The organism is Enterovibrio baiacu (genome assembly GCF_004120195.1).
GTDB classification, from domain to species: Bacteria; Pseudomonadota; Gammaproteobacteria; order Enterobacterales; family Vibrionaceae; genus Enterovibrio; species Enterovibrio baiacui.
The window spans coordinates 461371-519041 of sequence record NZ_SCHN01000008.1 but is presented as its reverse complement, the minus strand read 5'-3'; the positions used below and the strand labels follow the sequence as shown (position 1 = coordinate 519041).

33 protein-coding genes, 5 tRNA genes, 1 pseudogene and 1 riboswitch (1 of these 40 running past the window's edge) are annotated in these 57671 nt (G+C 48.2%); of the genes and pseudogenes, 15 read left to right on the top strand and 24 right to left on the bottom strand.

The features are described from left to right. Positions 1-683 precede the first annotated feature (683 nt). The 10 genes from EQP46_RS09165 to EQP46_RS09120 all read right to left on the bottom strand — a co-directional run bounded on the left by EQP46_RS09165 (position 684) and on the right by EQP46_RS09120 (position 9161). Entirely contained in the window at positions 684-1148 is a 465-nt protein-coding gene (locus EQP46_RS09165; protein WP_129493347.1) for a RidA family protein, read from the bottom strand. A 1104-nt stretch (positions 1149-2252) separates the two neighbouring features. Continuing rightward, a tRNA-Leu gene (locus EQP46_RS09160) sits at positions 2253-2339 on the bottom strand. An 83-nt stretch (positions 2340-2422) separates the two neighbouring features. Beyond that, positions 2423-2498 (bottom strand) — tRNA-Gly (locus EQP46_RS09155). Positions 2499-2532: 34 nt separating this feature from the next. Continuing rightward, positions 2533-2609 (bottom strand) — tRNA-Met (locus EQP46_RS09150). 83 nt (positions 2610-2692) lie between these two features. Then, positions 2693-2768 (bottom strand) — tRNA-Gly (locus EQP46_RS09145). Positions 2769-2771: 3 nt separating this feature from the next. Next, positions 2772-2845: transfer RNA gene (locus EQP46_RS09140), tRNA-Cys, on the bottom strand. 283 nt (positions 2846-3128) lie between these two features. Then, positions 3129-4331, bottom strand: coding sequence for an enoyl-ACP reductase FabV (gene fabV, locus EQP46_RS09135; RefSeq protein ID WP_129493346.1), 1203 nt, complete (start codon positions 4329-4331; stop codon positions 3129-3131). A gap of 153 nt (positions 4332-4484) precedes the next feature. Beyond that, a complete protein-coding gene (locus EQP46_RS09130; RefSeq protein ID WP_129493345.1) occupies positions 4485-6779 on the bottom strand; it encodes an acyl-CoA dehydrogenase in 2295 nt (764 codons plus the stop codon). A gap of 51 nt (positions 6780-6830) precedes the next feature. Next, the gene (gene psrA / locus EQP46_RS09125; RefSeq protein ID WP_129493344.1) at positions 6831-7508 is read right to left on the bottom strand and encodes a TetR family transcriptional repressor PsrA; all 678 of its coding nucleotides are present in this window, start codon (positions 7506-7508) and stop codon (positions 6831-6833) included. An 807-nt stretch (positions 7509-8315) separates the two neighbouring features. Next, on the bottom strand, positions 8316-9161 hold the full coding sequence (locus EQP46_RS09120; protein WP_129493343.1) for an SDR family oxidoreductase: 846 nt from the start codon (positions 9159-9161) through the stop codon (positions 8316-8318). A gap of 316 nt (positions 9162-9477) precedes the next feature. On the opposite strand from EQP46_RS09120, the gene EQP46_RS09115 reads away from it, so the two are divergent. The 3 genes from EQP46_RS09115 (at position 9478) to EQP46_RS09105 (ending at position 13328) form a co-directional block, all read left to right on the top strand. Further along, positions 9478-10332, top strand: coding sequence for a MurR/RpiR family transcriptional regulator (locus EQP46_RS09115; protein WP_017010967.1), 855 nt, complete (start codon positions 9478-9480; stop codon positions 10330-10332). Positions 10333-10484: 152 nt separating this feature from the next. Continuing rightward, the gene (gene pyk, locus EQP46_RS09110) at positions 10485-11930 is read left to right on the top strand and encodes a pyruvate kinase (protein ID WP_129493342.1); all 1446 of its coding nucleotides are present in this window, start codon (positions 10485-10487) and stop codon (positions 11928-11930) included. 240 nt (positions 11931-12170) lie between these two features. Further along, complete coding sequence (locus EQP46_RS09105; protein WP_129493341.1) at positions 12171-13328, top strand: MalY/PatB family protein; 1158 nt, start codon at positions 12171-12173, stop codon at positions 13326-13328. An 83-nt stretch (positions 13329-13411) separates the two neighbouring features. On the opposite strand, the gene EQP46_RS09100 is transcribed toward EQP46_RS09105, so the two are convergent. Together EQP46_RS09100 and EQP46_RS09095 are read right to left on the bottom strand one after the other, a co-directional pair. Then, positions 13412-13876, bottom strand: a complete 465-nt coding sequence (locus EQP46_RS09100) for a hypothetical protein (protein ID WP_129493340.1) — start codon at positions 13874-13876, stop codon at positions 13412-13414. Between the two features lie 15 nt (positions 13877-13891). After that, positions 13892-14347, bottom strand: a complete 456-nt coding sequence (locus EQP46_RS09095) for a c-type cytochrome (RefSeq protein WP_129493339.1) — start codon at positions 14345-14347, stop codon at positions 13892-13894. A 224-nt stretch (positions 14348-14571) separates the two neighbouring features. On the opposite strand from EQP46_RS09095, the gene EQP46_RS09090 reads away from it, so the two are divergent. Then, positions 14572-15186 (top strand): cytochrome b/b6 domain-containing protein, encoded by a 615-nt coding sequence (locus EQP46_RS09090; RefSeq protein ID WP_129493338.1) that lies wholly within the window; start codon positions 14572-14574, stop codon positions 15184-15186. Positions 15187-15247: 61 nt separating this feature from the next. Further along, positions 15248-15679 carry a MarR family winged helix-turn-helix transcriptional regulator gene (locus EQP46_RS09085; protein ID WP_129493337.1) on the top strand — a complete coding sequence of 144 codons (432 nt, stop codon included), beginning with the start codon at positions 15248-15250 and terminating at the stop codon, positions 15677-15679. Positions 15680-15723: 44 nt separating this feature from the next. Here EQP46_RS09085 and EQP46_RS09080 read toward each other — a convergent pair. After that, positions 15724-16627 (bottom strand): annotated as a pseudogene (locus EQP46_RS09080) (sugar kinase). Between the two features lie 252 nt (positions 16628-16879). On the opposite strand from EQP46_RS09080, the gene EQP46_RS24535 reads away from it, so the two are divergent. The 4 genes from EQP46_RS24535 to EQP46_RS09060 all read left to right on the top strand — a co-directional run bounded on the left by EQP46_RS24535 (position 16880) and on the right by EQP46_RS09060 (position 21793). Next, positions 16880-18709, top strand: coding sequence for a calcium-binding protein (locus EQP46_RS24535; RefSeq protein WP_129493336.1), 1830 nt, complete (start codon positions 16880-16882; stop codon positions 18707-18709). Between the two features lie 594 nt (positions 18710-19303). Then, positions 19304-20356, top strand: a complete 1053-nt coding sequence (locus tag EQP46_RS09070) for a PTS fructose transporter subunit EIIC (protein WP_129493335.1) — start codon at positions 19304-19306, stop codon at positions 20354-20356. A gap of 94 nt (positions 20357-20450) precedes the next feature. Then, positions 20451-20765, top strand: coding sequence for a PTS fructose-like transporter subunit IIB (locus EQP46_RS09065; RefSeq protein ID WP_129493334.1), 315 nt, complete (start codon positions 20451-20453; stop codon positions 20763-20765). Positions 20766-20965: 200 nt separating this feature from the next. After that, entirely contained in the window at positions 20966-21793 is an 828-nt protein-coding gene (locus tag EQP46_RS09060; protein WP_129493333.1) for a helix-turn-helix transcriptional regulator, read from the top strand. A 94-nt stretch (positions 21794-21887) separates the two neighbouring features. Here the strand turns inward: EQP46_RS09060 and EQP46_RS09055 are convergent, their stop codons facing one another. The 7 genes from EQP46_RS09055 to EQP46_RS09025 form a co-directional block, all read right to left on the bottom strand. Beyond that, complete coding sequence (locus tag EQP46_RS09055) at positions 21888-24386, bottom strand: GH92 family glycosyl hydrolase (RefSeq protein WP_129493332.1); 2499 nt, start codon at positions 24384-24386, stop codon at positions 21888-21890. 54 nt (positions 24387-24440) lie between these two features. Further along, positions 24441-26903 carry a GH92 family glycosyl hydrolase gene (locus EQP46_RS09050; protein WP_129493331.1) on the bottom strand — a complete coding sequence of 821 codons (2463 nt, stop codon included), beginning with the start codon at positions 26901-26903 and terminating at the stop codon, positions 24441-24443. An 82-nt stretch (positions 26904-26985) separates the two neighbouring features. Next, positions 26986-29682 carry a GH92 family glycosyl hydrolase gene (locus tag EQP46_RS09045; RefSeq protein ID WP_129493330.1) on the bottom strand — a complete coding sequence of 899 codons (2697 nt, stop codon included), beginning with the start codon at positions 29680-29682 and terminating at the stop codon, positions 26986-26988. Positions 29683-29749: 67 nt separating this feature from the next. Continuing rightward, the gene (locus tag EQP46_RS09040) at positions 29750-32458 is read right to left on the bottom strand and encodes a GH92 family glycosyl hydrolase (protein ID WP_129493329.1); all 2709 of its coding nucleotides are present in this window, start codon (positions 32456-32458) and stop codon (positions 29750-29752) included. Positions 32459-32846: 388 nt separating this feature from the next. Beyond that, a complete protein-coding gene (locus tag EQP46_RS09035; RefSeq protein ID WP_129493328.1) occupies positions 32847-35249 on the bottom strand; it encodes a GH92 family glycosyl hydrolase in 2403 nt (800 codons plus the stop codon). Between the two features lie 63 nt (positions 35250-35312). Then, positions 35313-37793 (bottom strand): phosphoenolpyruvate--protein phosphotransferase, encoded by a 2481-nt coding sequence (gene ptsP / locus EQP46_RS09030; RefSeq protein WP_129493327.1) that lies wholly within the window; start codon positions 37791-37793, stop codon positions 35313-35315. A gap of 5 nt (positions 37794-37798) precedes the next feature. Continuing rightward, positions 37799-38095, bottom strand: a complete 297-nt coding sequence (locus EQP46_RS09025; protein ID WP_026024905.1) for a PTS fructose transporter subunit IIB — start codon at positions 38093-38095, stop codon at positions 37799-37801. Positions 38096-38575: 480 nt separating this feature from the next. On the opposite strand from EQP46_RS09025, the gene EQP46_RS09020 reads away from it, so the two are divergent. Further along, the gene (locus EQP46_RS09020; RefSeq protein ID WP_129493326.1) at positions 38576-40780 is read left to right on the top strand and encodes a sensor domain-containing phosphodiesterase; all 2205 of its coding nucleotides are present in this window, start codon (positions 38576-38578) and stop codon (positions 40778-40780) included. A gap of 129 nt (positions 40781-40909) precedes the next feature. Here the strand turns inward: EQP46_RS09020 and thiE are convergent, their stop codons facing one another. From thiE to EQP46_RS09000, 4 genes are all read right to left on the bottom strand, one after another. Then, positions 40910-41578: a thiamine phosphate synthase gene (thiE, locus tag EQP46_RS09015; protein ID WP_129493325.1), complete on the bottom strand. Its 669-nt coding sequence runs from the start codon at positions 41576-41578 to the stop codon at positions 40910-40912. 1 nt (position 41579) lies between these two features. Further along, a complete protein-coding gene (gene thiM, locus EQP46_RS09010) occupies positions 41580-42422 on the bottom strand; it encodes a hydroxyethylthiazole kinase (RefSeq protein WP_129493324.1) in 843 nt (280 codons plus the stop codon). A gap of 56 nt (positions 42423-42478) precedes the next feature. Then, complete coding sequence (thiD, locus tag EQP46_RS09005; protein WP_129493415.1) at positions 42479-43327, bottom strand: bifunctional hydroxymethylpyrimidine kinase/phosphomethylpyrimidine kinase; 849 nt, start codon at positions 43325-43327, stop codon at positions 42479-42481. Between the two features lie 70 nt (positions 43328-43397). After that, a riboswitch (TPP riboswitch) is annotated at positions 43398-43515 on the bottom strand. Between the two features lie 63 nt (positions 43516-43578). After that, the gene (locus tag EQP46_RS09000) at positions 43579-44469 is read right to left on the bottom strand and encodes a LysR family transcriptional regulator (RefSeq protein ID WP_129493323.1); all 891 of its coding nucleotides are present in this window, start codon (positions 44467-44469) and stop codon (positions 43579-43581) included. A gap of 154 nt (positions 44470-44623) precedes the next feature. Between EQP46_RS09000 and EQP46_RS08995 the strand changes: the two genes are divergently transcribed. The 5 genes from EQP46_RS08995 to EQP46_RS08975 all read left to right on the top strand — a co-directional run. Further along, positions 44624-46318, top strand: coding sequence for an amidohydrolase (locus EQP46_RS08995; protein ID WP_129493322.1), 1695 nt, complete (start codon positions 44624-44626; stop codon positions 46316-46318). 363 nt (positions 46319-46681) lie between these two features. Next, positions 46682-48061: an MATE family efflux transporter gene (locus EQP46_RS08990; protein WP_129493321.1), complete on the top strand. Its 1380-nt coding sequence runs from the start codon at positions 46682-46684 to the stop codon at positions 48059-48061. A 328-nt stretch (positions 48062-48389) separates the two neighbouring features. Beyond that, on the top strand, positions 48390-53429 hold the full coding sequence (locus EQP46_RS08985; protein ID WP_129493320.1) for a PKD domain-containing protein: 5040 nt from the start codon (positions 48390-48392) through the stop codon (positions 53427-53429). 21 nt (positions 53430-53450) lie between these two features. After that, positions 53451-55475, top strand: a complete 2025-nt coding sequence (locus tag EQP46_RS08980; protein ID WP_129493319.1) for a hypothetical protein — start codon at positions 53451-53453, stop codon at positions 55473-55475. 120 nt (positions 55476-55595) lie between these two features. Then, positions 55596-57671, top strand: partial view of a S8 family serine peptidase gene (locus EQP46_RS08975; protein WP_129493318.1) — the 5' portion only. Its footprint extends 531 nt past the window's final position; only the first 2076 of its 2607 coding nucleotides appear in the window; it begins with the start codon at positions 55596-55598; its stop codon lies off the right edge, out of view.

Genomic DNA, 57671 nt, shown 5'->3' with positions numbered 1-57671 from the left:
AAGCGTCAAACGAAACACACGCTCTTTATAGAAGAGCATTAACCTCAGCACGTGATCGTTCACGAAGCGGAGGCAAACGTGTGGTAGAGGCAAACAAAGCGCACGCAGCTAAGCACATGAATCAATTCATGTGTTTGGACAACGCGAGATTAAAGCCTCAGTTGATCGGGATGATCAAGGCTCAGTAATAATACTGGAATGTGGTAGAACGAAAGCGAAGTGAGTGGATAACTTAATCACTGTTGGGTTCCTCAATATGCCCCTAACCTCTCGGCCGGACAGCTCTATCAATGCCCTTCTACTGGAGTGAATTCTCCAGTACCTACTTGCAACATTCTGCAAATTTACAGATTGTCACGTGTGCCCCGAAAAACTGATGTTCGAGATTGTTGCGAAAGGTAACACAGCGTGATTTTCGAACACAAGAAAATTCTTTAACCGATTGATAAAAAATAACACTCAATTTTAATGTGGAGTTTTAACAGTCTAAGATCGTATGCAACCTTGCCTAATTTCAGCCAATTAACCATGTGAGTTATATGGTTAATATAACAGAATATACTTAACTAATTGTTAAATATATTAATTTCAAGATAGACACAGATAAGGTGAGAGAATTATAGAGGGCAGTCGTCTTTGCCTCTGAGGATTCAGATACAAGCGGCAATAAGAACGCACAAACGTTAAGATGCTATTTTACAAGGCGTCCGAACTTCAACAACAGCTTCGATTTCTACTGGCATATTATCAGGCAGCGAACTTACGCCCACAGCAATACGCGAATCTTTTTCAGTTTCACCAAAGATTTCGTCAAAAAGATCTGAACAACCTTCGATGACTTTTGGGTGATGAATAAAAGAAGGATCGCTGTTGACGAGGCCTATCACTTTAACAACGCGTGCAACGTTATTTAGTGATCCCAAATCATGTTGAATTGCGGACAGCAGGTATAAGCCGATCTCTCTCGAGTACTCATACGCATCTTCAACAGAAATATTCTGACCTACTTTTCCAGTTGTGGAGTGAGGTCCTTTATATGAAATAAACAACAAATTTCCAGTTTGAAAACCGTGTCCTAAATCTCCAGTCGGATTCGCTAACTTTGGCAATACCACACCAGATTCCGTGACAATTGTTTCTGCATCCATAAGTACTGGCTCTCAACCGCGTTTCAGATAACGTTTTAGTTTTTGAAGGTGGCTAATAAATACACCATCCTGTCAAAGGATAACAAACATTCTCTTTAATGCCACATATCTGTTAAATATTATTTCACTTTTATAAGTAATTTATCAAAAAAGAAGATCCAAGATAAAGATCGTGAGTGATTATTCCTTATGATCATTTTCTCCTTACTCACCCAACTCCAATTAATAATGCCATCACTTTCGATGCTAAAACCAAGGATCCTTTTCGAAAGTTCTCCCTATATTCGCACTTAGCTAGTCACAGGAAGCACAAGCCTCAAGAGCACCAAGCAACGGCATCACGCCCCTTGCAAGTACCAGCATTTGATGCAATAAAAAACGCCACTGTCGTAGCATCATTCAACAATATTTCTTTCTCTGAGATTCCGTAATGAAGGATCTTAATTTCAAATTTATTAATAGATATTCCCTTCCTCTTTCTCAATGAACACTCGATTCAATGATCAATGAGGGAGGATCCTCTCACGCACATCATATGATCGAGAAAAGGATCCTAAGCGATCATAAAACACGATCCGTTGTCTTCTTGTCCGCTATTTTCTGAGTGAGGTTCGAGTCAAAAAGACACAAGAGCAAATCTAGTCGACAAAAATGATGGGAAGATTTCAATACATCCGTGTTCAATATGATCCATGACATGGGCATACATAGCGCTTCTGTAGAAAAGCAATACCACTTCCCTTTCTCAAAATATGTCGGCGTAGCCAAAACAATGAAGAGTATCTTTAACCGTATGCTTATCCGGCGACAAGACCGCACATCGAATATTTAATCGTGAGCGTTTTCTTTGCAGATAGAAGAAGGCGATGCGTAATTCGCTCAGGATAAATGCTCTATCGCTTACAGCAGGCTTTTAAAATATATCCAAGTCACTTATGACCTTTAACAACATGCAACGTAGTACGGCGACATGAAACGCCACAATGAAGTGGTGCTGGAACGGTGTGAAAACCTTCCAATGGAATATCTAACGATAAAGTGAGGAAAATATGGCGCAGAAAATAAAAACGGCCCACAAGCAAGCTTGTGAGCCGTCGTTATAGATGGTGCCCCGGGCCGGACTTGAACCGGCACAACGCGAACGTCGAGGGATTTTAAATCCCTTGTGTCTACCAATTCCACCACCAGGGCACGCAATTCTTTATTGCGATGATAGGCACCATCGTCGCATGCATTTCTGCATACTTACTTTCACCGAAATGAAAGTCAATGTTTGGAGCGACACACGAGGTTCGAACTCGTGACCTCAACCTTGGCAAGGTTGCGCTCTACCAGCTGAGCTAGTGTCGCAGAGTTACACGACGTAACGTCGAATAACATAATGTGGTTGCGGGAGCCGGATTTGAACCAACGACCTTCGGGTTATGAGCCCGACGAGCTACCAGACTGCTCCATCCCGCGTCCGATTGACCGTTCAAAGTACGGCGTAGACTTCACCATGCTTTAACATGGCTTCATTCCTGACAACATCAAGAACAAAAATTTGGAGCGACACACGAGGTTCGAACTCGTGACCTCAACCTTGGCAAGGTTGCGCTCTACCAGCTGAGCTAGTGTCGCAAATGGAGGCGCGTCCCGGAGTCGAACCGAGGTCCACGGATTTGCAATCCGCTGCATAGCCACTCTGCCAACGCGCCTTTGTTTCCCAACCCCGAGGGGTTCATACTCACTTTGGAAGTTGTCTTCCTCGTTGGTATGGGCCGCATTCTACCTAACTTTTTGAGGCTGTCACGCATTAATTATGTCGTTTTTGTTCGTTTGCTTCTTTATCAACCAAATATGATAAATATCAGCCACATTGATCAAACTTTTAGCAATTCTGACTGGAATTTTTCATCAATAACTATCTAGCAGAGTTGTTTCAAAAACAAAAAAGCCAGCGCATAGTGGCTGGCTTTTTTCATTTTAGAGACGAAAAGCTTAAATAGCTTGAACGTCAAAGTCGATTTCAGGGTTTACGTCAGCGTCATAATCGACACCATCGATGCCAAAACCGAATAATTTCAGGAACTCTTCTTTGTACTCAACGTAATCCGTCAGTTCTTTCAGGTTCTCTGACGTAATTTGAGGCCACAGATCACGACAATGTTGTTGAATGTCGTCACGCAGCTCCCAGTCATCCAAACGCAGACGGTTCTTATCGTCCACTTCTGGCGCTGTGCCATCTTCTTTATACAAGCGTTGGCTGAACATACGATAGATTTGTTCCATACAGCCTTCGTGTACGCCCTGCTCACGCATTTTCTTAAACACCATCGCGATGTATAGAGGCATAACGGGAATCGCTGAGCTCGCTTGCGTAACAACACTTTTCAGTACTGCCACATTTGCGCTGCCACCTGTGGTGGACAACTTGTCATTCAATGCAGATGCAGCACGATCTAGATCCATCTTCGCACGGCCTAGTGCACCGTCCCAGTAGATAGGCCACGTCAGTTCAGTACCAATGTAGCTGTAGGCCACTGTTTTGCAGCCGTCTGCCAATACACCAGCATCAGACAGCGCTTGCATCCACAATTCCCAATCTTCGCCACCCATAACAGTAATGGTGTCTTTGATTTCTTCTTGGGTTGCTGGCTCTACGCTTGCTTGGATGATCTCGTCTTTGTTGGTATCCACCGCTGTTGATGTGTACGTTTCACCAATTGGCTTCAACGACGAACGAACCACTTCACCGGTTTTCGGCAATTTACGTACTGGCGATGCCAGTGAGTAAACCACCATATCGATTTGGCCCAAGTCTTCTTTAATCAGCTCAATCGCTTTACGTTTTGCTTCATCAGAGAAAGCATCACCGTTCAAGCTTTTGCTGTAGAGACCTTCTTCTTTTGCAAATTTGTCGAATGCAGCAGTGTTGTACCAACCCGCTGTGCCAGGCTTCTTCTCAGTACCTGGTTTTTCAAAAAAGACACCGATGGTCGCCGCACCGCCGCCAAACGCCGCAGCGATGCGCGATGACATGCCGTAGCCGCTTGATGAACCAATTACCAGCACACGCTTCGGTGCGTTTGCGATAGGACCTTGGGCTTTGGTGTATTCGATTTGCTCTTTAACGTTAGCTTCACAGCCTTTTGGATGCGTCGTCGTACAGATAAATCCGCGAATTTTCGGTTTGATGATCATATTCAACCTTCCTTACAAAGTTGGGCTTAGGATAAATACTTCATCTTGTTTTGGCACTTAATTTTGTTGCAAAAGGTGGGTTTGAGGCAGTGGTTGGAGGTGTTAGCAACAAAAAACGCCGCAAATGCGGCGTTTTTGGGGTAAGAGTTTGAATTACGCAGCCTTACCTTTTTTCCCTTTTCCTGCTGATGCAGTGTCTGATTGTGCAAACCAAGAAGGGTCAAAGTTATCCACTTGGATGGCTTTCGAGCGCAAAGCGTCAGCCTGTTTCACTTGCTCGATTTCGTCTTCCGTCAGCACGTTTTGCTCAAGGGCTTGGGCTAGACGGTCAGCGAGTGGGCCTTTTCTCGCAATCTGACCATTCTTCGCAGCGATTGCCATTTTCTTTTCAATCGGACGGATGGATTGCATGGCTTCAAACGCACGCTCCATGATCGCAACCGGATCGGTCTCTTTATTGCCAACATAGCAAAGGTGCGTGAGTCGCTCGCGGTGCGCGCCAGGCGTCATCAACAAGTTTGCAATTTCAACAGCAACGTCATCGGAAGGCGCTTTAAAGTGCATACCCAATGGGAACAACAACACACGCAGCGAAGAACCAACGCCTTTGCGAGGGAAATTGTTAAACGCACCATCAAAGGCAATCGCACATTTGTTCAAACAATGCTGGAGCGAGTAATGAACAAGTGGAAGGTCTGATTGCTGACGGCCTTCGTCTTCAAAACGCTTGAGTACGGCAGATGCCAAGTAAAGGTTACTCAATACATCACCCAATCGCGCTGAAATCATCTCACGACGCTTGAGTTCTCCACCTAAGGTCAACATTGAAACATCCGCGGTCACTGCAAGCGCTCGGCTCATGCGTGACAATTGGCGGTAGTAATCAGCGGTCTCTCCAGAGACTGGCGATTGATTAAAGCGAGAACGCGTAAACGCATTGCCGAATGACTTGAACACGTTCTTCGTCGCGAAACTGATGTGCTTGATCAACAAGGCATCAAATTCTTCCGCTCCTTTGTTTTCGTCAGTGTTCGCGGCAGCTTCCATTTCTTTAAGGACATACGGGTGACAACGCGTTGCACCTTGACCGAAGATCATGAGGTTACGCGTGAGTATGTTTGCCCCTTCTACGGTGATAGCCACAGGCATACCAAAGTAGTGGTGACCAATGTAGTTAAGTGGTCCTAATTGGATAGCACGACCCGAATGAATATCCATGGAGTCATTCAGTATCGTTCGCGCCAACTCTGTCATGTGATATTTGGCAATCGCTGTCACGATTCCCGGCTTCTCATGCATATCGAGCGACGTGGTCGTCAGCGTACGGGCTGCTTCCAACATGTAGGTATGACCACCGATGCGGCCTAGCGCTTCCGCCACACCTTCAAATTTACCGATGTTCATGCCGAATTGCTTGCGTACGTACGAATAGGCGCCCGTTGTGCGAGCGGCAAGATGACCAACAGCAGTGCCAAGTGCTGGCAAAGAAATACCACGCCCCGCTGATAGACACTCCACCAGCATACGCCAGCCTTTACCTACATAATCTTGACCACCGATGACCCAATCCATTGGGATGAAGACATCTTCACCGCGCGTTGGACCATTCATGAACGCCAATCCTAGTGGGTTATGGCGCTCACCGATTTCAACACCTTCATGATCCGCAGGAATCAAGGCACAGGTAATACCGAGGTTTTCAGTGTCGCCAATCAAGCCATCAGGATCGTCAAGCTTGAATGCCAAACCTAGCACCGTTGCCACCGGCGCAAGCGTAATGTAGCGCTTGTTCCACGTCAGGCGGATGCCCAACACTTCTTCGCCGTTGAATTTGCCCATGCACACCACACCCTTATCAGGGATAGAGCCTGCATCAGAACCCGCTTCTGGACCCGTCAGTGCAAAACATGGCACGTCTTCACCGTTTGCAAGGCGGGGCAACCAGTAATTTTTCTGAGCGTCAGTGCCATAGTGAGTCAGAAGCTCCCCTGGGCCTAACGAGTTAGGTACCATCACTGTCACGGCGGCGCTCAAACTGCGCGTCGCGATCTTAGAAACGATCGTCGAGTTCGCATACGCTGAGAAAGCCAAACCACCGAATTCTTTCGAAATGATCAGCGAGAAGAACTTTTCTTTTTTCAGATACGCCCACACTTCTGGCGGCAAATCTTTGCGCTGCTGAACAATGTCGAAATCATCCAGCATCTCTAGAAGTGTTTCGAGTTGGTTATCAACAAACGCCTGCTCTTCGTCAGAAAGACGTGGTTTAGGGTATTGAAGCAAGGTGCGCCAATCAGGATTACCTGCAAATAGTTCTCCATCCCACCAAACGCTCCCCGCTTCCATGGCTTCACGCTCTGTTTCGGAAAGTGGAGGAAGGACTTTTTTGAAAAACTTAAACGCCGGATCGCTGAGGTAGCGTCTTCTTAGTGATGGTTGAGAGCTCATGATTCAGATCCTTTTGTTTCGTAAGACGTTAATTTACTTTCTTATTATTCTTTAGCTCGCGCTCAGTGATGAATCACTCGGCACCAGCATTAATTCTTTGCTTACAGAAGCATCTACACCTGCAGCAAGGTAAGGGATCAATCGGTCTAAAATTTCCTCTATCGAAACCGTATGACCAAAATCGTTTTCCGCAATTTCACTCAGCGCCACATTCGACGCCATGGTGAAAATTGCCGCACCTAACGTGAAGTGCAAACGCCAGAAAATGTGTTCTGGTTTAAGTGTAGGATTTGCTTTCGAGACGGCTTGTGTAAATAGAGAGAGCACGCCGCTATAGCGGGTGGTGATAAACCATCTCAAGTGACCTTGCACGTCGGTGTAACCTCTGCCGATAAGTTGCATAAACACAGACGCGCCATGACGGCGAAACTTATCAAGCTCAAGAAGTGGTCTTTTTGTGCAAGCGAAGACATCGTCCATCGAGACATCGTCTTTTACGAGGAGTGCTTTCAGTTCATTTTCGATCTGAGGCATGAACTGTTCTAAATATCTTTCGAGTACGGCGCGAACCAACGACTTCTTGTCACCAAAGTGATAGTTCACAGACGCCAAATTCACACCTGCTTTACTCGTGATGGTACGCAGCGAGGTGTCTTTAAAGCCATGTTCAGCAAAAAGCTGTTCTGCCGCATCAAGGATTTTACCCTTAGTTTCGCCTTTCCCTGCCATTTTCATTCACCTGTATTAAACACCCGTTTAACTTTACATCCCGTTAGCATTAATAACAAGCCAAAAACAATTGGAGGCGTGACCGCAATCAAATTCGAAAAAAAGTCACAAAATTTATCTTGTTGTTATTTATTAACTTTCCCTTGGAAAGAAAAAGAAAATACTCATTTTTGAGAAAAAAATTGGAGGGAGCGGGAACAAATCCAACAGTAACAGGTCACATATAATGCCACTGCTTTTTCTTAAGAAGTTTTTATCTTCTGAAGCCCGTAACGCCAATTTGCGTACGGGCTTTTTTTCATCTTGCTGGTTCTAAAACAGTTTTTCTTCGTCTTCTTTGACCCAACTTTTCTTAACCCTCTATTTCTGTCGCGTTCATTGTTCGTAGTTCGTAGTTCGTCCTGATTGTTACTCGCCACGATGTCTCCCCCTCTCTAACGGTTTTTTACATCAGAAGCACAAGGGGCGAAACGAGACGCGCATTCAGAGCAGGCATGTCGATGGGGAATGAAACGGTATGAAGGAGGGCAACAAAAAGAAATTCGAAAAAAAGTGAATTTAGTTTGAACTAAACAAAATGTGGGACGTCATAGTATACGTAGATAGCGAATAAGTGCCTTAAAATGTATAGCTGGCCGCCAAACATGATTTCTAACTTATCGCTAAATGCTGCTGCTTTTTCTTACTCCTAGTTACAAAACATTTATGTTGCCCGCTTCTATGAAGCGGGCTTTTTTTTGGCTTCCATTTATGGACTACTAGCCCGCTTGCCATCAGGCCTTTTGCTTCAGGTTCATCGGCAGTTGCCTACTCCACATTCACAACAGGCAACGGCATGTCAAAGGGCGACGGATACTTCAATGTCATCTTCAACTTATCGAGTGTGCCTTTGGCGACAATACATTTTCCTTCGCCACCGGTCAGTTCAAAGGTCGGCAATGGCAACCCCATCCCCCCTGCTGCCCATGAGTAGAATTCCGCACGCGTTGGGTGAGCATTCGCACTAAGATGCAACACCTCCCCGCCACCGATTTGTTGATTGATGATAAGAGAAATGGCTTGAATACAGTCGTCACGATGAATCAAATTCACAGGGTCATTGCCGTTGGTGATCCCCTCTCTGCCCGCAAGATGCTTCGCAGGGTGTCGCTCAGCACCAATGAGCCCAGAAAATCGCAACACAACACCCGTTTCAGGAAACGTCTTTAGTACATGCTCTTCAATGTCGAGATGCGCTTTGCCAGATTCAGTATTCGGCACGCAAACCGTCTCTTCTGTTACCTTACCCGTGACTTCCCCATAGACAGAGGTGGTACTTACAACAATGAGCTGTTTCACGCCTTGCAATTTTGCGGTATCTACCAAAGATTTCATGGCGTTAACAAAGCGCTCGCGCTCAAAGTTTCGCCTTCCCGGAGGGATATTTACAACGAGCACGTCAGCACTAAACAGCACATCAGTATTCGAAGAAGCAGTCGGAGCGTACACATCGAAACATACGCCTTGGATCCCTTTTGTATTGAGCGCATCGGCATCAGCTTGTACGCGCTTCGTGCCAAAGACCTGATAGCCCGATTGAACCAGAGATTCGGCCAACGGCAATCCTAGCCAGCCGCATCCACATACGGACACTGTTTTATATGGTTTCTGCATCGAAAGTTCTCTGTAATCCAATTTCATTAATCGGGGAAAAGCACAGAATACGTGCTACATGTGGGCAAAAGTTTAATTTTTGATGAAAAAAAACTCCGAACTTGTGTAATAAAACAACTGAAAGCGTGAATGAATACAAAGTTTTTAATGTCAAAACCCCAATAAAATGTTCTTACTAACCACCAAACGTTAGACTTATCTATAACATTATTGAGGATTATTTTTATCCTAAACTTCAAGTCGGTAGTGGCGTTTTGCAGCAAAAAACATCAACCATGCCGATAAATTATACAGCGGACGCAAAGCGGTAATCTGGATGAATACCTTAGAAAAAATACAAAAAAATATTGAAAATTTCAGCAAATCGGAGAGAAAAGTCGCTGAGGTGATCATTGCGTCGCCACAAACAGCGATTCATTCGAGCATTGCTACCTTAGCCAAATTGGCAGACGTGAGTGAGCCTACTGTTAACCGTTTTTGCCGTCGTTTAGACACTAAGGGTTTCCCTGACTTTAAACTTCATCTTGCGCAAAGCCTTGCCAATGGCACGCCTTATGTAAATCGCAATGTTGAAGAACACGACAGCGCTGACGCCTACACTGCCAAGATTTTCGAATCCACCATGGCGTGTCTTGATGTTGCTAAAAACAGCATAGACCCACACCAAATTAACCGTGCCGTTGACCTACTGACACAAGCGAAGAAGATTTCCTTCTTTGGCCTTGGTGCGTCAGCGTCCGTCGCGCATGATGCGCAAAACAAATTCTTCCGCTTCAACATTCCTATCGTTTGTTTCAATGATATCGTCATGCAACGCATGAGCTGCATTAACTGCTCAGACGGTGATGTTGTGGTGGTTATTTCTCACACGGGTCGCACCAAATCACTCGTCGATGTCGCAACCCTTGCGAGAGAAAACGGGGCAACCGTTATTGGTATCACCGAAAAAGGCTCACCGCTGGATAAAGTGTGCTCACTGACCATCACGCTAGATGTACCAGAAGACACCGACATCTATATGCCAATGGCAAGCCGCGTGGTGCAAATGACAGTGATTGACGTATTGGCCACAGGCTTTACGTTACGACGAGGCCCTGGGTTCCGAGAGAACCTAAAACGCGTAAAAGACGCCATCAAGGACTCGCGATTTAACAAAGAGTCACTGACCTAACCGCTTAAAGGCAGACACTAAGTCTGCCTTTTTTCTCTCTTTTTTCCGCGCACGACCCTCCTCGGCTACACTTTATTAACAAATAGGGAATTCACTTTGGCAGTACGAGATGCTGTTGCTTTTTGAACTAAGCATTCACTTTGGAGATATTCATGACTGAACCAATGCGTCGAACAAAAATTGTTACCACTCTTGGCCCAGCGACAGATAAAGACGACATGCTCGAGCAAATCATCGCTGCAGGTGCTAACGTCGTCCGAATGAACTTCTCTCACGGCAGCGCCGAAGACCACATGGCGCGCGCGCAAAAAGTGAGAACGATTGCGGCCAAGCTGGGGCAACACATTGGTATATTGGGCGATCTTCAAGGCCCTAAAATTCGCGTCTCGACGTTTGAAAACGGCAAAATCACCTTGGCAGTCGGCGACAAGTTCATCCTCGACAGCGACCTTCCTCTTGGCAAAGGCGATCAAGAGCGTGTGGGACTGGATTACAAAGAACTGCCAAAGGACGTGTCGAATGGTGACATCCTGTTGCTTGATGATGGCCGCGTTCAACTCAAAGTGATTTCTGTTAAAGGTACCTGCGTACATACCGAAGTGACGGTGGGTGGCCCCCTTTCGAATAACAAAGGGATCAACAAAAAAGGCGGCGGCTTGTCCGCACCAGCACTGACAGATAAAGACAAACAAGACATCCTCACCGCCGCTAAAATCGGTGTGGATTACTTGGCGATTTCTTTCCCGCGTAATGGTGACGACATGCGCTTGGCACGCTCTCTGGCGAGGGATGCAGGGTTAGAAACGCGCCTTGTCGCCAAAGTAGAACGCGCAGAAACCGTTTCTACCGATGAAAACATTGACGATATCATCGAGGCGTCGGATTGCGTCATGGTGGCGCGCGGGGATCTCGGGGTAGAAATTGGTGACCCGGAATTGGTAGGTGTGCAGAAAAAACTCATTCGACGCGCACGTGCTCTCAACCGCTGTGTTATCACCGCCACACAAATGATGGAATCCATGATCAAAGCGCCCATGCCAACCCGTGCGGAAGTCATGGACGTTGCAAACGCCGTGCTCGATGGCACAGATGCCGTGATGCTTTCAGCAGAAACCGCCGCAGGTGACTACCCACTAGAAACCGTGAAAGCCATGGCGGAAGTGTGTGTGGGCGCAGAGAAAATGCCGTCCATCAACGTCTCGAACCACAGATTAAACAAAGAATTTGAGCTGATTGAAGAAACGGTATCCATGGCAAGCATGTACGCGGCAAACCACATGCCAAAAGTAAAAGCCATGGTCTCGCTGACAGAATCAGGCAAGACAGCACTGATGATGTCGCGTATCAGTTCGGGCAAACCCATTTTCGCCCTTTCCCAACACGAATCGACACTCAGCCGCGCGGCGCTCTACCGTGGAGTAACGCCTGTGTATTTTGAAAGCGACACTGGCGCAGGCCCTGAGGTTGCACACAAAGCGATCAAGATGCTGAAAGAAATGGGTTATTTGAAGCCGTGGGACGTGGTGATCTTCACGCAAGGTGACATCATTGGCTATGTCGGCACAACCAATACCATGCGTATGATCACCGTGACCTAATGGTAACGTCACCGCGCAATACGCGCGGCCGGTAAACCTCTCCACACAATGCGCTTCGAAAAGAAGCGCATTGTCCGTTTTAGGTGTTCCTTTCTACCCCCTATCACCTTGTCACCTTGTCCTCCAATTTTGTAATCGACTCTTTTATTCGGCTCCATTTCAAGAAATGCACGGGTTTTGATTACCTTGCGACAATGAATTCAGTAAGCTCATTTGATTGCTAACCCGCAGGATGAGCCAATGACAACACGCCAAACCACCTTCAATTTCGACTTAGAACTCGATCGCACCCGCACAGACAGCGACAAATGGGATAAATACAAAGGGCAAGACGTCTTACCGATGTGGGTTGCAGACAGTGATTTCCAATCGCCAACCGAAGTGATTGAAGCCCTTCACGAGCGCGTGTCTCATGGCATTTTTGGCTACACACATTCATCAGAAAAGCTGACAGCGCTTTTCATTGCACGTTTGGCGGAGAAGTATCACTGGCAGGTTGAGCCGGAATGGGTGGTATATTTGCCAGGGTTAGTCTGTGGTTTAAACCTTGCCGCGAGAGCACTCACTGACGATGGACAAACCATCATCAGCCCAAGCCCTATTTATCCACCTTTTATCTCATCGGCTAAGTTTGCAGAAAGGCCATTAGTCAAAGCCCCTGTCGTATTGAATGAAGGCCGTTGGTTGCCGGATTTGGATGCAGCAGAAGCACAGTTAACCGGCAAGGGTGGCTTATTCCAGATGTGTAACCCACTTAACCCAGGTGGCACGGTTTACCGCCGCGAGGAATTAGAAGCGACACTGGCTTTCGCAGAAAAACACGACTTGTTCGTGTGTTCCGACGAAATTCATTGCGACCTGCTCCTTGATGATTCGCTCACCCACATCCCTTTCGCCAGTTTGAATGAAAGCGCAGCTCAGCGAAGCATTACACTCATGGCACCGAGTAAAACCTTCAATATTGCAGGGTTAGGTGCATCCATTGCCATTATTCCGAATCCCGACATTCGCAAACGCTTTAACAAAGTGAAACGCGGCATTGTGCCGGGCGTGAATGTGCTGGCCTTCACCGCAGCAGAAGCGGCTTATGAGCATGGAGAGGCATGGCTGCAAGCACAGCTCAATTACCTCGCCAACCATCGCGATCTGCTCATGACCGAAATCAATGCGATTCCAGGCCTGAAACTCGAACACATCGAAGCCACCTATTTGGCATGGATTGATTGCAGCGGGTTGCCCGTTGATAACCCTCATCGTTTCTTTGAAGCGGCGGGCGTTGGTTTATCTCCGGGTTTAGATTTTGGCAATCGCAGGTTTGTACGCCTTAATTTCGGCTGCACAAGAAAAACACTGGATGAAGCATTAAAAAGAATGAAAGCGGCTGTCGCCGCGCTTTAGCGTTAGCTTCATCGTCGAACCCAAACACAAACAGCACCCAAGGGTGCTGTTTGTGTTTTGTTCACCAATCACGTGTGGTGTGGCTATGCTGCTTGCTGACGGGGCTGCTTCGCCTTTTTCAATGACAAGCCATCGCGAATGTTCAAACCAATCAAGGATAAGTTCAGTGCGCCGCCAACCAGCTCAATGCCTTGCACTGTCCAAAAATACGCATCAAACTCCCCTGCGCTTGCTTTAAAGAACAGAAACACCGCCGCTGGCAGCATCACCAAGGTTCCGTTCATGGCCGCCAGCTTCATGCGCATTTGCTTTCGCCCCATCACCCCTTTCCCTTTTGCAGGGTAAAGCTTGTTGCCTGAAAGCCCAGTGAGCACCATGGAACCGATCAGCAATGGAAGGCACCAAAGAATGGCGTGCTTCACTTGCACAACTAACGCATGGTCGCCAAAGAATTCGCTGTATACAGTACTACTGAAAAAAGCCGCAATGGTCAGAAACGCCACAGCGCCCGCTGTGCGATGAATCACCGTCAATGGTTGTCGGTTCATGTTGTTTTCTCCTGATTACCATTTAGAACGATAAGCACGATGACAACTTTTACAGCTGCGATCGGCGGTCTTAAACGCTTTCTTTAAGGCTTTGGCATCTTGTGCTTCCGCCGCCGTGATCATGTCTTCAAAGGCTGCTTCTAACGACACCAAGCCTTTTTCAAATTTGCCCCACTTGGTCCACACGGTGTCCTTACTTCGGCTACCCTCTAAACTGCCTTCAGGAAACAACGCCGGCAGCGAGCTGATGGATGCTGCATTTTTCAACGCCATGGTTTTGATCGTGTCCCAATCCGTATCTCGCCCATCTTCCAATTTCTTCATGCTATTAAAAGAATCAGCCATCGACACAAAGGTCTTTTGGCGTGCATCAACAACGTCTTGCTTCTCCGCCATTGACGGAATCGCCATCAAACTTAGCGTGGTGCCAAAAACCAGAGTGTGTACTAACTTGCGCGATGAGCCTGTCATACCTTGTTCCTTTAAAACCGAAATATGCTGTTGCAATTGGAAGATTGAATGTCAGGTCATACGCCTTTTAAGCTATGCACTCTGCGCTCATATTTTAAGCACTGACGTCGCACCTGAATGCGACGTATCCTGACCGAACTGACACTTAATTTACATTGCAATCATTGCCTGCGCAACTATTGTTGTGTAAATTAACGCAAACACTCCACGTCGGAACATGAAAAATGAAAATCTGGGATCTCCCCACGCGCCTCTATCACTGGCTTCAAGCCCTACTCTTTACCCTTCTCGCAGTCACAGGGTTCAACGCAACAGGCCCACACGAATTACTGGGGATTGCTCTATCAGGGTTACTTGTTTGGCGTATTCTGTGGGGAGTGTTTGGCAGCGAAACGAGTCGATTTCGCCAATTCTTGCGCTCACCAAGCACGGTGTATCGCTATATGAAGGGTCAACACCCTCATCATGGTGCGGGCCATAACCCCGCGGGCGGCTGGATGGTTATCGCAATGCTGTCACTTCTGCTTAAGCAGTGTTTTATTGGTATGTCGATGGCAGGTTTCTTTGATGCTTTTCTCAGCGACGACAGCATACTTTATGACACCGATCTGCTTGTCACGATGCATCTGTATGCTGCTTACCTACTGGTCGCTACCGTGGCATTGCACATCAGCGCAATCATCTTCTACAAGCGCCAGGGTACCCCTCTGGTGAAGGCGATGATCACCGGAACCCAAAAGCACTTACCTCGCCCTATTTCGGTATTTTTCCGCTCGAATATTCGTGCTGGTATACTGCTCATCAGTGTGGGCGGCATGTTTGGCATGCTGTTGAGTTAACGTTTCTATATTAACGTACCCAAACACCCCAGAACCGTGTCATTGAACATAGAGAATAAGAATGAGTGAATTTGACCGCCAAGCAAGTTTTGGTTGGCTTATCAACGTTGTGGCAGGAAAGGCCGAGAAACGTTTGGACGCTGAGCTAAAACAGCACGGGCTTACTGTCGCACTCTGGCCGACCATGATGTGTCTATGGGAAGAAGAAGGTGTCACACAGCGCCAAATTGCCTTAAAAGCAAAAGTGGAAAACTCGACGACAACCCGCACCTTGGACAAGTTAGAAAAGCTCGGGCTCGTAGAGCGACGTGATGACCCAGATAGTCGTCGAAACTACCGTATCTACCTTACCGAAAGCGGCAAGGCGCTGCGTGACAAGGTGGCTGCGATTCCAATGGCGATCAATGCTGAGCTTTTAACGACCTTAAACGACAACGAACAAACCCAACTGATTCACCTACTGCAAAAAGTGGTGACCAACGTCGAGTTATAGCCGCCACGATCACAACGCCAGCCAAACTCGCTAAATTCTGCACCTCAGGTTATGTGGGTAGACATCTTTGGCATGGCGTTTTGTGGAATAAGCGCACCACGATGTTGAATAACACACCCTGCGAGTGAATGGGCCGCTTTTGCCGCCTCGGTGGGCAAACCACCTTGCAATCGCTTCGCCAAATACCCCGCGCTGAACGAATCGCCAGCAGCGGTCGTATCAACCACCTTGCTAACAGGCTCAACCTCCACAGCGTCAGTAATACCATCGAAATAGACCAAGCAAGGGGCTTTCCCTCGCTTAATGACGATCTCGGGCACACCGAACTGTTGGGTTCGAGATAGCGTGGATTCAACATCTGCATCCCCCCACAATGCCTGTTCATCGTCAAACGTCAGCAACGCGATGTCAGTGAGTGCTAACATCTGCTGGTGGCACGCATTGGCTTCTGCCCGTGACGCTATAACCGAGGACAAAATTGTTGTCAAACGCCAGTTTGTAGCCTTGTTCCTTTAGCGCGGCAAGCCCCTCAAACAAGGTTTCACGGCTTTTGGTTGGCAGAATGGCGAGGCTTATCCCACTCAAGTAAATCACATTAAAATTACTGAGCTTTTTTACCAATGCTGAAATATCCATTCCCTCAAGCCAATATCGCGCCGCGGAATCGCTACGCCAATAATGAAAGGCGCGCTCCCCTTCCTCATCAGTATGCACGCTTTACATGCCAGGCAGCTTGCTCTGTGGACGTGAAACCAAATCGCTATTAATACCTTTAGCATGCCTCGCGGCCATCATTTCATCACTGAAAGGGTCGTGCCCTAACCCTGTGACATACGTAACGTCATTCGGGATGCCAGAGAGCCGCCTTTTTAGGTAGACCGCCGTGTTTTGCGTATCACCACCAAAACCCTGCATCATTTCACCATCTTGTTTGATGAGTTCAACCATCCATTCGCCGATCAGTACAATGTGATCATTCAAACTTCCACGCCTTGTGAATGCCTCAAGAAACCGCAGACCCTCCGAAAGATTCTCATAAGATTAAAAAATAATTAAACATTTCAGATAGTAAACAACCAACATGGAAAAAAATTGCGATTGTCTCATTTTTGAGTGAGCAAAAAATCAACGTCATCCGTTCTAATACATACATCTGGAATGCAACTATAACTACCACACGTTTAATCAAAGGAAGATCGTATGACAAATACTATCAATGGAACTGAGAATAACGACAGGATTAAAGGCACTGAAGGCGTAGATTTTATCTATGGTTTTGGGGGAGATGACGTCATACAGGGAGATGGCGACACAGATTTCATCTACGGCGGCGACGGCAATGACACGGTTATTGGCGGAGATGGCGTAGATGCCGTTTACGGCGATGCAGGCGACGATTGGGTACGAGGTGGATTCGAAAACGACAATTTATTTGGCGGTACGGGTAATGATCTTATTGAAGGTGGTCTAGGCAACGACAGTATTGATGGTGGCTCTGGGGATGACCGTATTTTTGGCAACGAAGGGGATGATACTGTTTTCGCTGGTGAAGGAAATGATATTGCCAGAGGCGGAAACGGCACAGATACCCTCCATGGCGGAGCCGACAGAGACGTTCTTTTTGGACAAGCAGGAAATGATGCTCTCTATGGCGACGAAGGAAACGACGTACTTTGGGGTGGCGAAGGAGATGATACCCTTGAAGGTGGCGATGGTGACGACTCTCTGTGGGCTGAAGATGGCAACGATACACTCAGCGGCGGCTTAGGTAATGATACGGTACGTGGTCAGATAGGTGACGATGTTCTCTCCGGTGGTGAAGGTCACGACCAACTCTTCGGTGGAGAAAATGATGATCAACTCCTGGGTGGTCAAGGTAATGACATTCTCTACGGTGATACAGGGCTTAACATTCCTCAATATTTTCATTTCCTCCAAAACATCGAACTTTTTATTCCTGGTGACCAAGATTCTTTTGCCAACGACGGAAACGACATTATTCATGCGGGAGACGGTGACGACTTTGTGTTTGGTGAAGGCGGTGACGATCAATTGTTCGGTGATAACGGCAATGACACACTTATCGGTGGCACTGGCCAAGATCTGATCTTTGGCGGCGTAGGAAACGACCTTCTCAACGGTGGCGAAGGCGATGACCGTTTGTACGGCCAAGACGGTGGCGACCGAATCAATGCAGGCGCTGGTAACGATCTCGTCGAAGGTGGACTTGGTAATGATGCAATCACAGGGGATGAAGGTACTGATGAATTGTATGGCCAAGAGGGTGATGATCGCCTCCATGGTGGTGACGGGAACGACACTGTTGTCGGTGGAACAGGCAATGACTTGTTACACGGTGACGACGGTGACGACGTTGTGCATGGCAATGATGGTCACGACCGCCTGAGCGGTGGTAACGGAGATGACTATCTGACGGGAGGCGCAGGTGATGACAGCCTTCGCGGTGACAATGGCAACGATATCTTAGAAAGCGGTGAAGGTAATGATCTTCTTCTTGGTGGGGATGGCAATGACATCTTACGCGCAGGTGGTGGACATGACCGAGTCGACGGCGGAAACGGTGATGATCAGCTTTATGCTGGCGATGGCGTCGATGCAGTTCGAGGCTGGGGTGGCAATGATCTCCTCCTTGGTGAAGGCGGTAATGATCGCATGCACGGAGGAGATGGCCAAGACCAAATGTTTGGCGGTGAAGGCAACGATACGCTTTATGGTGATGCCGGCAATGATTATATCTCTGGTGGACAAGGTTTCGACGTACTTCAAGGTGGTGCTGGCCAAGACACCTTTTTCTATGATGTTCAATCTGGCGACGATGCTATTCTCGACTTCAACGTGTTCGAAGACAAGATTCAGATAGACAGCTCTTTAGCGACTGACATGAGCATGATCAGTTATGTTCAATCTGGCGTTTACAGCATCGTATCCATCAATAATGGCCTTTCTGATATCCAGCTCAAATACGTGTCTGTTGATAACATAGGCAGCGACATTTTTGAATTTGTATAACAGCTAAGTAAATCAATGCCACTGTCCGTTTCTTATGTCAGTGGCATTGTTTATTCCTGTACACACTCCCTTCCACAATCAGCTTCAGATGTCTCTCTCATTACACCTTCTTATTCCCTATGCCTAATGGAAAGAGAATGACGGTGCCCAGCGACGCTTCCCACTAGTTAAGGACAGAGATAATACAATAAACTCTAGCATCTACAGGTTGTTTGGATATATGTGAAGGCCGTCTTTATTTATCCAGTAAAAATGTGATTAACACTGCTTGTTTACACCCTCACTTTCGCCTATCTGCACTGCTCATCTTATTTAACAATTTAATTCAACATTCCTTTACATACCGCATTCTTACTGGCTTACCTTTATTATTTCGGCGATATAAATGTGCGTAAAGTCACCAAAAATCATTAACAACCGCGTTTATGTGATTGCCTTCTCAGTCAATTCAACATGCAACAATTCTCCAGTAAAGAGATTATTTGTCCAATATCCAGCACGGCATTCACGGCGCATAATCAGCCCCATAAACGAGAGGGAAAAATATCTATCTCGCTAAATCCAATCGTCAAACTATAAATAAAGGTCTTACACATGAAAGTTGATTTCTCGGAGTTAAAAAGACACCTATTAACGGGCACCAGCCACATGTTGCCGTTCGTTGTTGCCGGTGGTGTTCTACTTGCATTGTCTGTAATGCTAGGCGGTAAAGGCGCAGTGCCAGAAGGCGTGTTCCTTGAAGGTATTTGGGACATGGGTATCGCAGGTTTCACCCTGTTCGTTCCTGTTCTTGGCGGTTACATCGCCTACTCTATCGCAGACCGCCCAGCACTTGCTCCGGGTATGATTGGTGCTTACCTTGCTAACCAAGTTCAAGCTGGTTTTCTAGGCGCAATCGTCGTCGGCTTCATCGCTGGTTACGTTGTTCTACAACTTAAGCGCATCCCTCTGTCTAACAAGCTTAAAGCGCTTTCTACTTACTTCATCATTCCAATCGGCGGTACGTTCATCGTTTCTGCACTGGTTGTATGGGTAATCGGTCAACCTATCGCAGGCTTCATGGCATTCATGAACGAAGGCCTACAATCAATGGCTGGCACATCTAAAGCGGTACTGGGTGCGGTTCTAGGTGGTATGACTGCATTCGATATGGGTGGTCCAATCAACAAAGTAGCAACCCTATTCGCGCAAACTCAAGTCGGTACTCAACCTTGGTTGATGGGTGGTGTTGGTGTTGCAATCTGTGTTCCACCACTAGGTATGGCACTGGCAACCTTCCTTGCGCCTAAGAAATACTCTCCAGAAGAGCGTGAAGCAGGTAAAGCAGCAGCAATCATGGGCTGTATCGGTATCACTGAAGGTGCAATCCCATTCGCAGCAAATGACCCAGCACGTGTTATCCCTGCAATCATCGCTGGCGGTATCGTTGGTAACGTTGTGGCCTTCATGGCAGGCGTACTTAACCACGCACCTTGGGGTGGTCTGATTGTTCTACCGGTTGTTGAAGGCCGCATGATGTATGTCATCGCTGTTATCGCCGGTGCTGCAACCACGGCCCTTGTCGTCAACTACCTGAAAAAACCAGTAGCTGACCGCGAAGAAGATACAAAAGCGAATACAGAAGAACTAGAACTGTCTTTCGACTAAACAACATTGAATAAACTGGAGCGATTTATCCACAACTCGATGGTCGCTCTAGATAGAACTGAAAAACCATAAAAGTGTAAAAGAGAGAAATATTATGAAACTTATCGGCGTAACTTCTTGCCCATCTGGCGTTGCTCACACTTACATGGCTGCTGAAGCTCTGGAAACCGCTGCAAAAGCAAAAGGCTGGGACGTTAAAATTGAAACTCAAGGCGCTATCGGTATCGAAAACGAACTGACTGCAGCAGACGTGGAAGGCGCAGATGTAGTGGTTCTAACTAAAGATATCGCTATCAAACAAGAAGAGCGTTTCAACGGTAAAAAGATCGTTCGCGTCACCGTTGCTCAGGCTGCGAAACAAGCACCTGAAATCATCGCGAAACTTGAAAGCATGCTAGCGCAAGCATAATCCAGTAAAATAAAAATGTTGCGGAGTGAGATTGAAAAATTTCATTCCGCTTTTTTATTTCCTTCCCGTCATCCACCTCTGTCTTTATTAATCTAACCCATGTCATAAAATGACATATTCGTGTCGTTTCAAATCAAAGTTACCTTGCCCTCATCCCGCTTTATTAATACTTTCATCGGTAAAAATAAGGCTTCGAAAAAATGAACAAAATAATAACCGAATCCCTACAAAAATTTAATGGGCCTCTTGTCCGTGTTTGTTGTGGCGAAAATACGCCACCAGAAGGTTCATACCAAGTTAACTTTAATCGACTAGAGATCATTATTGAGGGGCAATATGATTTAGTGGTCGACTCTTCTCAAGGTTTTGAAAACCTTTCTCTCACCGAAAATCAAATGATTTACATCCCTTCCAATGCATGGAGCAAACCCACCTGGGAAAAATCCTCACAGATGATTTCTATTTTGTTTAGCAAAAACCAAGTGGGCTTCAGTTATGTGCATTACAAAGAAGGGGAAGGGTTTGTTGACGTCATTAAACAAGCGCTCCCTCTGCCCTCATCCATGGCCGTCGAACATGTCTTAGCCGCATTGAATTGCATTGCGGAAGAGAAGAAATGCACCGTGATGGGTGAGCACCTTGCCAAATCATTGATTTTGTATTGCTTAGCGTTACTGCAAAACCCGCAACAAGAGAAAGTCAGCCGCGGCGAGAAGCTCTATCGCAGTATGTGTATTTACGTGCAGGAGAACTTCCACAAAGACATCACCCGCATTTCAGTCGCCAACCGCTTTGGTGTGTCATCCGCGCATGTCTCTCGCCTGTTTAACCAAGAAGGCAGCGTGAAATACGCTGACTACGTGACCTATGTGCGCCTAGACCGTGCCAAGTTCATGTTGAAGAAATACAACTTCAAAGTGGAAGAAATCGCCCGCCGATGCGGCTTCAAAGACACTAACTACTTCTGCCGCGTGTTTAAGCAGAAAACCGGTAAGACGCCGAGCGAATACCGTTTGAATGCCGCGTAGTTCGCTGACCCTTTTTTCCTTGTCCTTATCTGTATCAACACACACAAAAAAGCCGCTCTTTACGAGCGGCTTGTTTTTTCTTTAACAACGTATCTTATCGAACAAGTGTCATCGCTTCGTTTTTATCGCCAGTCATCACGAAGTGGAGTTTTCCACCCGCTTTGATATCGGTGTGCTTGAAGAACAAATCGTCTTCAAGAGGTTGACCATTGATGGTCACTGATTTGACGTAGAAGTTATCGTCAGCATTGTTTTCAGCGGTGATTTTGAATTCGCCACCAGCAACTGGGATGCTCACTTCATCGAACAGAGGTCGGCCAATGGTGTAGGTAGGATCAGCCGCGTTGACTTGGTAGAAGCCCATGGCAGACATGACATACCACGCTGACATTGCGCCAACGTCTTCGTTACCGATGATGCCTTTTGGCTCCGCTAAGTACATGTCATCCAAAATGTGGTCGACGACTTCTTGGGTTTTCCAAGGCTCTGACGTCCAGTTGTACAAGTACGGAATGTGGTGTGAAGGTTCGTTACCGAACGCCACCTGACCGATCAAACCCGACATGTCTGGCGTTTCGGTACCTTGGCTTTTAGCTGTGAACGTCGCTTCCAAGTTGGTCTTGAACGCAGCCTCTCCCCCCATCACCTCTTTCAAACCCGCAATGTCGTGGGGCACAAACCATGTCCACTGCCATGCATTACCTTCGGTGTAGTTCCCTGTTTCATGCGCAGTACCAAACGGGTCGAACGGTGCCATGAACGAGCCATCCATCATGACGGGGCGCATAAAGCCCGTTACACCGTACTCGGCATACTCCATCGGATTATTGTCGAAGTAATGCTTGTAACCTTTTGAGCGTTCGAGATAGGTCGCTTCTGCTTGGGTATCGCCTGCCGCTTTCGCAATCTGCGCAATGGCCCAGTCATAGAAGGCGTTTTCCAAACCGTATGACACGGATTCAATGGTGTGATCAGGGTCGATCGGATCACCATTCGCATCACGTTGAATCGCTGGTGCAAAACCCTCTTTCTGGATGTAGTCGATGTGCTTGGTCAGGGTACGATTCAACACCGGCACATCCCACTCTGTGGCAAGCGAGTCGTAGTTGTCGTACGTGGAGGAATCAATCGCCGCTTTGAGGGCCAGCGCTTTTTCAGATTGCGTGAAGGCGTCTGGGAATTTAGTGATCGCATCTGCAATCACAGCAACCGCAGGGTAACCCACCATGGTGCCGGTTTCGTCCCCTAAGTGTTCCCACTTCGGCAACAAGCCACTTTCGGTGTACTTCTGAACCAAGTTCTTCGCGTATTGAACGGCGCGCGTTGGTTCAGTGATGGTTTTCAAAGGGTGCAGCGCTTTGTGTGTGTCCCACAAGGAATAAACCGAGAAGTTAGGTAACGCTTCTGTCGCTTGGCCATAGGCGATGGAATACTCGCCCTCACCTTCTCGGATTGAGCCTTTACCCATGCCGCGGAAACTTCCATCGACATCTTGGTGAACTTGCGGTGCGATCTTGGTGTGATACAGCGCGGTGTAGAAAATTTCTTTCTGCGAATCAGTACCACCTTTCACGCTTAGGTTCAGCGCGTTTGCCCATTTTTCACTGGCTTGTGTACGCGCCGTATCAAACGACACACCGGCTTCTGCTTGGTGATTGTTTTGTGCACCTTCCGCACTGACGGCAGAGATCGCCACCTGTGCGTTCAGGGATTGTGAGTCACCTTGTTCAAACTCGACATACGCGGTCACGTCGGCTTTCGTGCGTTTGATCGGTTTACCGTCAGTGTCATAAACCAATTCGGAAATGTCTTCGGCACTCAGACCATCAACTTGCTCTCCGCCAACGAGAAGTTGAACGTTTTTGATTTTCTTGTCGAAGGTGGCGTGGAAGAAGATCTTTTGGTTCTTCGCCCAGCCAGAGAAATGCGCCGCATCACGCTCACCTGTGATGGTGTAACCATCTTCAGAAATCGTCAGTTTGTTGCGCAGCGACGTGGAGCCCCAATCGCTGTTAAGGATCGAATTTAAATCGACTTTCAAACGCTGCGGTTGGCCTTCTGGATAGGTATAACGATGGAAGCCGACGCGCTCAGAGGCGGTAAGCTCAGCTTTGATGCCATTCTCAGCGATGTTCACTGAGTAATAACCCGCTTCTGCCACTTCAGAGGCTTTATCCATTTTGACGGAAATCGCATCGCGGTAATCGTCAGAGTCTTCAATGTATTTGGCGTTCTCTTCCGTAAACGGAAGGAACAGAATGTCACCCAAACCGCCCATGCCGGTGCCAGACAAGTGAGTGTGTGAGAAGCCAAACAGGGTGTCTTTGTCGTAGTGATAACCCGACGATGAGTGCCAGCCCATGAGCTCTGTATCAGGAGACAACTGCACCATACCTTCAGGCACCACTGCGCCAGGGAACGTGTGACCGTTAAACCCAGTGCCAATAAACGGGTCAACATATTTCAGAACATTCACTTCTGGCGAAACAACGCCTGTGTTCGGGTTTGAATCAGAAGAACTGGAGTTACAACCAAACATAAAAAGGGCGGCAGAGACTGACAACGCAACCTTAGAAACACGAGAAATAGACATAGAATAATCCTTGAGAAAGATGCCGCACGCTGGCGGCATCGAGTCTATGAACAATTAGATTTTTGCCTGCATGGCTTCTTTCTTGTCGCCAGTCATCACGAAGCGAAGCTCGCCGCCGGCTTTGATTTCACTGTGCTCAAAGGTCAAGTCATCAGAAAGCGCGTTGCCATTGATGGTCACGGATTTTACGTACTTGTTATGCGGGCTGTTGTTGTCAGCAATGATGGAGAACTTGCCGCCTTCAACGTCTATAGCCACTTCATCAAACAGCGGGCGACCAATCGAGTAAGACGGGTCTGCTGGTGAAACTTGGTAGAAGCCCATCGCTGACATGATGTACCACGCTGACATCTGGCCGACGTCTTCGTTGCCAATCAAACCGGTCGGCTCGATGGTGTACATTTCAGCCATGATGCGGTCGAGGTATTCTTGGGCTTTCCAAGGCTCGTCCGTCATGTTGTACAGGTATGGGATGTGGTGCGACGGTTCGTTACCGTGCATGTATTGGCCGATGTATCCAGTCAAGTCAGGCAATTCTTCACCCGTGTTTGAGGAGCGTGCGGTGAACAACTCGTCCAAATCTTCTCGGAAGGCTTTCTCAGGCGTGATGTCTTTTCCGCTTGCTTTGTCCGCGTTGAAGATTTCTTGTTTTAGACGGGCAAAGTCATGCATTGGCTGGAACTTCCATTGCCATGCATTGCCCTCGGTGAAGGCGAATTCATCGACGTAATACGGGTCGAAATCAAGCAACGGACATTGTTCTTTCATCGTGCCAGAACCTGCAGGCCATTCGACCATCACACATTCGTCTTTACGCTCTTCATCGATCGGCTGGTTGAACGCCAATGGCGGTTTGTTTGGCGAAGAACTCGCTGGGTGGTTTTTCGGACGCAAGAAGCCAGTTGATGCATCCCAGTGATTTAACCAGTTGTCAGCGCGCGCAAGGAACTCATCTTGAACCTTCACATCACCCGCCATACGTGCGATTTCAGAGACCGCCCAGTCACCGTAAGCGAATTCTAAGGTGTAGGATGCTGAGTTCCAGTAGCCGTGGTGAACAAAGCCATTTTCTTCATACACCTTTACCTGAACAACATTGGCTGCACCGATGTTTTGGTCATCGGTCCAATCAGGGAATTCACTTTTTTCGTGGTAGCGCGCCGTAAACTCAGCCGCTTCCAACGCGTCTTGCGCGTCAACGTCTAACCCTTTCACCATCGCATCGGCAATGATAGAAATCGCAGGGAAGCCAATCATGGTGCCCGTGTAGTGACCTTGAAGTTCCCACTTCGGTAAGATGCCGCCGTCTTTGTATTTGCGGATCAAATCGTTCGCGTATTCTTCAGCGCGATCTGGATTAACAATGGTTTGCAGCGGGTGGAATGCACGGAAGGTATCCCACATAGAATAGATAGAATAGTTAGGGGTATCACCCGCCTCTTTTAGTTCCTGTGTACGCATTGCACGGTACGTACCGTCAACGTCTTGGAACACCATAGGCGCAATGTTGGCATGGTACATGGCCGTGTAGAAAATCTCTTTCTGCTCTTCCGTACCGCCCTTCACGGACACTTTTGCTAGCTCGTTGTGCCATGCTTGTTGCGTTTTGGTCAGTACCTTATCAAAGCCCCATTCAGTGACTTCTGCATCCAAGTTTTTCTTCGCGCCACGCACGCTGGTTGGCGATAGGCCGAGGGTTAGCTCGATAGGTTTGTCTGACGGCGCAAACTCGAGGTAGGCGATGGTCTTGGTGGCTTGGAAAGCGTCGTTATCCAGCGAGATTTCTGTTTCGACACCGTCGATCATGCCCGTCGCTTTGACGATAGGTTGATTGAACTTAGCGTAGAAATAGATGTGCTGGTTGTTCGCCCAGCCATCGGAACTGCGCATGCCACGCACCGTGTATTCGTCAATAAATTCGATATCACCGATTGTGGTGCGGTTGCCCCAGCTTTTATTTAGCGTGTGGTCTAAATCCAGTTTAAGAAACGGCGTCGTGCCTTCTTTAAACGTGTATTTGTGGTAACCCACACGTGGCGATGTGGTTAATTCCACTTTGATATCACCACGGTTTAATTCGACAGAATAATAACCCGCTTCCGCTTTTTCATTTTCTTTATCGAAGGTGTTATAAGTCGCATTGCTTTTTTCAGTAAATGGCAAAATAAGAATATCACCTAAATCAGTGATACCTGTTCCAGAAAGGTGGGTATGAGAAAAACCGTAAACAGGAATGTCTTCTTTTTTACCGTGGTCAAAATAACCCGCAGCAGAGCCCCACCCTTCCATTTCTGTGTCAGGCGAAAGCTGCACCATACCGCCCGGGTAGACTGCGCCTGGGAAGGTGTGGCCGTCGGCGCCCGTGCCAATAAAGGGGTCAACATATTTAATCAGTGACTTATTAACCACTTCACCGACCAAACCTATTTGAGAGTTTGAATCCGAATCTGAATTACAACCAGACAGCGCAATAGCAATCACCACCGCTAGCGGTGCTAATGTATGTTTCATTTTCATTCCTTTTAGAAAAAGGGGGAGACCTCCCCCTTTAATTTTGTTATTTAATGTGGTGCTAATTTATTCTTAAAATAATTATTGGTTATTTCGGCATGTGATCCGCATGCAAGAATTTACCCACGCCAAAATCTGGCGGCGTATTTTCAGGTTGAGAACCCCATTGTTTATTTGGCTCATCACCCATCACAAATGACAGTGTGCCGCCATTCATAATGTCTTCTTGGGTTAGGTAGGTGCGTTCGAACACTTCACCATTCAATGTTGCAGATTGAATGAAGATATTCTCGCGGCTGACATCTTTCGCCGTCACGGTGAAGGTTTTACCGTCGCCCACATTGATGGTGGCGTTATCAAACAGCGGGGTGCCGATTTCATAAATACCCGTTGACGCGCTGACTGGGTAGAAGCCCAATGCACGGAACACAAACCACGCTGACATGGTGCCGAAATCGTCGTTGCCACAAATACCGTCAGGGGTATTGTCGTAACACACATTGGTAGCCGCTGCGATGGCAGCTTGCCCTTTCCAAGGTTGTCCCACGTAGTTGTACAGGTAAGGGACATGGTGGTCAGGCTCGTTGCCCTGAACATGCTGACCTACGTTGCCCGTGTTAAACACTGGGAACTGATTGTCACCGGCGTTACGGTCTGGGTAGGTTGACCAGTATTCGTCTAAGCGTTTGGTAAACAGCTCGCCGCGTTTCGCCTCAGGGTTCTGGGTTTTATCGAATTCCGTCATCAGGTCAATCAGACCATGAATATCATGCTGAACACTGAACGAGTACTGCCAGCCGTTCGACTCTGCAAACGCATAGTTGAACATGTCTGGACGCCAGTCTTTATCCACCGCGAGGCCTGTTGCAGGGTCAACCCAATCGGCATCAATGAAGTTGCCTTTGGTATCACGCGCTTTAAACCAGCCTTTGTATTTCTTACCGTTGAAATCGAATTGCGCCATCCAGTTATTCGAACGGTCAGCAAACTCTTTGTATTCTGGTGCGTCTTCACCCATCACGGCTTTGATTGCTTGCGCGATGGTCCAATCGTTGTAGGCATACTCGAGTGAGTATGACGCCGTCCAACTGGTTTCGAACGGTGAGTGCGCCCATAGGTCACCTTTACCGATACGCATCTTCGACGCTTTGTAACCCTTAGTGACGTACTCGTCGATGGAATCAACCGCACTGCCCTTGCGACCATCTTTGATCATGGCACTGATCAGACGCTGCTTAATATCGTCTTGCTGCGCTTGGGTAAAGCCCAGCTCATCCATACGCGCATCCAGTGAACCTTTGGTCAACACATCCGCAATCACAGGGGTTGAATGCATGCCCATCATCATGCCGGTTTCGTTGCCTTTGAATGTCCATTCTGGCAAACGACCGTGGCGGGTTTTGCCGTTGTGGTCGACCCAGCTTTCTTCTGCATACGACAGCATGGAAAGCACGACATCTGCCAAGCGGTTTGGCTCAATGATGCTTGAAAGCGGTTGAACAGAGCGGTAGGTATCCCACAGGGAGAAGGTGTCGTAGCGAACGAAATCGGCTTTGCCATCTTTGTTCGCATCCGCAATGCGGACTTTTTCAATCAGCGGCTCAGAAACTACATCACCGTTGGCATTGGTGCCATTCGGGTAGGCACCGCGGCCTTGCATCACTTGACGGTAACGACCATCAAGGTCCGAGTGAATGGTTTGACCCAAGAAGGCGTGATACATCGCGGTGTAGAAGGTTTGTTTATATTCCACATCCCCTTCAACCTTGATTTTACCTAGCTCGATTTCCCACTTCGCCGTGGCGTCTTTGCGCACTTGGTCGAAGGTTTTACCCGCCACTTCCGTCATGTTCAACGACGCACCAGATTGTGCATTCTCGCCCACTTCTGTGTTTGAAAGTGCAACTTTGGCTTCAACCACTAGGCCTGATTCTGCCGTATCAAACTCGACATAGGCACGGGCATATTGGTTGGTGAATACGGTCGTTCCCGCTTTCGCTGGCACATACGATTTGGTTTCACGATCGAAATACTCAAAACGAATCGACTTGATTGGCTTATCGAAATCCATCACGAAGAATTCTTTTTGGCTCGCCGCCCAACCGTCTGAGAAACGGTGGCCCGATAAGGTGTTGGCGTCTTTATCCCACTCGAAATGCGATTCCGCCGTGTAGTCCCAGTTAATGTTGAAACCCAGGTTCACAATGATTTCGGATTTATCATCTTGCGGGAAGGTATAGCGGTGAACACCCACGCGATCTGACGCAGTCAGCTCAGCTTTGATGTCATAGTCATCGAGGAAAACAGAATAGTAACCGGCAGTGGCTTGTTCGTTGCGGTGCTTAAAGCGTGATGCTTCGAGGTTCAGCTGCGGAGAGCCTTCGTTAAGCATGTAATCTGAGCGGGAGTTGATTGGCATCACAAGGATGTCGTTCAAATCCCCTGCGCCTGCGCCAGAAAGGTGAGTGTGAGAGAAGCCTGAAACGCGGTTATCGTTGTAGTAATACCCAGAGGTGTATTCCCACCCGTTCGACCCGTTGTTCGGCGACAGTTGCACCATACCGTGTGGTGTTGTCGCCCCAGGATACGTGTTACCTAAATTGCCCGTACCAATAAATGGATTAACAAAGCGTGTAATGTCCATGTCATCAAACGCAACTGGCACGTTTAATCCCATTTCAATAACAGGTTGTTCAGTGAAAGAAACGCCCTGAGTAGTACAACCCGTCGACCCCAATATTCCTGCTATTACCGCAACACAAACTAAACTCTTTTTGAATTTCATGTTACACCTTCATTTCACTAAAAATAGGGAAAGGAGATCTATTCGTAGATCTCCTGGTTTTTTATTTTTACTTTAATGCGTCTTCTTTATTTCCGGTCATGACAAAACTTAATTGCCCGCCCGCTTTCAGATCTGAGTGTTTAAATGAGAAGTTGTTATTTAGAGGCTTGCCATTAATGGCAACAGATTTCACGTAGATATTCTCTTCGCTGTTGTTTTCCGTTGTGATGGTGAATGAACCGCCATCAACGGGGATCACTGCTTTATCGAAGATTGGGCGCGTGATGGTGTAAGACGGATCCGCCGGCGTCACTTGGTAGAAGCCCAAGGCGTTCATCACATACCACGCCGACATTTGGCCAACGTCTTCATTACCAATCAGGCCTTCTAACGTTGGGTGGTAGAACTCATTCATTGCACGGTTGACAATTTCCTGTGTTTTCCAAGGTTCTGCGGTCCAGTTGTATATCATTGGCACGTGGTGGTCAGGTTCATTGCCCATCACGAACTGGCCGATGTAGCCAGACATGTCATGAGACTGGCTGGTGTCAGCGTTCGAGTTGGCATTGAACAGCGCATTCAAGTTTGCCAATAGCGACGCTTTACCTTCTGCTGTCAATGCTTCTGGGGTGTCGAAGTCAGCGCGAACATTGTTCTGACCCGCCATCACATTGCCAAGGCCATTGATGCTGTGCGGTGCAAACCACGTCCACTGCCACGTATTTCCTTCGGTGAAATCTTCACCACGGTGCTCGGCGCGGTAAGGCCAGAACACATCGTTTTCTGTCAGGTTTTTGCGGTCTTTACACGTGTTGTAATCCAAGCCTTGCGGGATAGACAGTGCCAGATTTTCATCCACACAATCCGCTTTCAGGTTGTTCGCGAAAACCTTCTCACCGTTTTGGTTGTAGACCGGGCGCATAAAGCCCGTCGCGCCAAGTGAGTTGCCTTTGCTGTCTTTGAGCTTGCCGTAAAACTCTGGGTTGTAATCAAAGTAGTTTTTGAATGACTCAGAACGCTGCATGTAACGCTCAAATGACGCGTCATCACCTGCCAGTTTGGCGATCTGCGCGACTGTCCAGTCGTAGTAGGCATTCTCCAAACCATATGACACAGATTCGTTCACCAGCCCGTCATATTTATCTTCAGAAATCCCGTTCACGTATGCGGGTTTGTCGCCGGCGTCCGCCGCCCATTTCGCATTCGCAGGAATGTAACCGAGCGCTTCTTGGTAATTGTTGTGGCGCGTCATGACGGTGAAACGCTTGTCACCAGACCATGCATCTTTGTAAGGCACCCAACTATCAGTTTTATCTAGCGAGAAATCGAGTGTGTCATTCGCCGCTTGGATCGCGAGTTCAAAATGATCCTGCGTGAAGGCTTCAGGGTGTTTCACCATGATGTCCGCAATAACAGAAACCGCAGGATGCCCGACCATTTCTCCAGTGTAATCCGAGTGAAGTTCCCATTTAGGCAGCACGCCGCCTGTTTTGTATTTGTTCAGCAAATCGTGTGCGTATTCCACAGCACGTGATTTATCAATGATGGTTTTTAGCGGGTGCGCGGCACGGAACGTATCCCACATTGAATACACCGAGTAGTTCACCAAACCGTCTTCTGCCTGATGCACTTTGCCATCCATGCCACGATATTTTCCGTCTACATCTTGGTAAACGAATGGCGCGACATAGGTGCGGTAAAGCGAGGTGTAGAACATGGTTTTATCGGCTTCTTTGCCGCCTTCCAGTTCAAACTCACCCAAAATTTCAGCCCATGAGATACGGTTTTTCTCTACCACAGCATCAAAGTTGAAATCGTTTGTGTCCGCATTCAAGTTATTGATAGCACCTTCCACACTAGTGCCGGAAATTGCCACTTTGACTGTGATTGGTGCATCACCTTTGCCGAAGTTCAGGTGTGTCATCACATCGTTTGCGCGCTTGGCGAGACGCTCCGCATCTGGCTCAGGCTCGCCCGGCATTGGCTGATGTTCTGCGTAGCCACGGTAGTCTGCCAACCCCACTTCTGTCGCATCGACTGGGCGCAATTTGCTTTCAGAGGCCAGTTTCGCGTAAAGGTTTTCTTCAACGATAGATTCAGAGAACTCAGCAACGAAGAAAACCGTCTGCCATTGTCCCCATTCGTTTGATGTACGCGCGCCCACCACCGTGGTGTCGTTCAAACGCTTGTAGTAAATATTGCGAGAGTGGTTACCATAGGTTTCCAACAACTCGTGTTGTAGGTCGATACGAACTTTACGGTCTTCGCCTTTTTTGAAGGTGTAACGCTGGAACGCCACGCGATCAGTCGCCGTCAGTTCCGCTTTCACACCCGTCTCTTTTAATTCCACCGAGTAGTAACCCACTTCTGCGGTTTCTGTGTCTTTGTTGATGGTTGGTGCGTCGGTGTTAAAGCCTGTGTAGGGCAAGAAGGCGAAATCATTCAGATCACCTTTACCTGCACCTGAAATGTGAGTCATGGTGAAACCAGAAAGCAGCGCATTGGTTGGGTCATACTCAGAGGGAGAACCTTTGCCATTCCACCCGTTAGGATCGAAGTTGTCTGGTGACGGTTGGATCATGCCTTCCGGCATGACAGGTGACGGGTTCACGTTACCCAACCCTTTCGTCCCGATAAGCGTATCAACATAATTCAGTACAGAAAGATCAGGCTGCGGCAAGGTACCGATATGTCCACTGTTGTCCGATGAACTGGAATTACAGCCCGCTAACGCAAAAACGATCGCCATAGAAAGCACAGACTTTTTGTTTATCATTTTCGACCTATATAGTGTTAGAAACGTATTGGATGATTGTTTTTGGCGTGATCGAACCCCTGCCGATACCGGCATAAGATTTTTGAATCGCGCTCTCATTATTTATTTGTAAATCGTTTTCATAAAAAAACCGCCCGACACTTAAACATGTCCACATTGCTTAAATATCTTTTGGGCGGTTTGTATTACTTTTATTTACCCACTTCTCATTCGTGAGTAGTTTAATTCCGACTTTGTTTTTTCTTTATTCCCTCCACTTTTCAAGGGGAGGGTTAGGGAGGGGTTAAGCGGCCTTGATAACGACACTCAAACTCAGGCCAATCATCAGACAAAGAGCACCCCCTCCCAGCCTCCCCCTCGAAGAGTGGGAGGAGCAAGTGCAAATCTTTTAAAGATTCGCAGCCATGGCCTCTGACTTATCAGCGGTCATCACGAAGCGAAGTTCACCACCCGCTTTAAACTCTTCGTGTTTAAAGGTGTTGAATTTATCCAAAGGTTTGCCGTTGATGGTGACGGATTTCACGTACATGTTGTCCGGGCCGTTGTTTTCAGCAATAACCGTAAACTTGCCATCGCCAATCGACATGGTGGCTTTGTCGAAGATTGGGCGGCCAATGCTGTACGTTGGGTCAGTCGGTGAAATTTGGTAGAAACCAAGGGACGACATCAAGTACCACGCTGACATTTGGCCAACGTCTTCGTTACCAATGATGCCGTCTGGCGTTGGTTTGTAGAATTCGTCGTAAACCTGATCCAAGTATTCCTGTGTCTTGTAAGATTCTTGGGTGCGGTTATACAGGTAAATCACGTGGTGTGAAGGCTCGTTACCATGAATGTATTGACCGATATAGCCCGTCATATCTTGGTGAGCTTCACCACCGTTTGGATCAGCATTGAACAAATTATTGAGTTTCTGGTTCAGACCCTCTGTGCCGTCCATTATTTCGGTCAGCTTGTCCAAGTCCTGCATGAACGCCCACTGCCACTGCCATGCGTTACCTTCGGTGAAGTAGAACGCATCCGCTTTATAAGGGCTGAAAGTGTCAGCGCTGTATTTGAATGCACAAACATCGCCATCTTTCGTCTCTGTAGGAACAAAGAAGCCAACACTTGGATCCCAATGCTCTAGAGAGTTATAAGAACGCGCTTTGAATTCGTCATAGGTTTCCATATCGCCAGCGGCTTTCGCCATTTCAGCAATGGTCCAATCGTAGAAAGAGAACTCAAGCGAGTAAGACACGGAGTTCCAGTTTGGAACGCGAACACACTTCTCTTTGATGTGGTAGTTCAATTGACCCGCCATTAGCGCAGTCAAAATACCATCGTTGATTTGCGGGAAGTCATGTGGGCGGTAGTGCGCCGACTTCACCGATGCTTCAAGCGCTTGTTCTGCATCCACCAAACCTTTGGTAACCGCATCACCAAGGATTGCCGTTGATGGGTAGCCGATCATGGTGCCCGTTTCAGATCCGTGACCTTCCCACTTAGGCAGCATGCCGAACTCGTCGTTTGATTTACGGATCAAATCTTCCGCGTACAAAGTGGCTTGCTTCGGATCAATGATGGTCCAGAATGGGTGAACCGCACGGAAGGTATCCCACGTTGAATAGATGGAATAGTTCGGCGTGTCGCCTTCTTCCAAGGTGCGAGTGGTGCCAAGCATATCCACGTAGCGACCATCAACGTCATAAAATTCAATTGGCGCGATCATCATGTGATACATGCCCGTGTAGAAGTTGGTCTTTTCTGCTTCTGAGCCACCTTCCACTTTCACTTTTGCAAGCTTCTCAGCCCATGCGAATTCCGCGTCTGATTTCACTTTTGCAAAATCAAACGTCGGTGCTTCTGCTTCTAAGTTTTTCTGTGCGCCGTGCCAGTTAACAGGGGAAATACCGACGCGAATTTCAATCGATTCCTCACCCGCACCAAAGTTTAGGAATGCCGTTAAATCATCACCTTGATAGACGGCGTTGTGACGCATATCAGTAGTCGGTTCGCCACCGTCTTTACCCAGAATGGCGCTTGCTACAGGCTGGTTAAACTTCGCGTAGAAGAAGATGTCATGACCTTGGTGATCTTGACCTTGGAACCAACCCGTTGACGATTTACGACCGCGAATGGTGTATTCGTCGATGACTTCAATTTTGTTTTTCAGCGACTTACCGCCGTTAGGCAACAAGGTATGGCCTAAGTCGAACTTGACGTTGCGCTCAGCACCTTTCGCAAAGGTATACTTGTGCAAACCAACGCGCTTTGTTGTTGTAAGTTCGACGTCGATGTTGCCGTTGTTCAGTTTGGTTTTGTAAAAACCTGCCGTGGCAATTTCGTTCGACTTATCAAAGGTATTGATGCCGTGATCATTCAAGTCTGAATAAGGCAAAACAAGAATGTCGCCTAGATCGGTAGCACCCGTGCCTGACAAGTGGGTATGCGAGAAGCCGTATAGCGACACGTCAGTATCAACAATTTCGCCAGTTTCATAGTTGGATGAATCCCAGTAACCCGATGCTGAATGCCACGCATTTTGGCCAGCTTCATGGCCTACTTCTGAGCCAATAAACGTATCTGGTGAAAGTTGAACCATGCCCGCAGGAACAACCGCACCTGGGAATGTGTGGCCCGATGCAGCGGTACCAATCATTGGATCGACGTATTTCAATACCGCTTTATCGATAATCGACACGGATGGAATAGAAATGCTAGGTTCTGAGGTGTTGGAATCTGAATTACAGCCAACAACAGACAAAGCAAGGGCTATAGCGAGTGCACAAGGCGCTAACTTGATGTTCATTCTTCTACCTTTTTTAAAAAAGGTGCCGCAGGGGGATGCAGCACCTGAAAACGTAATTGGGTATTACAAAGAGAGCTCAGACTGCAGGTAGCCGATGATTTCAGCTTCCGTCGTCATTGTTTTTAGGGTGTTGCGGAAAGATTCGTGGATAAGTTTGCGCGCAAGGCCAGAGAAAATGCGCATGTGCTGGTCGCCTTGGTTTTTGTTAAGCGTCAGCATGATGACAAATTCGACTTCGCCGTCTTCGTCGTCGCTCCAAATCACAGGCTTGTTCAAGCGAGCGATAGAGATGGACGAATGCGCAATGTTGTCTGATTTGGTGTGTGGGATCGCAAAGCCATTGCCAAGACCTGTGGTGAACACAGACTCACGCGCCCAGATATCCGCTTCTAGCTCGTTCACCAAGTGAGTACGACCGCGCACACCTAGGTTGCCCACCAGCGTTTGAATCGCTTCTTCTTTGCTGTTGAAGTCGCAATCAAGCAGCACACATTCAACATCTAGCAGTGGCTTATCTTCTTGAGACTGCGCGAAGACATCTAGCAGTACCTCAACATCGGCAATCGTCGCGCAATCACACGCTGCATTGAACAGTGCTTTACACGCTTCACTGTCAAACTGACGAAGTGCCGCTTTGGTTGGTGCAATGCTTGGCGCCGCCATGCTTAGTTCGTTCAAGCCAGCGCCTACAAGCAATGGCAGCACTTTCTTGTTCGCGCCTAGCTCACCACACAGGCCAACCCATTTGTCGTACGCTTGTGCGCCAGAGACCACCGCGCGAAGTAAGCGCAGGAATGACGGTGCTAGGCTGTTGTAAAGCTTGGCAACGTTGTCGTTGTCACGGTCAACTGCCAGCAAGTATTGAGTCATGTCGTTTGAGCCAATACTGAAGAAATCCACTTCTTTGCAGAACTGATCCATGATGAATGCCACGGATGGAATTTCTACCATGATGCCCAATTCAATCTCGCCGAATGGGGTGTTGTCGCTCACCAATTCCGCTTTCACGATCTCTAGCTGCGCTTTCACCCAACGGATTTCTTCGATGCTTTGAATCATCGGGATCATCACTTTGGTGTGACCGTATTGCGCCGCACGCAAAATCGCACGAAGTTGGGTGTGGAACAACGCGAGGAATTGTGGGTAGATACGCACCGCGCGGTAACCCAAGAACGGGTTGTGCTCGTGTGGCAGGTTCAAGTAATCCAGCGGCTTGTCACCACCGATATCCATGGTGCGGATAATCACGGCTTTGTCACCCGCGGCTTCAAGCACTTCTTTGTACGCATCAAACTGCTCTTGTTCGTCAGGTGCCGTGCTGCGATCCATGAACAGCATTTCAGTGCGGAAAAGACCAATGCCTTCCGCGCCTTTCGCAAACGCCGATTCCGCTTCTACGGTACACGCGATGTTTGCTGCGATTTCAATCTTGTGACCATCTTTGGTCTGCGCTTGCAGGTTTAAGTATTCGCTTTCGGCGGCTTTTACTTGCTCTGCCAGCCACATCGCACGTTCGAAGTAGGTTGCCACTGCATCAGAAGGTGCGAGTGCCACGATACCTAGGCCACCATCAACAAATTGGATTTCGCCTTCGTGCTTCGCACATGCGTCAATTTCAACGCCAGATACCGCAGGGATGTTGAATGCGCGCGCCAAAATGACAGTGTGCGAGGTAGAACCTGCTTGCGTCAGGATCAGACCTTGCAAGAATTCACGATCTAGACCCAAGAACTGGCTTGGCGTCAGGTCGTTAGCTATCACGATTGACGGTTCAGTCAACGTGAATTCAGTCGACACTTCAACGTGCGGGTGCGCCGTCATCAGCAATTGCAGTGCGATGTCTTTGATGTCTAGCACACGCTCTTTCAGGTATGCCGAAGACGACTGCATCAAGGTTTCAGTGATGGCTGCAACGGTCAGAAGAATCGCTTTCGCCAGCGACTCACCGTTTGACACAAAACCCGACACTTTTTCGTTCAAGGTTTCATCGTTCAAAATGCCCAAATGCGCCTTGATGATTTCTTTTTCTTGGCCGCTTGCCAGTTCAGCCTTATCAATCAAGGTTTCGGTCACTTGCTGCTTCGCTTGTTCAAAGTTCAGCGTTGCGGTTTCTTGCTCGAACACTGACAGTTCGATCTCGTTGTAGCGAATCAGTTTACCCTTGGCGATACCTGCAGACAGGCGCTTCGCGCGGATAAGGGTTGGGTTATGGTTCATCAGTGATTGTGGCAGCGTCACATCGCCCTCATCCATCACCACCAACTCTTCGTCACAATGCGGGAATTCTTCACGCAGGTAGGTCGCCAACACATCAAATGCGGCTTCTGCGTCATCACCTTCGATGATCAATGAACACGGGTCGTTCAACAGGGTGTCTGTACCCACCAGCGACAGGACACTTTTTGCTGAACCTGTGTTTTCGTTACGCAGGTTTTTCAGCGTGATGTCACTGCTAAATTGACGGCAAACCGCTTCAAGCTGGTTTGCTGGGCGAGCGTGAATACCGTTTGGCAGTTCACAGGTAAATGCGACTTCTTTTTTCATTGTGTTCACTTAAATTTTTTCAAAAGAGATAGGGGGTGATTGATGGCGTCTTGCACGGAAACGATAGTGGGATTTTTCCCTTCATAACGATCGCTTTCTGCCGGGCTAATTTCAGTGGCCAACAATATAAAATCTGCGGAATCAAACTCGCGTTTGGAGATCTTGTTCTCGATACCCATCGCGCCTTGGGTTTCAACTTTGATGTTGATGGAGAGTGCTTTAGCGGCTTCGATGAGGCGATCTGCGGCCATGTAACAGTGGGCAATTCCGGTATGGCATGCAGTGATAGCGACGACGTTCATGTGCTCTACTTATCGTTTGATTCAGACAGGCTCATGCTAAGGGAGTATCAGGATTCCAGACAGATGAAATATCTCGCATTTACTGGACAAAAGTAGCCGTAAATTCATTGTGTGAATTCGGTCACCGAGTCAAAACTGACTCACTATCTTGTTGAGAAATAAAGGTTGTGATCTTGGTTCACTTATAGGGAGGTTACTGTGCTACGAAGGGTTGAAGCCGCAAACCACGGGGAATTCACGACAAAATCGCCTGCTTATCTATGCAAATATTCAGCCAACGAGCCCGTCTACAGGGACGCAGAGCCATGAAAGCCGTGTCTTAAAAATAATGCTATTTTGTGTGTTTTATTGCTGGATTCAACGCACCTAATTTCACATCTAAGAAACCCCGTATTTTACCCAGCGCTACGGCGCTGAGAACCAAGGTTTCGCACCGGAAACTGCTACGCTGCACTCATAGAACTTGGATAAGGTCTCCGAATGCTGGTCTCCACACCACCCCCTCATGCTGAAAAGATGTTTCGCCGTTTCTTACATCAACCGCTGGTTTCTCAGTGCATCATCTTTTTGGGACTATGGGCGAGTTACTACCTGTCGTCTTTTTTTGAAATTGAAGAAACGGGCTTCTTTGTCATTTCCTTTGTGAATGCGTTTATGGTGGCGACGCTCTTTCACCGCGGTATTTTTGCACTTCCTGCCATTTTTTTAGCCATGCTGACGCACGGGCTGTTTGCCTCCGATTTACGCTGGAACGAAGTGTTACTTTTTTCCTGTGTGCTTCCTATCGCCCCTGCACTCACGACCTTTGCTTACAACCACATCACGCTTCGCATCAGGCAACGCAGTGTGCCGCTGAAAGCGGGGATTTATTTCTTCTTGTTCGCTATTATGCTGCCCATCTTCAATGCCTCCTTGCTCTTTCTGGTGGCATCCACATCCATCATCGACGTGGATACACCCTTTATTTTCTTCTCGTCCATTAGTATCGAGCTCACGCACTTGGTGATCACGCCATTAATGTATGTTGCCCTTGTGTACGTGTTTAGAGACCACGCCGACGCGTATATGCGGTTGGACAGACAACTGTTCGAAAAAAACCTTACGGTTTGGACGTATTATCTTTGGCTCGCGCTGTCATTAACATTGGTCTGTGTTTCCGTTCTTATCCCTTATTCCCTCCTTCTTTTCTCCATCTGCTTCTTTCTGCTTATTTTGGTATTCATGGGACTGGGCAGATTCGGTATTTTGCGTCCGATGGTGGTGGGTGCCATCGTTACCTTGGTCATGGTTTACGAAGCCGTAATTTGGGTGAACATCACCGATGACATAGACGAGAATTTTCTCGGCTTATTGGAGGTATTAATCCTGTTTTCCGTGCTTGCCTACATACAAGGTAGCGACAGTATTCGCAGCTTTATGCTCAACCAAGAACGACTAAGGAAGGAGAGAATTGACCCCTACACAGGGCTGTATAATTTGGCACAGCTGAAAGAGGATTTATCGCACATTGATGAGCCGGTGCTGGTCTACTTAGATTTAAAAACCACCATGCAAAACCTGACCGGTATTGGGCACACCGGGCAGGCTCAGTTTCTGCGCCAATTAACCAAGCATTTCTTTACCGCACAGCCGAGCATTCTTCGCTTTTATCGGCCACCGTTTTCTGTCGGTTTAATCTATATCGAATCCTTAAAACCTGACATGAATGACGACCTTGTCGCAATCAGTGACCTTTGCGATAACTTTCAGTTCTTTTGGCAAGGCACGTCCATTTCGTTGTTCTCTCACACCCTGCATTGCTGCAAGCTCAGTAACAAAGACAACGTGGAAGAAACCATTTCTGTATTCTGCGACCAACCGACTTTTCATGACCATAAAATTCGCTGGTTTGATGATTCTGATTTGTCCTCTCACAAGTTCCTGAGGCTCAATTCCGTGCAGAGAGCGCTGCGTGAAGACCAGTTCGAACTCTACTGCCAGCCCTACCGCAATCTCAAAGATCCAGACACCATCAGCAGCAGTTTTGAAGTGTTACTTCGTTTAAAGCAGGACAATGCCAACCCACTCGAACCGGACGAGTTTTTTCCGATGATCAACGAATTCGGATTGGAAGCGACGCTCGATAAATGGGTGATTGCACACACCTTCGAAATGCTCGCCACTCAGCTCAACAATTGGGATTTAGTGAATCGCTGTGCCATTAATCTCACGGCGAAGTCGTTGGGCGACGAAGGCTTGTCTGACTTTGTCATTCAAAAAGCCAAGGCGCTTTCAATTCCGCTTTACAAAGTGTGTTTTGAAATCACCGAATCTTCCGCGATCGAAAATGAATCACTCACGATTGCAACCGTCCACGCCCTAAGAAAAGCCGGATGCAAAATTGCCCTCGATGATTTCGGCACCGGATACGCGAGCTTTTCTTACCTTCGCCGTATTCCGATTAATGTGCTGAAAATCGATGGCGAATTTGTGCGAAACCTCCCCTCCAACGATGCCGATCAATTGATTGTTCAATCGGTACAATTACTGGCGGAAAACATGCGACTCACCACCGTTGCGGAATACGTCGAGACCGATAAACATGCGCAGATTCTGACGCATCTAGGAATAGATTTTGCTCAAGGGTTTGGCATCGCGAAACCAAGACCGCTGAGGGAGCATATTAGGGCGTTGAATGGGGAGTAACTAGGAACGAGATTTGAGATTGCGAGAATAGAGCAACAGAACAAAAAGCAAAATCCTTAAAACAAAACGAGAAGCGGAGAATACAACTCTCTTCTCGCATCTCGCACCTCTTATCTCGCATCTCCTCACTCAACTCTCATGATCTTCGGACGCATTCCGCTCCAATTGCTGAATCAATGCTTTCGCCGCTTCCTTTGGCGAATCGGCATGGCAAATCGCGGAGACCAACGCAATGCCTGACGCGCCTGTGGCGATAACAGCTTCGAGATTTGAGGCGTTCAAACCGCCGATAGCAACAATGGGATACGCGCTTTGCTTTACCGCGTTTGCAAGGCCATCAATGCCCCACTCTTTTTTGATGTTGGTTTTGGTTGGCGTCGCAAATATCGCGCTTAAACCGAGGTAATCCACGGGCAAAGATTCAGCGTCCAGCAGCTGCTGTTCAGTTTCTATGGACAACCCAAGCAACTTATTCGCACCAATCAACGTCCTTGCGATGTCAGCAGGCATATCAGATTGCCCTAGGTGGACACCGTCAGCATCCACAGCCAGCGCCACATCCACGCGATCATTGATAATAAGAGGTACTCCGGTGCCTGCCAAAATGGCTTTCACTGCTGCAGCGCGGGCAATGAATTGACGCACATCGCCGCTTTTCTCTCGCACCTGCACCATGGTAACGCCGCCGGCAACGGCATCTTTCACCACGCGTTGAAGTGTAGCGAGATCTTGGTTGTCGTCTGTCACCAAATACAAACGATACGGGTTAGGGGGAGACATTGAATTAGAAGTATTCATTCTAGCCTTCTGACCCCATATTTACTGTCAGTCGCAAGCGTTGCTTCAGGGTCTCTTCATCGAGTTGATAAAGCGCATCGAGAAGATGCATTTGCAGACTGCCCGGCCCTTTCGCCATCTCTGCGGCCATCTCACCCGCCACGCCCATCACGGCAGCCGCCGCTAATCCAGACTTTTCACCTACTGCGGCAAACGCACCTGTTAATGCAGAAAGCGAACAACCCATGCCTGTCACGGATGGCATCATAGGGTGGCCATTATTTAAGGTGATATACCCCTCTCGCGTCACGACATAATCCGTTTCACCCGAAACAACCACCTGACAACGATAGGTTTCTACCAGGTATTTAGCGGCATCTAACGCTTCGTCGCTGCTGTCTTGCGCATCGACCCCTTTGGTGTTCCCTTGGTGCTGAATACCCGCCAACGCAATAATTTCAGAGGCGTTACCTCGAATGATCAACGCATCAGCAAGGTGGGCGATTTGTCGTGAGGTTTCCGTGCGAAGTTTACTTGCGCCGCACCCGACGGGATCGAGCACCACAATCTTGTTGTTCGCATTGGCTTGTTCTACCGCAAACAGCATGCGCGGAACCCAAACGCTGTCTAGCGTGCCAATATTGACCACCAGCGCCCCGGCAAATGACATCATCTCGGCCATTTCTTGCGTTGAATGCGCCATGATGGGCGATGCTCCAACGGCCAACAATGCATTCGCGGTGTTGTTCATGACCACATAGTTGGTGATGTTCACCACCAACGGTTTAGACTCTCGCACCGCGTTTAACGCTGAAATAACGGTGTTTACCGCATCCGTGTTTGTTTTTGGAATACCTGAATTCATAGTGCCTCCACTCGCATGATTAGAACTGTTTTAACTCAACACATTTAACTCGAGCATTAACGCAGCGCTGAGTGGCCCTCAAAAAAGTGATTAACAGGCCCATGGCCTTTTCCGATGTTCAGCTCATCCGCATGGGCGATGGCTTTCGAGATATACGACTTAGCGAGAATCACTGCGCGCTCTAGGTCATGTCCTTGTGCCAAGTACGATGCAATGGCAGAAGAAAGCGAACAGCCTGTGCCGTGCGTGTTTTTAGTGTTGGTGCGTTTCGCACTGAGGGTTTCAACACGGTCGGAGAAAATCAGTAGATCGTTACTGTTTTCGTCTTGTTCGAGATGCCCGCCTTTTAGCAACACAGTCTTCGCACCCAACAAACGCAGGTCGTCGATCATGGCTTGCATGTCGGTTTCGCTGTTTGGCAACGTTTTATCAGTCAGCGCTGCGCCCTCAGGCAAGTTGGGAGTGATGATATCCGCGAGAGGAAGCAGTGCATTTTTAAGGGCGCGAATCGCGCTATTCTCCAACAGAACGTCACCGCTGGTTGCCACCATGACAGGGTCAACCACCAGATATTGAGGCTGATACTGACGCAATTTGTCCGCCACCACCTTGATGATGTCAGCATCCGCCAACATGCCAATTTTCACCGCCACGATATTGAGGTCGGAAAACACCGCATCGAGTTGATGGCTAACGTGTTCAACGGGAATGGGAAAAATGGCAGATACGCCTTGTGTGTTCTGAGCGGTAATCGCGGTAATGACCGAACAGGCATAGCCACCCGTGGCTGAAATGGCTTTGATATCGGCTTGAATACCCGCACCACCACCACTGTCAGAGCCAGCAATGGTCAATACAATAGGAGTAGGTGAAACCGGAGAAGAAGGTGTGTTTGGATTTGGCATCATAATGTTCCCAAACCAACGCACAGGAACAGAATCTCGCTGATGGAAGGAAAGCACAGGTGGAATCGCAACCAGCGTGACAATAGTTCCCTACGTCAGTATTAACTGAATCAGGTTCAACGGGTCATGCATGCAAGTCTTTCAACTCGCACTGCACTCTCAGCCAACAGGCTCCCCGACTATCGCCAAAATCATATCAAGTAACCCGAAAGAGTCCTAACGTATTCCGCCATGTATCAGTGATCTGTCTTTCAATTCAGATAGTCCCTGCTGGCCTCTGCGAACCATTGAATAACATGCGCAAACTCAGCGCGATTGTCCTTGCCTCGCGGGTAAAACACATTCAGCCCGATAGAGACGCCAGCCATTGCCTCTTTGGGGCTAACCTCAACGATATCCCCAGCCTTTAAATACGGCGTCATCGTGTGTTCAGGCATGACCGTCCAACCATGATGTTTGACTAACTCACATAACAAATCGCTGTTGCTTACCACATGCAGACGTGGCGACACCTGCGTAAATCGCATGTTCATATTGATAAAGTTTTCGGTGATGTATTGCGTCTCCGATTGCAGTAACGCCATGGTAACGAGAGAGGCTTTAGCTAGCGTGGAATTCGCCCCTGCGTAGCATCGCAGCTTAATGTCACCCAAGGTTTGCCAGGTGACATCGATTTCCGTGAAGATTTCCCCACGGTTAGGCATTAACGCGAAGTCTGCCTCTCCGTTTTCTAACATCATCAGCGCTTCTTGCCGAGTGCGGTGCAACCAGTTCACTTTCATGGTGGGGTAATGCGCAATCACCTCACCTTCAACGCGTGCCATCAACGCAATCGGCACGACCACATCATAGGCAATGTTGAGGGTATGAATATCGCTGTTGAACAAGGCTTGGCTTTGTGCAAACAGCGCGAGGTTTTGCTTTTCCACCACCTTGGCGTAGAAATATAACTGCTTCGCCTTATCCGTTGGAACAGCCTTGCGCCCTTGGATCTCAAACAGCGAATAGCCCAACACATCTTCATACGCCATGACGTGTTCACGCACCGTGGTACGTGATTTAGTCAGCATTTTTGCTGCAGTGCTATACGCCCCGTGTTCGTACACAGCAATGAAGGCATTTAACTGTTCTAACGTGTGCATGTGATCCGTCACCCTCTACATTAACGCGTTTAACACCCAACACTTGAACGTAATACCCTATCAAAATGGACTTTCTTGTAAAGAATTAGACCTTAAAATGGCAGATATCAACACAATATGACGACCCACTTGGCTACTGCCTAATGAGGACACAATGAAAAAAACATCACGTTCTTGCCTGCCTTTTGCTGTTCTTCCTCTCGCATTGCTCACCAGTGTTGCCATTGCTGCCCCAGACATCATTTTGGTTAACGGCGATGTCATCACCATGACAGGCGAAAACGATCGCGCCCAAGCAATCGCCATCAAAGACGGCGTGATCGTTGCCGTTGGTACAAACCGTGACGTGTTAAAAGAAAAACGCGGTGATACGCAAGTGAGAGATTTAAAAGGGCAAACGGTAACGCCAGGATTTATTGATGCACACGGTCACTTTGCACAGTACATCCCCCTCATTGAAAGTGAATTTCTCTACCCCGCGCCAATGGGGACGGTAAATAGCATTGATGATTTGAAAACACAGATGGAAAACTATTTCTCTAAACCAGATTTAGACAAAGACATCCTACACGTTGCCTTTGGGTACGATGATGCTGAGTTAGAGGAAAAACGTCACCCCACTAAAACCGAGCTCGATGACATGAGCGGCGATTACAATTTCTGCGCTGTGCACGTGTCGGGCCACCTTGCAACCTGTAACTCTGCTGGCCTTAGCTTTATTGGCTATTCACATGACTCATCTAACCCAAGCGGTGGCGTGATACGTCGAGATAGCCAAGGCGTCATGACGGGCGTGCTCGAAGAATCCGCTGTTTATGCGGTGCTAGGTGCATTGCCAGCACTCTCTGCTGAAGATGCTGTGCGCAAGTTCGTCAAAGTCCAAGATATGTTTGCGCGTCACGGCGTGACAACGGCGCAAGAAGGGCTCGCCACATTACCTACTGTGCACGTCATGAAAAGCATGGCAGAGAATGATTTGCTGAAAATCGACATGTTGGCTTACGCGAAATGGGTGGACCTGCAAGAAGCCGCCAACATCATGCCGATGGGTAGCACCATCAACGGTTTCACACTCGCAGGTGTAAAAATGGTGGGCGACGGTTCACCACAAGGCAAAACCGCCTACTTGTCATCGCCGTATTATGAGCCCCCACACAGCCATGCGTATGACTACCACGGCTACCCTGTGCTCACGCAAGATGAAATGGACCATTGGGTAGATACTGCCTATCAACTGAATGCGCAGATCCTCAGCCACAGTAATGGCGATGCCTCTGCCGACATCTTGCTAAATGCGGTCGAAAAGGCCGATGCTAAGCACGGTAAAAAAGACCGGCGCACCGTTGTGGTTCACGCCCAAACCACACGTTTAGATCAAATCAAACGCATGAAGAGCAACGACATGATCCCGTCTTTCTTCCCTGCACACACTTACTTCTGGGGTGATTACCACCGCGATTCGGTGTTAGGGCCATGGCGCGCAGCGAACATTTCTCCGATGGGGTGGGCAAATTCCAACGACCTGCCTTTTACCATCCACATGGATGCACCTGTGCTGTTTCCAGACATGATGACCAACATGTGGTCCGCGGTTAACCGTGTAACACGAAGTGGAGACACCCTTGGCGAGCACCACAAGATAAGCCCTTATCAGGCGTTGGAATCCATCACGCTTACCGCGGCTTATCAGAACTTTGAGGAGAGCGACAAAGGCAGCATTGAAATCGGAAAACGCGCTGACTTGGTCATCTTGGACAACAATCCACTTTCCGTTGACCCAATGGACATTCGAGATATCAAGGTGCTTGAAACCATCAAAGACGGAAAGACCATTCATACACAAAGCTAACGCGCATTCACCGAACCGAATACGCCCTAGTCCCCTCCACTTTTCAAAGGGAGGGGTTAAGCGGCAGCGTTCACGAAACTGATGCCCAGCACCTCGCACCTCGCACCTCGCACCTCGCACCTCGCACCTCGCACCTCGCACCTCGCACCTCGCACCTCGCACCTCGCACCTCGCACCTCGCACCTAAAAGCATCTATCCATCTGAATTTAATAGATATAATTAATTATCAAAAACATTCCAACAATATGAAAATTTAGTCTTAAACCTTGCTCGGTTACTACTTGCTGACAATCTAGGTTTGCCTGATAATCGCCCCCGATATCTCTCCCATTTTTGCACGTCCCTCTTTGTAGGATCCCGGATTGAACACATTATTGACCTCACTTGGCACGCACTGCGATGCGCACTTTTTTGGCCGCTTGATCAGCATAGGTCTGCCTATTGCGCTGCAAACCATGCTGTTTTCCAGCCGAAGTTTGGTCGACATTTTGATGCTGGGTCAGCTTGGCGAAGCAGATGTCGCGGCCATTGGTGTGGCAGGTAAAGCCCTGTTCGTGGCCACCATCTTGATTTTCGGTGTCACCACAGGCGGTTCGATGCTGACGGCCCAATACTGGGGTGCTGGGAACATGGAAGGCTTCCGCCGCAAAACCGCCCTGACGGTTGTCATGACATCGGCGGTGGCGAGTTTGTTTGCACTGATTTTCTTGTTCATGGCCGATCAGGTGATGGGACTGGCGACTAAAGATCCCGCGGTTATCGCCCTAGGCGCGGAATACTTACAAATTACAGGTGTGGCGATGATCACCGTCGCGCTCGGTAGCAGTTTGTCTGTCTCTCTTCGTGCGATGAACAAACCCGCCATCAGCACGTGGTTTAGCTTTGTGGGTATCAGCCTCAACATCGGCTTGAACTGGATGCTCATCTTTGGCCATTTTGGTTTCCCCGCCATGGGCATTGCAGGTGCAGCATGGGCAACCTTGATCAGCGGTATCGTCGAAGTAGGCTTGTTCTACTTATACGTGTACCGCAAAAACTTGGCCGCGGCTTTTAACCTTCAACACATCGTTGAAGCCTTTGAGCCAGAAGGCATGAGGCGCTTTATGTCGCTGTCTCTGCCGACAGCCGCAAACCACCTGATTTGGTCGAGCGGCATCTTTGTCTACCATGCGATTTTGGGGCAAGCCGGCGTAGAAGGGTTAGCCGCCCTATCGGTAATCACACCGATTGAATCGTTCGCCCTCGCGTTGTTGATTGGCTTATCGAACGCAGCCAGCGTCGTCATGGGTAATCAGCTCGGCGCTAACCGCTTAGATGTGGTGTATCCGCAAGCATGGGGCATCGCGGTATTTAGCTTTGTTGGTGCCGTGCTTATCGCGGCAGTCATGCTGCTGGTCTGCCAACCTGTATTGAGTTTATTCTCCGCCCTGTCGCCAAGCACCATGGCGCTAACCGAGAAATTCTATTGGGTGTTTGCAGGCATGCTGGTGTTGAAATCCGTGCCAATGAGCATGATTGTCGGCGTCCTTCGCGCCGGTGGCGACATTCGTTACTGCCTATATCAAGACATCGCCGCCCAATGGATGATTGGCATCCCCATCGTCGCCTTCGCCGCGTTTGTACTAAAGCTGCCGCTGGAGTGGGTTTATGCGCTGTTTGCCGTAGAAGAAGTCGTGAAATGGATAGGGTCGATTTACCGCGTGCGCGCGAAGGTGTGGATTAAGAATTTGGTGGGGGTGTAACCTCTTCCACAAACAACACATGGAAAAGCCTCTCCAATTTTTATAAGCCTCGCACTGACGAGGCTTTTCAATTTCTATTCGGCAGACATTCCTTTATATCCAAATAAAAATACTCAAAATTGATACAAACAACTAGACAGTTGAATAAGTGAAAGCAGCCACTTATGACACAAATGTTATCAATTACAACAAAATATGACCGCTGACGCATGACAAGCCGTTAACTTGCATTGTCTCGCAAATAATACAGTTCAAATTCATTATCATTTCAAAAACAACCACGAAACAAAAACAATGACGCCGATTTTAATTCCAAGGGATCGGATAAATGTTGAAAACCAAACCCTCCATCTTAGCTTTTGCACTGGCTTCGATTCTCGTGGGTTGTGGTGGCTCAGAGGATGAACCATCCAACTCTACCCCCAATGTAGAAACACCAGAAACGGGTGAAACAGAAACGGGTACGCCACAAGTTCAAAAAGCCAGCCTTCAAATCGTGTCAGGAAAGCTGACAACACCCGATTACACGGGAATTTCTGATGCTCAAGTCTCCATCAGTATTTTAAATAAATCTGAAGAGTCGCTCTACCAACAGACAGCAACAACCGATTCCAACGGCCTCTTTGAAGCAATGCTTCCTCAATTTGAAAACGCTGATACAGCGACTTCAATCATCGTTAGCTTCGACAAATCTGGCTTTACCAGCGGTGAAAAGTTATTCAGCGTTGATAATAACTCCGTAGCAGTGAATGCAGATGCTGTCATCTCTCCTGTCGTCGTCAAATCATTCAAAAAGCAAGATCTAGAAATCGTGGCGAGCAACAGTGAGAAAAGAACTGTGACCTTTTCTCTGGTCTCTGACGTCAGTGGGCGAAAAGCCATCCAAGCGGGTACCCCGCTTGCCATGTCAGCGACTGAATCGAATCTAAAAATTGATCTTCCCATTGACGCTATCGGAGAAGATGTTGAAGCCCTCAACGTCGAAATGGCTCACTTTGATTCTTCAAACACCACAGATATACAAGCTTTCCCTGGTGATTTTGTGGGGTACGGGGAAACAGAAAATCAAGGGGTTGGAACGAACTTTAGCGTAGACAATGCCGATGCAGATCCTTACCGATTAATATCAACCACTTTTGCCCAGATCTCTATCACCGACCAAAACGGTGACTTGCTACCAATTTCAGAAAGTCTATCGGCATCGGGCGATACACCCACCGTTCAAGCATTTGTCTCTCCAAGTGCATACAAAACCATCACCGAAGATGTTGCGTCTGAAATTAATGGCATCCAAGTACCCATTTACGTTTACCGCTCAAGTAAATGGGAGTTCGTGGGTAACGGAAGCCTAACCAATGCAGCAGGTGATTTCATTGAGGCAAACCATACGCCAGGTGCGTTACCGGAATACTTAGAAGGATTAAGCCATTCTGTTTACGTAAGCATTCCTGTGACAAGTGCCAATCAGTGGGTGAAATGGATCAACCTTGACTGGCCAATGTTTGCTGAACCAACACAAACGTGTGTCACGGGTGAGCTTTCCTATGAACGTGGTGCAGCGCACAGCGGAAACGTAATACTCACACTGCCTGACGGCGGTACCGAGTGGACATATGCCGATTACGAAGGACGCGTATCGAACACGTTCCAAGCAGTTGAAGGTGCCGCAAGCGGTTACCAAGTACACGTCTATAACCCGCTCACCAATGAAAGTGAAGTTTACCAACCATCAGTGGTCTCGGGTGGCGAATGTGATGTCAATATTGACGTCACCTATGAACTCATCAACCCCTATCAGTGTTCCATTTCGGGCACGTTGTTTGAACCTGATGGCGAGACAACTATTCCAAACACTTGGGTACAATCAAACCTAGTCGGTACGCGTTTCTCTACCGTTTCAGATGAACAAGGGCAATTCTCATTGTCTTCAAACTGTGAGGGGACGGCAGAATTAAGAGCCTTTGGCCAAAACGTGACCATTACGCTACCTGATGGCCTTCAGCCGGGCGACACGCACACCAATGTTGCCTTAATTCGCCAAAATCAAGCACCGAGCATTTCCGTTTGGCAAAGTAATAAGCGTGACTACCGCGTCTCTGACGGAGCTAGCTTCTATCACTGGGTCTATGACCAAGACGGCGATGAATACACCTACGAAATCACATGCAGTGAAGGGTGTTCTTTTACCGAGTCCGGGCGATACGTAAAAGTGAGTTTTGCCAATGAAGGCATCCACACTGTTTCCATTACCGCCACAGACGAATACGGTGATAGTGCGACAAAAGACGTTGTTTACGATGTCAAACCTGACGGTAATATCGCCCCAGAGATACTCGGTTTTGATATCAATGGCCAACGTTATTCACCCAATGGTTCAATCACTGTTGTAGAAGGCGAGAACATCACACTTGATGTCATCGCAATTGATAAACAAGGTGATGCAATTTCGTATACTTGGGAAAACAACCCTCAAGGAAATTGCGAAGCAGCAAGCTGCGACTACGCCTCTCCTTCAGCATCAACAGGCAACATTGCGATTAATGTCACCGCAACCGATGACAACGCTGAGCCAAAGTCTTCTGACTCAGAATTCACCATACTTGTTGAAGAAAACCAAGCGCCAGAGGTCCTGCTGTCTTCAGCCGCCAACACCCTATGGACAGCTAGCCAAGTTACACTCAGTGATTGGCGCGTTCGGGCCGTTGTAAAAGATGACCAAAACGCAGCGCCAAACTTCGCTTGGAGCTTCATTGATAGCAAGGGCGAAGAAAGCAATGCATTCACCACCGATGACAAAAAAGCCACATTGGCTGAAGGCGATGCGGTTCAAGCCGGTGAATACATCATTAGAGCTACTGCAAGCGATAACCTTGGCGCTGTCACCATTGAAGAAACAAGACTGCTGGTTCGCGAAGACAGCGCACCAACGCTCGATCTCGTCGCGTCGACACTCAGTCTGCAAATCACCGACAAAGGGGAAGGCATCGAAGACATTCTCTTTGAAGCCACATTTGAAGATGATAGAACGCCGCTTGAGTCACTTTATGTTGACTGGACATTCCCGGCAGGTATTTCTTTAGAGATTGCAGAAGACAACCAACAAGCAACCTGGCTCGCGAACAACCTTGTTGAAGGCATCACGGATATCACCGTGTCAGTGACAGATGCATTTGGTCAAACAACATCTCAAACGCTGTCCATTGATATTCAAATTGCCGAAGACCTCGCCCCAGACGTCACCTTGAATGCAAGTCACACCATGGTCGACATCATTGACGCGGAACAAGATGCCCATGATGTCATCTTCACCGCACAAATTGACGACGACTTTACCGACATCGAAAACCTCACCATTGAGTGGGCAACGGACAACGGTGTGTCATTGGTCGTGTCAGAAGACAAAACCCGCGCGACCATGTTGAAAGACGCATTGGTGGATGGCGACACGGTTGTCTCTGTTATGGCGACCGATGCGTTCGGCCAAGTCACCACGAAATATCAAACGCTGACCGTCAACATTATCGAAAATGCAGCCCCTGAAGTTTCACTCGTCGCCAGCCACAACCGTGTGGATATGATTGAAAATGGTCAAGGTGCACACGATGTTACGTTCACAGTGACCTACAGTGACGACCTCACCGCATCAGATGCTCTTGAGGTGACATGGACAGCAACCAACGGGATCAACCTCCAAATATCTCAAGATGGGAAAACAGCGACGCTTCTTGCCGCTGATTTGTACGCAGGCGAAACCTTGATCACTGTCTCTGTTACGGACGAGAATGGCGCTGAATCATCAGACACTCAGCAACTCATTGTTGTGATGGAAGATGATGCAAGCCCAGAAGCCAGTCTTTCCGCCAGCCATACTGAGATTGAAATCCCAGCAAACGGTGAAGGGTCCGAAGACGTGACCTTTACGTTGACTGTCAGTGACGACTACACACCAACAGAAGACCTGCATATTGCCTGGTACACCAGTACTGGCGCAAACCTTCGTGTGTCGGATGATGGAAAAACAGCCGTACTTCCGGGCAGTGCACTGCAAGGTGGCATTGTCACCGTCTCTGCATCTGTTACCGATGAAGAGAGTCAAACGACCACTGCCCTCTATGACCTGAGCGTCAACATTGCCAACGATGAATGGCCGCTGGTTAATCTGGAAGCCGACCATCAGTACGTCGAAATCTATGAAGATGGCACCGGCGCGAACGATGTTGTATTTACCGCAACCTTCTCTGATGACAACACCAACAACGAAGATCTTGATGTCTTCTGGACATCCTCAAGCCCTTCACCGTTTATCTTGTCTCAAGACAACACACAAGCCACGATCAAAGCGGATTCATTGGTCGAAGGCGAGACCACGATGACGATAGAGGTCTTTGATTCTGCAGGTCAAAGTACAGCAATTTCCCTCACCATCAATGTGGTACTCATCAACGATGAACACCCAGAGGTCCAGCTTAACGCAAGCCACAGTGACATCATTGTGGGTGAAAACGGACTGAACGCCACAGACGTGACCTTCTCTGCTGTCGTCTCAGATGACCGCACGGACGCACAACAACTTGAGATCGTATGGCAGGCCAATAATGGCGCATTCGTCGAAGTAGGCAGCGATGGGCGCACGGCAAAGATCGACGCGCAAGAGCTCTCTGTTGGCGAAACGCAAATCACCGTTACCGTCACTGACGAAATGGGGCAGTCATCCGTTGCCACTCACACCTTAACGATAAGTGTCGATCAGCAACCTGACATTCAACTCACCGCAAGCCATGACGCAGTCACAGTAGGAGAAAGCGGCCAAAACAAAACCGATGTGATATTCACCGCATCCGTTTCAGACGACCTCACTGACGCTCAGCAACTTGTCATTGAGTGGGATGCCAATAATGGGGTCTTTATCGACGTAGAGGCTGATGGACGCACAGCAAGAATAGCTGCCAACGAATTGACTCAAGGGCAAACGGTCGTGACTGCAACCGTCACTGATGAAAGAGGCCAATCATCGACAGCCACACGCACTCTTGTTGTCAGCGTTGACCAACGCCCAGAGATCACCTCTCTCACGGTATCAGCAAGCACACAGCTTGTGCCTGTTGGCGAGAAGAATAATCAGCCCGTACTGATCACCGTCTTGGCGAACGACGATAGAACATCCGACCTGCCAATCACATGGGAAACCGATACAGGTCTTCAACTTGAATCGCTGGGTAACACCTTGTTGATTCAAGAAGGGCTATTAGGCGCTGGCAGTTACCAAGCGACCGCGACAGTCACAGACGAGCTCGGTCAAACAGCATCACAGTCAGTCAGTTTTAGCATCACCGAGCAAAGCGGCAACATCGGCGTCGAAATCGAATAATTTTCAAAAGGAATTGAATACATGAAGCACTACAAACTCAACCCCATTGCAGCCGTGGTCTTAGCATCTCTTGCACTCACGGGCTGTGGTTCAGAAAGCAGCACCGAACAAGCTGCTAATACAGTAGAAAACGCCGTCGTCGACGATGTAACCAACGGTGCCGTTGATAGCGATAGCGCATCAACCGTCGCAGCCACAGCGTCGATTTCTATTGGCGTTAAGTTCCCACAACCGGACATTAATGCCGCTTGGATTGGCGATTCCACCAGCATAGAAGTGCATTTTTTCGACACGGAGATAATAGGCAGTCTTGCTGACATCGATACGGTGTTTGAACAACAGGAAGAGTGCACGTCTGAAGACAACTTCGATGGTGAATTCACCATTAACGGTAAGCGCATGTTTTGCGATGACCTTAACCAAGATTTACTCAAAGGTCAGTACGCCACACAAGTGACCCTCACACCAACCGAGTCACGCGCAAACCTTAGCCTTGTGCCAGGTAAATACCGTGTCGAAGCGCGCTTCTTTGACAGCCAGAGCCAACTCCAAGAAACCAGCGTCAGCCACGTTACATTGTCAGGCGGTACACATAACCTCAAATTACGAGGCATGGAAGCAACGTGGACAGCTGACGAACCGCTCTCATTGGCATTGCTTAATACCAATGCGTTGGATTGGGACCCTAAAAAAGACGGTGTGCAAACAGCAGCTGAAACGCTCGGTGTGAATGGAAACCTCGTCGGTCTGCACCTACCGAGCATTCTTACCTACAAAGGCGGTCTTCAGCCAAATAAAGATTGGTCTGGCGAGTTTCTGCAAAATGCCGGTGTCTTTTCGCACTCAGATCTTAAACCAGAAGACTTCGCGACAGCGTTTCAACCCATACTTCGCGTTAACGACGCGGGTAACGTTAAAAACATCTTCCCAGATGATTTTAGAATCGTCGAAGATATCTACCACTCAGAAGGTTGGCTGAATGGACAAAACTATTTCTGGGTTGAGTCATCTGTTGGCGTGCTTCGCCAACAATACACCGCAGAAGGTGATAACTACGGGATTCATTTAGGCTCAAAAGTCATTGGGGTGACTGGCTGGGAAGACAACCTTTGGGAAGGCCGTTTTGCCGTACTCGAGTTCGGCCTAATGGACACCAGTGCTGAAGACGCATTCTATTCCATTGACTATGTATCGGATCAATACAACCAAAACACTGGTGAAAACATCACCGTTGCGACCATCAGTGAGAACGGCGGAACCGACAGCTTTTGGCGAGACGCTTATGTCTCACTCTCAGGCTTACCAACAAGCATCGTCAATGGCAGCACAGTCCGTGGTTATTTAATTGAATCCATCTCTGAAGAATCCAGTGTTGGAAACCAATCCGTTCAAACGGCCATGTACCTTAACGCAACCTTAGAGAAAATTGCCGTTGCAGAAGGCCTAAAAGCATCAAGTGCCGATGCCAATTGTACCGACCTAGAACTCGGCGGGGAAAGACAACAAAGCACGCAATATCGCTGGGACGAAGTAGAACAGCGCTGGGTTGCGGGCATGCTCAATACCGCCTATCAGAATGATAAGCTCGCCGTCGAAAGCCAAATTGACTCGATGGTGTTCAACCATGAAAACCAAATTGCGTATTACGAAAACGAAATCGTTAACTTTCCAGAGAATGAAGAGTTTTACCGCGCTGAGATACAAAGATATCAAGCAGAACTCATAGAGCTCGTCGGCGTTCGCGATGAGTTCATGACAATGATAGATCTCAACCAAGATGGCACTGCTACTTTGTTTGAAGACGGTGTGTTCCCGACCAATCGTTGGGCCAACCAAAGTTGTTATTTCAATGATAATTCGTGGAATCCAGACCGCCTGCCCGAAGATCCTGCCTTCTCTGTGGTTTGTGACGGCATTGACGTTCAACCTTCCGCATTAGGGGCAGTTTGGCAAGCAAGCGGCCAAATGTGTATTCAACCTTTCACCTTGCGCGCATCTCAACTCGACATCGAGTATGAAGTAGATGGCGACATCGTTGTTGAATAAACACCCCCTCAAAGGGCGGCTTCTGCCGCCCTTTCACTTTGTTAATTCCCATTTTCTAGGTGATGTTAACCACTGTCCTCTTAGCGATGTTAATCGCTGTCTGTTTAGTAAGGTTGTTGTATGCATTCAATAAAACGCTGGGTTATAGGCCTTTTACTGCTTCTATCCCCTTTTGCTATCGCAGAGCCTGCGAAGAAAAACGACTGGCTGATAAAAACATCGAGTTTGATGTCTCTGCCCACAGAGTTTGATTATCACGTCATTTACCAGTTTAAAAACGGCGATTACCTGTTACGAACAGACGAAGAAAATCTGTTGAGCGTTGCCAATACACTCTTTTCCCTCACAGACATTGAATACATCCAATCAGACCTACCTTTAGAGAAACGACGAGATAGTTCACCCCGTTTAGCCAGTGCAGAAAACTCTCAAGATTTTCTTTCCAATGACGGATTCACTGCGCTCACGCAAACACAAAGACAATGCGACACTGCGCCCATCGCAATCATCGACTCGGGCGTAGATACGCTCCACCCTGCGTTTTATGACGTCCATTTTGATCATGCCTATGATGCCATCAAAGAAACCAACGAAACGATTGATGGTTACGGACACGGCACCCATGTTACCGGTTTAATCGCAGCGGCTCGCTCAGCAAGTGCACCAGCATTAGAAGGTGCATGTACATCCGCAACCATCTACCCAATACGCTTTCTAGACAACTTCGGCGGTGGAACAATGGCGGATGCAATTCAAAGCATTCAATGGGCAATCACACATGGTGCCCGAGTGATCAATCATTCTTGGGGAATATCTGTCTCCAATGCCGCTCTGGATGACGTGATTTCAGATGCTGACGCACGCGACATTATTCAAGTCGCCGCAGCCGGCAATTATGGACGCGACCTCAGTGTTTCAAATTTTTATCCTGCCACGTATTCGCAAACACTGTCCGGCGTCATCAGCGTCGCGAATTGGGACAACACGACACAACACCTCTATCCGCTAAGCAACTATGGCAACACCACTGTCGATATTGCCGCGTCAGGCACCGATCTTCTCAGTGCACTGCCTAACAATGGTAGCCGAGCCATGACAGGTACATCAATGGCTGCCCCCTTAGTCACCGCCACCGCAGCAATGCTTCGCCATCAAAACGATGCACTTCTCGCCGCTGACATAAAAAACCATATTCTTCAGACAGCAAAAGCCGAGCCTTCGCTCACTCACACCACCATTTCAGGTGCGCGACTCAACGCAAATAACGCGCTAAACACCCCCATTCACCGCGTCGCGATCAGCAGTGCTACCTTTTCTGATGACACACTCGTTATTGCAGGAAGGGGGCTTAACAACATAGTTCACTGGGAGTATGTGTCGGCCACACGTCCTCAGCGCTATGCCCCCCTTTCTAACGCAGGCACAGACGATAACCTCGTCGTTTTCCCCGTAAGAACTTTACCTGCGGGCTGGATCACTGCCATTGATAATGACAACGTTGAGCACTCTCTCTTTATCAAACCCACACTGATGGCACCACAGTCACTCAACTTACTGGAAGATGATGGGGTCAGCATTTTGACCTGGCGAGGCGTGACATTTGCTGAGCATTATCGCGTCGAAGTGGCGAATAGCCATGGCGAATATACATTCAAAGAAAACGTCCCCGCCCCTTCTAACCAATATACCCTCCCCGTGGGAGGAGACATTTCGGCGATTCGAATACGCGCCGAATATGCGTACGCCACAGTGAATGATCGCCAATCTATTGCCGATGCCATCCATACATCTGCCTATACTCACTTGCAGATCGCCCAACACACCAACACAAAAACCCTTCAACTAGGCAGCATTCCCAAGGGATCGGATGCCTACGTGATGTTAGGGGATCTCGACATCAGTGAGCCCAGCGCAGTCACAGTAGCCGACTCGGATGCACCACTTTTTTCAGGAATGACAGAACAGAAACTCGACATTAATACCGCAACAACAGGCGCTAAACAGAGCATCATTCATGCCTTGCACAACAATGCACTTTCTACTTGGCAATTCGCCGGACAAATCGACGAGTCAAAGGAATGGAGTATCCCGTTAACAAACAACAATACGCTTTCAGCTGTCTCCACGGGAGCAACACTCAACAGCTTTTTTGAATACGACGATGTTTACTCCCTGAGATTAACGGCAACAGAAAAG

Excerpts from the sequence above, each read along its gene's own strand:
- fabV (WP_129493346.1), bottom strand. The coding sequence starts at position 4,331 with ATGATCATCAAACCGAAAATTCGCGGATTTATCTGTACGACGACGCAT.
- EQP46_RS09165 (WP_129493347.1), bottom strand. The coding sequence starts at position 1,148 with ATGGATGCAGAAACAATTGTCACGGAATCTGGTGTGGTATTGCCAAAG.
- ptsP (WP_129493327.1), bottom strand. The coding sequence starts at position 37,793 with ATGAAAAAAGAAGTCGCATTTACCTGTGAACTGCCAAACGGTATTCAC.
- EQP46_RS09045 (WP_129493330.1), bottom strand. The coding sequence starts at position 29,682 with ATGAAATTCAAAAAGAGTTTAGTTTGTGTTGCGGTAATAGCAGGAATA.
- psrA (WP_129493344.1), bottom strand. The coding sequence starts at position 7,508 with ATGGCAGGGAAAGGCGAAACTAAGGGTAAAATCCTTGATGCGGCAGAA.
- EQP46_RS09070 (WP_129493335.1), top strand. The coding sequence starts at position 19,304 with ATGAAAGTTGATTTCTCGGAGTTAAAAAGACACCTATTAACGGGCACC.
- EQP46_RS09025 (WP_026024905.1), bottom strand. The coding sequence starts at position 38,095 with ATGAACGTCGTCGCTATCACTGCATGCCATACCGGAATTGCCCACTGT.
- EQP46_RS09105 (WP_129493341.1), top strand. The coding sequence starts at position 12,171 with ATGACAACACGCCAAACCACCTTCAATTTCGACTTAGAACTCGATCGC.
- EQP46_RS08980 (WP_129493319.1), top strand. The coding sequence starts at position 53,451 with ATGAAGCACTACAAACTCAACCCCATTGCAGCCGTGGTCTTAGCATCT.
- EQP46_RS09090 (WP_129493338.1), top strand. The coding sequence starts at position 14,572 with ATGAAAATCTGGGATCTCCCCACGCGCCTCTATCACTGGCTTCAAGCC.
- EQP46_RS08995 (WP_129493322.1), top strand. The coding sequence starts at position 44,624 with ATGAAAAAAACATCACGTTCTTGCCTGCCTTTTGCTGTTCTTCCTCTC.
- pyk (WP_129493342.1), top strand. The coding sequence starts at position 10,485 with ATGACTGAACCAATGCGTCGAACAAAAATTGTTACCACTCTTGGCCCA.
- thiM (WP_129493324.1), bottom strand. The coding sequence starts at position 42,422 with ATGAATTCAGGTATTCCAAAAACAAACACGGATGCGGTAAACACCGTT.
- thiD (WP_129493415.1), bottom strand. The coding sequence starts at position 43,327 with ATGCCAAATCCAAACACACCTTCTTCTCCGGTTTCACCTACTCCTATT.
- EQP46_RS08985 (WP_129493320.1), top strand. The coding sequence starts at position 48,390 with ATGTTGAAAACCAAACCCTCCATCTTAGCTTTTGCACTGGCTTCGATT.
- EQP46_RS09115 (WP_017010967.1), top strand. The coding sequence starts at position 9,478 with ATGAATACCTTAGAAAAAATACAAAAAAATATTGAAAATTTCAGCAAA.
- EQP46_RS09035 (WP_129493328.1), bottom strand. The coding sequence starts at position 35,249 with ATGAACATCAAGTTAGCGCCTTGTGCACTCGCTATAGCCCTTGCTTTG.
- EQP46_RS09040 (WP_129493329.1), bottom strand. The coding sequence starts at position 32,458 with ATGATAAACAAAAAGTCTGTGCTTTCTATGGCGATCGTTTTTGCGTTA.
- EQP46_RS09130 (WP_129493345.1), bottom strand. The coding sequence starts at position 6,779 with ATGAGCTCTCAACCATCACTAAGAAGACGCTACCTCAGCGATCCGGCG.
- EQP46_RS09060 (WP_129493333.1), top strand. The coding sequence starts at position 20,966 with ATGAACAAAATAATAACCGAATCCCTACAAAAATTTAATGGGCCTCTT.
- EQP46_RS09095 (WP_129493339.1), bottom strand. The coding sequence starts at position 14,347 with ATGACAGGCTCATCGCGCAAGTTAGTACACACTCTGGTTTTTGGCACC.
- EQP46_RS24535 (WP_129493336.1), top strand. The coding sequence starts at position 16,880 with ATGACAAATACTATCAATGGAACTGAGAATAACGACAGGATTAAAGGC.
- EQP46_RS09020 (WP_129493326.1), top strand. The coding sequence starts at position 38,576 with ATGCTGGTCTCCACACCACCCCCTCATGCTGAAAAGATGTTTCGCCGT.
- EQP46_RS09065 (WP_129493334.1), top strand. The coding sequence starts at position 20,451 with ATGAAACTTATCGGCGTAACTTCTTGCCCATCTGGCGTTGCTCACACT.
- EQP46_RS09055 (WP_129493332.1), bottom strand. The coding sequence starts at position 24,386 with ATGTCTATTTCTCGTGTTTCTAAGGTTGCGTTGTCAGTCTCTGCCGCC.
- EQP46_RS09120 (WP_129493343.1), bottom strand. The coding sequence starts at position 9,161 with ATGCAGAAACCATATAAAACAGTGTCCGTATGTGGATGCGGCTGGCTA.
- thiE (WP_129493325.1), bottom strand. The coding sequence starts at position 41,578 with ATGAATACTTCTAATTCAATGTCTCCCCCTAACCCGTATCGTTTGTAT.
- EQP46_RS09000 (WP_129493323.1), bottom strand. The coding sequence starts at position 44,469 with ATGCACACGTTAGAACAGTTAAATGCCTTCATTGCTGTGTACGAACAC.
- EQP46_RS09100 (WP_129493340.1), bottom strand. The coding sequence starts at position 13,876 with ATGAACCGACAACCATTGACGGTGATTCATCGCACAGCGGGCGCTGTG.
- EQP46_RS09050 (WP_129493331.1), bottom strand. The coding sequence starts at position 26,903 with ATGAAAATGAAACATACATTAGCACCGCTAGCGGTGGTGATTGCTATT.
- EQP46_RS09085 (WP_129493337.1), top strand. The coding sequence starts at position 15,248 with ATGAGTGAATTTGACCGCCAAGCAAGTTTTGGTTGGCTTATCAACGTT.